The organism is Bacillus cereus group sp. BfR-BA-01382 (assembly GCF_022663475.1).
GTDB classification, from domain to species: domain Bacteria; phylum Bacillota; class Bacilli; order Bacillales; family Bacillaceae_G; genus Bacillus_A; species Bacillus_A thuringiensis_S.
The window spans coordinates 1-46,517 of sequence record NZ_JAKUFQ010000039.1 but is presented as its reverse complement, the minus strand read 5'-3'; the positions used below and the strand labels follow the sequence as shown (position 1 = coordinate 46,517).

Genomic DNA, 46,517 nt, shown 5'->3' with positions numbered 1-46,517 from the left:
GACTATCAGTTCATTGAAATGAAAGCTCCAACTGGCTATGATTTAAACGTTAAACCAATTCCTTTCACAATTACGAAAGGACAAACTCAAGTTACCTCTGTTACAGCTTTAAATAGTTTAACAACAGGTTCAATTGAGTTAACTAAAGTTGATATTGATCACCATGGAACACTTGAAGGTGCCATTTTCAATATTTTAGACCAAGATGGAAACGTCATCCGAGAAGGTTTAAAAACAGATCAACAAGGAAAAGTAATCATAAATGATTTGAAACCTGGTAATTATCAATTAGTAGAAACAAAGGCTCCTAAAGGCTATCAATTAGATGCATCACCAATAAAATTTACAATTGATAAAGCCCAAGCTACGCCACTACAAATTACAGTTTCAAATAAAAAGATTGAATCTTCTTCAGGTGGAGATGACAAGCCCGTTACTCCGCCAAATAAAGAAGAAAACAAAGGCACTGAAACATCTGAGAAACACGAAAACGGAACTTCCGAAGAAACATCGAATGAAACAGATAACAAACAGCAAGATGATCGAAATACGGATAAGCACCTTCCAAATACAGGTCATAAAGAAGATCCTACACAAACAGTAGGTATCGTTCTTCTACTAGCTGGATTATTAAGTATTTTAGCTAAAAAACGCAAAAAAAATTATTAATAATTTTTTCACACCCAATCAATCTCTCAATTGATTGGGTGTTTTTTTATACAAAAAGGACGATACATAAAGTATCGTCCTTTTAACGGGGTGAGGCTGCCCAAAAGTACGGAAAACCTTTGAACAGCCTCGTATTTTCATATGGATGCCTTACATATATCACTGATAATAATTATGAAATGCGGAAACATAATTACCATCAACTGATTCAAACATGAGGAATGAAACCCTACAGTGGTTCCATTCCTCTACATAATCTAAAGTTTGGGTACACTAGATTCATGCAATGTAGGGGCTTTCAGAGTAGAAAGCGAACCTTCGTTTAAAATGATAGCATACATATCTCCCTCAAAAATATGCAAATATGCATATATTGTTTTTATTTCTCAATGTCAGAATATTGAAAAACAAAAGACGCAAAGGTAAAATAAAGTCATTATCCGTCTTCTTTTGTCAGTCAGAGAGAATAGAAGAATAGGAGAGGAAAAAATGAGCAAATCATTGAAACAAAAAATAGTAAGCTCTTTGCTTGCTATATCACTTGCTGTTAGCTTAGCTCCAATTGGGCAAGCAAAAGCGGATTCCACTTCAGAAGTTCCACAAACTCCATCTATTACAAAACAAATTGATCCAAACCGCGCCATTGAACATGTTCGTTTCTTATCTGAAACAATTGGGCCTCGACCCGGTGGAACAAAATCCGAAGAATGGGCTTCTCGTTACATTGGTATGCAGCTTAAATCAATGGGTTATGACGTAGAATATCAGCCATTTCAGGTGCCCGATCAATACGTTGGATTCATTGAATCACCACTATCAACAAAACGTAATTGGCAAGCTGGTGCTGCTCCTAATGCACTAATATCTACAGAAGCTATTACAGCTCCCCTTATCTTTGTTCAAGGTGGGACAAAATTAGAAGATATTCCAAATGAAGTAAACGGTAAAATTGTTTTATTTGAAAGAGGAACGACAGTTACAGATTATAATAAACAAGTTGAAAATGCTGTTAGCAAAGGTGCAAAAGGTGTTCTTTTATACAGTTTAATTGGCGGACGCGGAAATTATGGACAAACCTTCAATCCCCGCCTAACGAAAAAGCAATCTATCCCTGTCTTTGGTCTTGCTTATGCGCAAGGAAATGCATTTAAAGAAGAAATCGCTAAAAAAGAGACAACAATTCTTTCCCTAAAAGCGAGACATGAATCTAAATTAACATCTCTAAATGTTATCGCAAAAAAGAAACCAAAAAAGAGTACGGTTAATGAAAAAGCAGTCGTTGTAAGCTCGCACTATGATAGTGTTGTTGGAGCACCTGGCGCAAATGATAATGCTTCTGGAACTGGATTAGTATTAGAACTAGCTCGTGCTTTTCAAAATGTAGAAACTGATAAAGAAATTCGCTTTATTACCTTTGGTTCTGAAGAAACTGGATTACTTGGTTCGGATTATTACGTTAATAGTCTATCCCAAAAAGAACGTGATCGTATTTTAGGCGTCTTTAATGCTGATATGGTTGCAACAAATTATGATAAAGCAAAGAATTTATACGCTATGACACCTGATGGCTCTACAAACTTTGTAACAGATGCTGCCTTGCAAGCAGGTAAACAATTAAATAATGACCTCGTTCTTCAAGGGAAATTTGGCTCCAGTGATCACGTACCGTTTGCTGAAGCTGGTATTCCTGCTGCTCTATTTATTTGGATGGGTGTCGATAGTTGGAATCCATTAATCTATCATATCGAGAAGGTATACCATACACCCCAAGATAACGTATTAGAAAACATTTCACCTGAACGAATGAAAATGGCATTAGACGTTATCGGAACAGGAGTTTATAACTCGCTTCAAAAACCTATTACTCAAACTGAGCAGAAAGCTGCTTAATCAATAAAAGACCACTGATTTTTATCAGTGGTCTTTTATTGAGAAAAAATATATATGCATAAAAGCATATTTTATCCTACTCATTATCGTATACAATATTAACTGTAACAACACCGATTACAACTAATAAGGAGGCTTTTTCTATTATGAAAAAAATGATTTTAGTAGGTGCGTTAACTTTAGCAGGAATTACCGGAGCTACCGCGTTTATTCCTGAAACAAAAGTCGCTGCTGCCGCTCAAGAACAAAGCTTTACAAAATTTTATTCTTTGCAAACTGGAGGTAGTTCTGAACAAGAACCTATTTTCCTTCAAAAAGGACAAGAACTAACAATTCATCCTAACAGCAAAACTCCTAGTTACAGTGTTTATGACTCAAATCATAACCTTATTGGGCGTTATTCTGATGGTTACGGCCGAATTTTCACTGCAAAAACAGATGGAAATATGTATGTTCAATTTCATGCACCTTACGTTTACTATAGTCCTGTTAGTTTTTCTGTTACTTATACAATCCAATAAAATAAGGGGCCTTTCTCAGGGGCCCTTTATTTTGCTTCCCAATTCACTTTTACAAAACCATCTTTCACCATTAAACCACTTATATTGAATACATACTTTTCATTTGCTTTTAATGTAGCTTTAAAAGTACCTTTTTTCGATTCACAAATCTCCTTTAATTCCTTTATCCCTTCTCCTTGTCTTTCATACAAGCTAAAGCATAAGTTACCACGCTTTGCATCTGTTTCATAAGAAAATGTTACTTCTGTATCTTTTGCATACTCAAGTTCAATATCTTTCCCAGCAATATCCCATGATGAGAATTTTGCCTCGTAACTTGTCTCCCCTTTCTTCTCATTTTCTAAATATATATCACCAGCTCTCCACATATCATCTAACGTTTGAACGAAAGCAAAGCCGCTAAGTAATACAAACATCGCACTTGCAAATATAACAACTAATGTTACCTTTTGCTTTTTCATACCCTTCATCGTATATTCTCCTTCTACTTTCCGGCTATTTCTGCGTGTCATATATAACAAAACTCCAATAAAAAATGGCAATATAATCGCTATAACACTCCACCACTTACTTATTCCACGCGTTTTCGCATCTGTATATACCCATGATGCTACACATACTAAAAGTGCTATAAAAGCCAAAAACATTGTAATCCCAGCTATCTCAAATACTACAAATGGATTAGCGAACCCTATCATGTAATTTATACTCCTTCTTTAAAAATGCCTGTATGACAACATATATAGGAATGTATATGTGCATCATAATAACTATCGTTATAATGACAGATATTTTATGATCCAAATGACTAACAAACTGCTCTAGGGTGACTGTTAATACAATCATCCAAATAGCATGAATGAAAACAACCCATCTCTTTTCTAATTTTCGAGCATTTCGCACGCTCTGTTTCGTATGGTTTATTAGCTCTTCGTTAGGAACCATCTCTCCCGCTAAGCTACTTTTTATCTTCTGATCAAACTTATCTTCCGTCATAAACGAACCCCTCCAAATGTTCTCGAATTTGCTTCTTCGCATAATTAAGGCGGTATTTCACTGTACCAATCGGTATATTTAATATTTCACTCATTTCTTTATAAGAATATTGTTCATAATAGTAGAGTACGAGCACAGTTTTATACTTTTCATTCAATAACTGTATAACTTCCCGTATCATTTCCGCTTCCACTTTTTGAATACATTCTTCTGATATATTTACTTCATCTGCGAAATCTATTTCTCCACCATCTTCTTTATGAAACAAATCCAATATTCGATCTTTCCACCTTTTTTTCTTACGATAAAAATCATAAAACGTACGAACACAAATTGTAGCAATCCATTTTTTATAATTATCCACATAGGAAAGTTGATGCCTTGATGAAAAAACCTTTATCCACGTCTCTTGAAAAATATCTTCCGCATCTTCTTTCGTTTTCGCTAACTTATAGCATAAGGAATATATTTGCTGCTTATATATATCAATTAATTCTTCTACCTTTTCTTCCATCATAAGCCTCCTGTCATTTATATAAGACGACGCAAATTATCCTTTTGTTTGATAAAATTTTATTTTTTTATTATCTCCATACAAAAAGGCAATCACAACATCATGTGATTGCCTTTTATTTAAAAACGAAAGTCCGCTTCCGCTTTTCTTTATTGTCTAGCTCCAGCGGCTAGAATACTCGGTGGCTTCGCGCCTTCCTCCGAGGCAAAGTACGCCTCTCTGTCAGGAGCTCCATCCCCCTCCTATTCTGAACGAGTCGGCTCCGCTTTTCTTTATGTCCAGCTCTGCCTCCTAGCCCCTTCTGTCTAAGAACCTTCCCCACGAGAAGATAAAATGCATCTTCTGTGGGAAAGAACCTTAGCCTTCGGGACTAAACAGTCGGCTCCGCTTTTCTTCATTACATTTTTTCTGGTGCAGATACTCCTACGATTGCTAATGCATTTTGAAGCGTAGTGCGTACTGCTTTCATTAACTCGTAACGAGCTTTACTTAATTCTAAGTTATCTTGGTTTAATACTTTTTCTGCATTGTAGAAGCTGTGTAATGCTGCTGCTAATTCAAATGCATAGCTTGTAATGCGGTGTGGCAGACGTTTTTGTGCTGCATCCGCAACTACAGCTGGGAATTCACCAAGCTTTTTCAGTAACTCTACTTCTTTCTCAGAAGTAACAAGTTTGTAATTCACGTCTCCATCTGCAGCTAATCCTAACTCTTCACCTTGACGAAGGATACTGCATACACGAGCATGAGCATATTGTGCATAGTATACTGGGTTTTCATTAGATTTTGATACAGCTAAGTCCATATCGAAGTCCAAATGAGAATCACCACTACGCATTGCGAAGAAGTATCGCATTGCGTCCACGCCTACTTCTTCCATAAGCTCACGAAGTGTAACTGCTTTACCTGTACGCTTACTCATTTTCATTTTTTCACCATTTTGGTATAGTTGTACCATTTGGATGATTTCTACTTCAAGTGTTTCTTTATCGTAACCTAGCGCTTGAATAGCAGCTTTCATACGAGGAATGTAACCGTGGTGGTCAGCACCCCAAATGTTGATTAGCTTATCGAAACCACGCTCTAATTTATCGCGATGGTAAGCAATATCTGGCGTTAAGTATGTGTAAGAACCGTCATTTTTAATTAATACACGGTTTTTGTCATCACCGTAAGTCATTGAACGGAACCAAGTTGCTCCGCCTTCTTCAAAGATTTCGTCACGCTCTTTTAATACAGTAAGTGCAGCATCGATTTTTCCGTTTTTGTATAATGATGTTTCTGAGAACCATACATCAAATTTAACACGGAAGCTCTCTAAGTCTTTTTGAAGTTTTGCTAACTCATATTTCAAACCGTATGAACGGTAGAATTCATAGCTTTCTTCAGCATCAGCTTTTGCGTAACGATCGCCAAACTCTTCAGCTAAACGTTTACCGATTCCAATGATATCCGCACCATGGTAACCGTCTTCTGGCATTTCTTTATCTAAACCTAAAGCTTGCATGTAACGAGCTTCAACAGAAAGAGCTAAGTTATGAATTTGGTTACCAGCATCATTAATATAGTACTCACGAGATACATCGTATCCTGCTTTTGCTAATACGTTACATAAAGTGTCACCCACTGCCGCACCACGTGCATGTCCTAAGTGAAGGTCACCTGTTGGATTCGCAGATACGAACTCAACTTGTACTTTTTCACCTTTACCAGTGTTCGTTTCACCGTAAGCTTCACCAGCGTTTACGATTGTTGGAATTAAATCTGTTAAGTAGCTATTATCCATATAGAAGTTAATAAAACCAGGACCAGCGATTTCGATTTTTTCAATAGAAGCTTTTGCTTTATCGAAGTTTGCAACTAGTTCTTCTGCAATCATACGAGGTGCTTTTTTCGCAACGCGTGCAAGTTGCATTGCCATGTTTGTAGAGAAGTCACCATTTGTTTTATCTTTTGGAGATTCTAATACAACGTTTGGAATCTGTTCTTCTGTCGCTAATTCTGCCTTTAATACAGCAGCTTGAATTTCTTCTTTAATCAATCCTTTTACCTGTTCTAAGGAATTCATTATTTTGCCTCCTTCAAATTAATTGTAATTGTATATCTGCCAGCTTCTTGTTCACTTAGAAGCAATGCGTACGTTAAGAAGAGTTGTCCTTTTTTCTTTTCATCCGACCATTTAAAAAGAACGTTATCAGTTTTCGTTTGCAGTGCAAACGTACCAAGTTCACTCGTATACGTACCCGTTGTCCATTCACCTTTCACATGCGTCTGACGCATAGAAATAGCACCTGAACGCATAATGAGAACTTGTTCATCTTGAATTTTAATAATTGTTTTCACTTCGCCTTGTTCGTTCGGCTCCTGGAATGTTACATATGTACCTTGACCTTTTACATAGTATTGACCATTTGCTTCAAAAGCAACGGTTTCCTTCCTCGCCCCTTCACGGATTTCTGTTACGAAATGAACGTGTACCGGCAAGCCTGCAAGTTGTTTCTTCACGTCTTGCACACCTTTCAAATGTTATAGATATTAAATACTACTTATAATAAATCACTTTTCCTATCATATCAAAAAAAGACGCTGTCTGTCTGCTGAAAAATCAGGAAAACTCCATTTCAAAAAATAATTCCCTCCTACTTTATTTCATATGATAAAATATTTTTTAAATCTAAATATTCTTTTAATTATAGAGGTGAATTCAATGATACCAACAAAGTTAAAAAAGGGTGATGAAATACGCGTGATTTCACCATCCTGTAGTTTAAGTATTGTTTCAAATGAAAATAGAAAACTTGCTATAAAAAGATTAACTGACATGGGCTTTCAAGTGACATTCTCAAAATATGCCGATGAGATAGATCGATTTGCTTCCTCTTCTATTTCTTCCCGCGTCCAAGACCTCCATGAAGCATTTAGAGACCCTAATGTAAAAGCTATTTTAACTACACTTGGCGGATACAACTCGAATGGTTTATTGAAATATCTCGATTTTGATTTAATTCGTGAAAAACCAAAACTTTTCTGTGGTTATTCTGATATTACTGCCTTAAATAATGCAATTTACGCAAAAACGGGTCTCGTTACATATTCAGGTCCCCACTTCTCTTCATTTGGAATGGAAAAAGGACTCCATTACACGGCTGATTACTTTTTACAATGCTTAACCGCTAATGAGCCTATTGAAATCATTCCGGCGGAAACGTGGAGCGATGATTCTTGGTATATGGATCAGAAAAATCGAGAATTTATTAAAAATGAAGGGTATGTTCCAATTCAAAAGGGGGAAGCGACAGGAGAAATTATCGGTGGCAATATGAGCACACTTAATTTACTACAAGGCACACCATATATGCCAAACTTAAAGGGCAAAATTTTATTCCTTGAAGAAGACAGTTTAACAGGAAAATCGACACTTAAAACTTTTGATCGCTATCTACATTCCCTTATGCAGCAACCTAATTTTGAACATATAACAGGTATTGTAATAGGAAGAATGCAAAAAGAAGCAGAATGTACGATAGCGGACATTCAAGAAATGATTGCTTCAAAACCTGAACTTGCACATATTCCTATTATTGCAAACGCAAGTTTCGGGCATACAACCCCGATTTTCACTTTCCCAATTGGTGGACGTGCAAAAATTATTTCTAACAAAGAAAAGACATCTATCACTATTTTAGCGTACTAAAAAAGGAGCGAATGAGTCGCTCCTTTTATGGTTTTTCTATTTTTTGCAACGCTTTTTGCGGGATTGACTCTTTCGTTATTTCAGCCCATCCTTTTCCTTGCATACCTTTTGCATAAATTTTTATAAAAGCACCTGCATGCAATTCACGATTTACCATTCTTTTAATAATTTGTTGATTTCCGTCCTCTGTATACCCTTTAAATGTATACAAATACTCACCGTCTTTTTTCTCACCTTTATCTACAACCGCATAATAATCTTGTATTTCTTTATTTGAAAAGAAGTTGTCTACAAAAGCATGTACACCTTCTGTTTTTGTATTCAAATAATACGCTGTTCCCCCTAAAATAATGGCGAATACAGCTAAAACTTTAATGACCAATTTCATACATGCGCCTCCTGTTTTACACTTCTTTCTCACTAATGTTATGTCTATACCTGTATTATACGGAAAAGGGTATACTATACTCTATCGAAAAGTCTTACACAATCCTTACATTATTGTAAGGGATTTTTTCTTACAGCAAGTTCCCAAGAAAAAATTTTTCCGTTTCATACACTTTTATATTATTATTGAATGATACGAATTTTTATTACAAAAATCAAAGGAGACAGTTTTCAAATGGCTATCTTGCAAGGTTTAGCACTATTACTTGTTGTACTTTGTCTATTTACATTTTTCAGTTACCGTGCGCCTTATGGAATGAAGGCGATGGGTGCTTTAGCTAATGCAGCAATCGCAAGTTTTCTTATTGAAGCATTTCACCGTTATATAGGTGGAGAAATGTTTCACAATGACTTTTTACAATCAGTAGGAGAAGCTTCTGGTAGTATGAGCGGTGTTGCAGCAGCGATTTTAGTCGCATTAGCAATCGGTGTTTCCCCCGTATACGCTGTTTTAATTGGTATCGCTACTAGTGGATTCGGTATTTTACCAGGATTTTTCGCTGGATACGTTTGTGCCTTCGTCGTGAAATTTCTCGAAAAGAAATTACCAGCTGGTGTGGAATTTTTAGCAATCCTATTCATCGCTGCACCAATCTCACGTGGAATGGCAATGCTTATGGATCCGCTCGTTAACGCAACACTTGGTAAAATCGGTTCTATGATTTCAGTTGCAACTACAGAGAGTCCTATCATTATGGGTATTATGCTTGGTGGATTAATAACAGTTATTTCTACCTCTCCACTGAGTTCTATGGCACTAACTGCAATGCTTGGATTAACAGGTTTACCAATGGCAATTGGTAGTCTTGCCGTAGCAGCTTCAGCCCCGATGAACTTTATTTTCTTTAAACGATTAAAAATTTGTTCAAAGAAAGATACAATTGCTGTAGCAATCGAGCCTTTAACACAAGCCGATGTTGTCTCAGCAAATCCAATTCCAATTTATATGACAAATTTCGTTGGCGGTGCACTTGCCGGTATTATTACATCGCTATTCCAGCTTGTTAATAATGCACCAGGAACAGCATCACCGATTCCAGGTCTTCTCGTCCTATTCGGATTTAATGACGTTATAAAAGTAACGATTGCTGCTGTACTATGTGGAATCGTTACCACTATTATCGGATACATCGGATCTATTGTGTTCCACAAATATCCGATCCGCTCTGCTGATGAAATTCGCGGCGTTAATTCGGAAGAGAAAGTTGCATAAGAAAAAGAGTTATTCTCACCTTTTGAGAATAACTCTTTTTTTCATGTCTTGCCATGGTAAATAAGATTATATCGACGATTTATATATATATCGACTTACCGACACATTCTGAGCGAGCCGCTTCCGCTTTTACTTCACCCAACCGAGCAGCATTTCCCGCACGAATTTGCTTGCTGCGACTGGTGTTTGATCACTATGGTCGTAGACCGGAGCTACTTCTACTAAGTCTGCTCCAACTACATTTATATTTGAATTTGCAATTGCTACGATGGAATCTAATAATTCTTTAGATGTAATACCGCCAGCTTCTAACGTTCCTGTTCCTGGAGCGTGAGATGGGTCTAATACATCAATGTCGATTGTGACATAGACTGGGCGTCCAGCAAGTTTCGGTAATACTTCTTTTAACGGTTCTAATACGTCAAATTTATATAAGTTCATACCTACTTCTTTCGCCCATTCAAATTCTTCCTTCATTCCAGAACGAATTCCGAAAGAATATACGTTTTCCGGACCAATTAAATCACACACTTTACGAATTGGTGTAGAGTGGGATAAAGGCTCCCCTTCATACGATTCACGTAAATCAGTATGAGCATCCATGTGGATGATTGCTAAATCCGGATATTTTTTTGCCATTGCCTTAAAAATTGGCCAAGACACTAGGTGCTCACCGCCGAGACCTAGTGGAAACTTATCGGCATCTAAAAGTTTTGATACATACTCTTCAATCATGTCTAAACTGCGTTGTGCGTTTCCGAATGGTAATGGGATATCACCCGCATCAAAATATTTTACCTCTTCTAATTCACGATCTAAATATGGGCTATATTCTTCAAGACCGATTGATACTTCACGAATACGTGCAGGACCAAAGCGAGAACCTGGACGGTAACTTACTGTCCAATCCATAGGCATCCCGTAAATAACTACCTTTGACTCTTCAAAACTTGGATGACTTTTAATAAATACTTTACCTGAATAAGCTTCATCAAAACGCATATTCTTTTCCTCCTTATGTGGAACTTAAGGTATCCCAACCTTTCATTATTTCTCAAATTTGGAGCGAACTGCTCCTCTTTCTCGATTTACCGGTGTCTTCTTTTTTAACAATAAGAAGACGATTTTCTTTACAGGAGTGTAAGTAGCTAGCATGTTCAAGTCTTCTGGACAAACACCTTAAATGAGCTACCTACACTTTATTTGTTCAAACTCGATTTCTTACTTAATTAAATCGCCAACAAATTTCGGTAATGCGAATGCTGCATTGTGTAATTCTTTTGTGTAGTATTTCGTTTCGATTTCGTGGAAACGCTCTTCACTTACTTCTAATGGATCATGTTTTTTAGATCCAATTGTGAACGTCCAAAGACCACTTGGGTAAGTTGGGATGTTCGCTGTGTATAAACGAGTAATTGGGAAAATCTCTTTTACGTCTTTAAACACAGTTGTAATTAGTTCTGGTGTGAACCAAGGGTTGTCCGTTTGTGCAACGAAAATACCATCTTCTTTTAACGCTTTAGAGATTCCAGCGTAGAAACCTTTCGTAAATAAGTTTACTGCTGGGCCTACTGGCTCAGTAGAATCTACCATAATTACGTCGTATTCATTTTCGCTTTCTGCGATGTGTAGGAAACCGTCTCCTACTTTTACTTCTACACGCTCATTATCTAATGCGCCTGCAATTGATGGTAAGTATTGTTTAGAGTACTCAATTACTTTTCCATCGATTTCAACAAGAGTTGCTTTCTTTACACTTGGGTGTTTTAACACTTCGCGAATAACACCGCCATCGCCGCCGCCAACAACTAATACGTTTTCAGGGTTTGGATGTGTAAATAAAGGTACGTGCGCTACCATTTCGTGATAAACGAACTCGTCCTTTTCTGTTGTCATAACCATGCCGTCTAAAATAAGCATGTTTCCGAACTCTTCCGTTTCAACCATATCAAGTTTCTGGAATTCTGTTTGCTCCGTATGTAATGTGCGGTTAATACGCGCCGTAATCCCAAAATGTTTTGTTTGTTTTTCAGTGAACCATAGTTCCATCGTACAATCACGCCTTTCAATGCAAATTTATAATAGGGACATCATTAATGTCCCCTAACAAAAATAAAACAAAACATCCAAAATGTATAGTTAAAAGTACAAAAATACCGAAAATATATTTTAGTCAGAGGGTTCTAACATATGTGTATAAAGAAAACCCTTTCTTAAGAAAGGGTTTTCTTCTCTAGTTCTACTGGTTTACGAATTGGAATTAAGATCATAATACAACCAACTAACACAACAATTCCCCCAACTAAAAATGGGCTTTGTGGTGAAACTGTGTGCCCGATAACTCCTGATAAAATTGGAGCAATCGCACCACCTAACCAACGAACAAAGTTATAAACACCTGACGTAACAGATCTTTCATAAGGTGAAATATCCATTACATAACTTGTATATAATGCATTGTTTAAGCCAGATGCCAATCCTGATAAAACGATAAGAGTAATTTGTAACCACATAATTTTCACAAAGAATAGTGCAATTAAGAAAATCGCAAATACGAGTAAACTCCCCTTCAATAATGTTTTTGGTTCATATTTCCCTTCTAGCTTATGTGCTAAAATTGCAGAACCGTAAGCTAACGCCAGTCCCCATCCGCAAAATACAAAGCCTAATTGAATAGCTGATAAATGCATAATAAGTGGTGAATATGCTAACACAACAAAAAATCCGTAGTAGTATAGCATCCCTGAAATAGCACCTTGCATAAATGGTTTATACTTCACCAAGTTAAGTAATTCCCCTACGCCAGCAGCCTTACGCTTCACCTTTCGCTCTGGTTCTTTTACAAAAAAGAATACTAAAATAAATGCTAAGAAAATTAAAATACTCGTCGCGAAAAACGGATAACGCCAAGAATGTCCACCTAGTATTCCACCCAATAACGGCCCCCCAGCCATACCTAAGCCGATAGCTGCTTCGTATAATCCTACTGCTTCATGAACTTCTTTACTTAATGCTATTAACAGTGTCATTGCTGTCGCAAAAAACATCGCATTTCCTAATCCCCATCCAGCACGGAAAAGAGATAATTGAGCAATCGTTTGCGATATACCGCATATAAACGCAAATACAGTCACAATTGCAAGACCGATTGTCATCATTCGTTTATCACCAAATCTCGATGCAAATATACCAGCTGGTAACATCATGATTGCCATCGTTAAAATATAAGCGGTAAATAACATTTCAACTTGCCAATGCGTTGCACCAATTTTCTCAGCAATAATCGGCAAGATTGGGTCAACTACCCCTATACCCGAAAAGGCAAGAAAGGTAGCTACCACTGTAATCAATCTCCCTAGTTTTTGTTTGCTCTCCATTTTGATTGCTCTCCTTTTGTGCTCTCTAAAAATGTTACTGCACGATGTAAACTATCTTCGAGTTCTGCCTTTACACGTTGCATTTGCTCCATTTTTTCGTCTAACGTTTGCACTTGTTTTTCAAGCATATCTTTAATTTCTTGAATCACTTCACGATCACGAGGGTTCTCGCTATTTCTTCTTTGCTCCATTCTTTCTTTTAGTGATAAGAAATGTTGCATTTCTTGAAGTGTGATTCCTAGCACTTCTTTCGCTTCTACAATTCTTTTAATTCTGGCAATATCCTCATCCGTATACAGACGAATATTCCCCTCACTACGTTCTGGGGGATGAATTAAACCAATTTCCTCATAATAACGAAGTGTACGTTTTGTTAAACCGACTTGCTTTGTTACTTCATCAATTTTATACATGTTTATTCCTCCCTTCACTCAATTATTACATTTTACGTTAACGTTAACTTTTCTGCAACTGTTAGACTTTTGTAAATGTTTGTCATATTCAATTGTATTTTCCCTAAAGCAGTTTCATAATGAAAGAAAAGAGATAATAAGGAGATTTTCATATGAGTAAACCACTTATTTTTGCTCACCGCGGAGTAAAAGGAACACATCCCGAAAATACGATGATTGCCTTCCAAGAAGCTGAACGCATTGGCGCTCACGGAATTGAACTCGATGTCCACCTATCAAAAGATGGTGAACTTGTCGTAATTCACGATGAAACCGTCGATCGTACAACAAATGGCGTTGGACTTGTTTCTGAAAAAACGGTAGAGGAATTACAATCATTGGACGCTGGTAGCCATAAAGCCCCTTCTTTCCAAGAAGCAAAAATTCCAACGTTGCGCGAGGTTTTCATTTGGCTTTCCACAACGAACTTACAACTAAATATTGAATTAAAAACAGATGTTATTCATTACCCAAATATTGAGGAAAAAGTTGTTGCACTTGTGCGTGAATATCATCTTTCAAATCAAATTGTATTTTCATCATTTAACCATGACTCTGTTTCATTATTAGCAGAAATTGCTCCTGAAATTCCAAGAGCAATTTTATATGATACACCGATTGCTGATCCAATTGCCGAAGCAAAACATAGAGAAGCAAGTGGATTACATCCAAACTTCCAGCTATTAACGAAAGAATTTGTGCAGTTAGCACAAGAGCAAGGATATGTTTTCCGTCCATATACAATTAACGAATACAAAGATTTACAAACTATGATTGATTATGGTGTAGATGTCATCATTACCGATTGGCCAACACGTGCCTTTGAGCTCCTTTCTTAATGGAAGGGGCTTTTTTATTTTCGAAATTTCATTGTTTAAAATAAACGAAAACCCTCAATACTAATACAATAACGCTTGTATTAATGAGGGGCTGAAAAAAGATGGATCAAACTATGAATCCAAAACTTAAAAAATATAAACGTCTTTTCTTCACCGCAATGTTTTCTTGCGTCCTTTTCTTCGTTTTTTCTTTTTTTGTTATTATTATAGTTGCAAAAATTATGGGACCTCCTCCTGTTGCGGTCCCGCAAACAAGCGTCTTTTACGCAAACGATGATACCGTTATTGGACAAAGTAACGAAATTCAAAAACGTTACAATGTCTCTCTTAATGAAATTTCACCTTATGTAAAAGAAGCGACCCTTTCTATTGAAGATCAAAGATTTTATAAACATCACGGCTTCGATTTAAAACGGATTGCAGGTGCAATTGTTGCTGATTTAAAAGCAATGGCAAAGGTACAAGGAGCTAGTACAATTACACAACAATACGCGCGTAATCTGTATTTAGATCATGATAAAACGTGGAAACGGAAATTATTAGAGGCAATGTACACTGTCCGCCTTGAAGTAAACTATAATAAAAATCATATTTTAGAAGGATATTTAAATACAATTTATTACGGACATGGAGCTTATGGCATCGAAGCTGCGTCCCGTCTATATTTCGATAAAACAGCAAAAGAGTTAACATTAGCAGAAGCTAGTATGCTCGCAGGTATCCCAAAAGGACCAAGTGTCTATTCTCCCTTTTTGAAAGAGGATCGTGCTAAAGGACGACAAGCCCTCATATTAGATGAAATGGTAGAACAAGGATATATTACGAAGCAACAAGCAGCCTTAGCGAAGAAAGAGCCACTAACTTTTGCCTCATTAGATACGAAAAAAGTAGCAGAGGTCGCACCATATTTCCAAGATGCTGTACAAGCTTCACTTCTTCGTGATGTTGGATTAGACGAACAAGCTTTACAACGAGGTGGCTTGCGAATTTATACAACGCTAGACCCTAAACTACAAGCTGTAGCAGAACAAGCTGTAAAAGATCATATACCTGACACAACAAACATACAAACTGCTCTCGTCTCTATGAATCCAACGACAGGTGAAGTGGCTGCTCTTGTTGGCGGAACTGATTATACTACGAGTCAATTTAACAGGGCTACACAAGCCATCCGTCAGCCTGGTTCTACATTTAAGCCATTTCTATATTATGCGGCATTAGAACGAGGATTCACACCTGCTACGCGCTTAAAAAGCGAATATACTGTATTCACCTTAGGTGACGGTGTTTCAAAGTATAAACCGAAGAACTATAAAGATTATTATGCCGATGATTTCGTAACGATGGCACAAGCTCTCGCAGTCTCTGATAACATATATGCTGTGAAAACGAATTTATTTTTAGGAGATGACGCGCTTGCAAAAACAGCGAAACAATTTGGAATTACAAGTGCATTAAAAGATGTGCCTTCTCTAGCTCTCGGTACATCACCAGTAAAACCAATTGAAATGGTCAACGCTTATAGCATGTTCGCAAACGGTGGAAAAGAAGTAAAACCTACTTTCATTCGCCGCATTATGGATCATGAAGGAAATATATTATACGATGCTCATTTAGAGAGTAAACAAGTTCTCGACAAGAGCAAAGCGTTTGTAATGGAAGAAATGATGACTGGTATGTTTAATAAGAAACTAAGCAGTTATGCTGCTGTAACTGGCCAATCGATGTTATCAAAATTATCAAGAACATATGCCGGAAAATCTGGTTCTACTGAAACGGATAGTTGGATGATCGGATTTACTCCGCAAATCGTAACTGGTGTATGGGTCGGATACGATCAACCTAAATCTATTTCAAACGTAGCAGAACAAGGATATGCGAAGAAAATATGGACTGATACGATGGAGAAAGGCTTAGATGGACAGCCAAAAAAAGAATTTAAACAACCAGGTGACGTCGTAGCGGTTAATATCAACCCAGAGAACGGTAAAATTGCTACAAAAAATTGTCCTATTTCTGTGAAAATGTACTTCGCTAAAGGTACCGAACCGACTGAATATTGTATGGATCACGTCGATGATAAAGAAGAATTTGAAAAAACGACTGAAGAAAAGAAAAAAACAAGTTGGTGGAAAAAATATCTTCCTTGGTAAAAAAAATAGCTGACGGGCATCCGTCAGCTATTTTTTATTCACTTAATAATGCACGGCGCAATTCTTCACCAGATTCGTTCCAAATCGCTTCATTATGTTCTTTCAAGAACGTACCAAGTACTTTTTTAGATGATTCATCCATATGGTCAACCATAATGTGACGCTTCATTGATTTATCCATTTTGTTTACGTGTTCTGGAAGTGATTTATATCCGCGGCGAATCTCACGGTCAACTGTCATTTCACAAGCTGTTACACCTGCGTAATACGCACCTGTCGCAGTTCTTTCAATCGTTACCCAAACAAGCCAAAATGGTTTTCCGTTTGGAACTTCATCTTTATTTGTTAAAAACTTAATACCTTTTTCTACTGTACTACGCGCATGCATCGCACCGATATCAACGAATGCAGTCTTCTCTAGTACATCAACAAATACAGGTGAAATGTTTTCTAAGCTTAATGCCCCAACACCAAATCCACCATGTCCATCTGTTGAATCATTTTTCACGATATTAAAACCGATTTTTTTCTTTTTCTCTGTCATATGTAAAATCCTCCTCACTTAAAAATTATAAAAGGCCAAAAATAGGCGCAATGATGCTATCTAAAAATACAAATACATGCGGAATAACTACCTGAAAAATAGGTTGAATTGTGTAATTACTAAGCGGTGTAATAACGAGAATTAATAACGCAATTGCCCCGTATTTTTCATACTGTGTCATTTTCGCGCGAATATTTGCTGGTGCTAAATCTTCCACTACGCGATACCCATCAAGTGGTGGGATCGGTAATAAGTTAAATACAAGTAAAACGATATTCAGCATAATAAAAATCTGGAAAAATTGAGCTAACGTATCTGCTACTGCAGATGGAATTGAGTATAATACACCAAATTTTAATAAGCTATACCAAATAATTAAACCAATTGCACTTAAAATTAAGTTACTAATCGGCCCTGCAATTGAAACTAATATGCCTGCAAGACGCGGTCTTTTAAAGTTATATGGGTTAACAGGAACCGGTCTTGCCCAACCGAATCCAAGAATTAATACTGCAATCAAACCGATAGGGTCTAAATGAGCCATCGGTGATAACGTTAAACGCCCTTGTCTCTTTGCTGTATCGTCCCCAAATTTATATGCAACATATGCATGTGCAAATTCATGAACGGATAATGCAATAATAATCGCCATTGCTACCAACGGAATTTCGTGCAATGGATATCTAAATAACTGATCCATACTTCATCTCCTCTTCCATATGTCAAAAAAAGAAATTATTTGTTTTTTCGATTGTTCTTCCCCATAATCCGCTATAATAAGAGTGTAACTTACATAAAAGGAGCGATTGTACATGCCATACGTAACAGTGAAAATGCTAGAAGGACGCACAGAAGAACAAAAGAAAGCTCTTGCTGAGAAAGTAACAGCAGCAGTAAGCGAAACAACTGGTGCTCCTGAAGAAAACATCGTTGTTTTCATCGAAGAAATGTCTAAAAACCATTATGCAGTTGGCGGAAAACGATTAAGCGACAAATAATTTCAAGTTTTTTCATAAGAAGTAGCCATTAGCTGCTTCTTATTTCTTTCCTTCTAACAACTCAATAATTCTCTCTTTATATTTTCCTTTTCTTCCATCTTCATAGATTAAATCATGTGGATAGAATAACTTTTGATCCGTTCTTTTCTTACCTGTAATCGCCTCAACAATATCCGATTCACGTGAAAGCTCTCTAAGCTCTCCGTTTGGCATAAGAAGCAGGATTGGCAGACGCTCTTCTTCTTCTCCTGCACGATAAAAGTCATACGGTAAGTCCGATGTTGAATCAACTACTAAATAATACTCCGGATCAAGTCCAATCTTTTTAAATAAACTACTTAACTCCATCCAATTATCTAAACCGTGTTTATCTGTAAACTCTACATATTTAAATAGATTTCGATTCATAAAACGGCGACATAAATCGCTTAAAATTGGATCTTCTTCTTCCTGCCATACTTGGAAGTAGTAATACATAACGTTCTCGTCTAACTTTAAATAATCCTCTACTGTTACTTCTTCTTCAAATAAAGAATAGAAATGAACAGGATGATTTTTAAATGTGTAATACTTCTCGTGCAGTGATTTCGCACGGTGTAAAATCTTCGTTAAAATAACTTCTGCACTTCGCGTTACCGGATGGAAATATACTTGCCAATACATTTGATAACGACTCATAATGTAATGCTCAACAGCATGCATACCACTATTTTTAATGACTACTTGATTCCCATACGGACGCATTACACGCAGTATACGTTCCATATCGAAGTTTCCGTACTTTACGCCTGTAAAATAAGCATCTCTTAATAAATAATCCATACGATCCGCATCAATTTGACTCGAAATCATACTAATCGCTAATTTATTAGTAGACGTTTTTGCAATTACATCTGCTACCTTTTGTGGAAACTCCTTATCAACACGACTTAATACATCATTAATCTCCGTATTGCCAACGATAATCTTTTGCGTAAATTTCTCATGATCTAATGAAAATACTTTTTCAAACGAGTGAGAAAATGGGCCGTGGCCGACATCATGAAGTAATGCCGCACATAAACATAACAATCTATCTTCAGCATTCCAATTTGGTCTGCCATCAAACACATCATCAATCATACGACGAATAATTTCGTATACACCTAACGAATGAGTAAAGCGACTATGCTCTGCACCGTGAAATGTAAAAAATGTCGTTCCAAGCTGCTTAATACGGCGCAAGCGTTGAAATTCTTTCGTTCCGATTAAATCCCAAATAACACGATCACGCACGTGCACATATTTATGTACTGGGTCTTTAAACACTTTTGTTTCGCTGAGTTTGTCGTTTAAATATACCACTTTCCGACATCCCCCTTTCTTTACTACATTCTTACTTTATATTATAAACGAAATGAGAAACAGAAAGAAATGAAAGACTGTATTAATTCCCTTTATAAAAAGAAAAAATCACCTTTACCGAAGTAAAAGTGATTTCCTTTATACATTATTTACCTAAAACGAATTCAGCAACTTCGTCTAAGATCATATCTTTCCCTAGTGGGAAGTAACCTTTGTTTAAGTCTTCATTTTTAATTGTAAATACGTGGTTGTTTTTAACAGCGTTCATGTTTTTCCAAATTGATTCTTCTTGGAATTCTTTTAAGCGCTGAGAACCGTCACCAGTTGTAAATACGAATAAGTAATCTGGGTTGTAATCGATTAAAGCTTCTTTTTGTACTTGTACTAACGGTTTATCAGTTGGTGTACCTTTAACTGCTGGTAGTTTTAAATCATTAAAGATTACGCTACCGTAACCGTAGTCACCGTATACGCGGAAAGCATTTGGATATGCAGCCATTTTCATAAATGTTGCTTCACCAGTTTTAGCGACGATTTTGTCATGTAATTTGCTTGCTTTTTCATCATACTTTTTGAACCATTCTTTTGTTTCTTTTTCTTTACCGAAGATTTGACCTACTTCTTGGAATTTTGGACGCCATTGATCTAATGGAGTGTTTAACATAACTGTTGGTGCAATTTTAGATAATTGATCATAAATCTTTTCTTGACGATTATTTACAAGAATTAAATCTGGTTTTGCAGCAGCTACTGCTTCGATGTTAATTTTATCGCCCCAAGCAGAACCAACTGGTTTAACGTCTTTTAGTTTCTTTTCAATATGTGCATCAATTTTTTCTTGAGATGTATTAGCAGTAATAACCGGTTTCATACCGAAAATTAATAATTCTTCTGTTGAACCACTAAGGTCAGCAATTTTCTTTGGATTTGCAGGAATTTTAATTTCCCCTTTTGCATGTTTTACAGTGCGCTCTTCAGTCTTTGCATCTGCTTTCTTTTCTTCTTCTTTGTTAGAACAAGCTGCAAATAGTACAGAAGTCACAACTAGTACCATTGCTAATAGTGCCATTTTAAAATTCTTCATGTTCCCACTCCTTCTAGCTGTACTTATCTTATAAGTTACAATGAACTATAAGAAACAAATATAACAATTAATTTATATATATTTATTAATTGTTGTTAATAACCCATTCTAACGGGCGTTCAACTTCCCATTCTTATATAAGAAGCTCAACGTCCATTAGAAGTCCCCCCTCTTCACGAGGGGGTTCTACTTATGCTTTTTTACGCAATTGATTACTAATCATCGCTAAATCATATGTTAAACAAATTGGCTTACAGTTTACTGGACAAGGAACGATTTGAGCTTCAATCTCAAATACACTGCGAAGTGTTTCACTTGTCATAACTTCATCTGGCGTTCCTTGTTTCATTAACTTACCTGCTTTTAATGCAATCATATGATCTGAGAAACGAGAAGCGTGGTTTAAGTCATGGATAACCATAACAATCGTTCTACCTTCTTCTTCATTTAATTTTTTCAATAAGTTTAATACTTCTAATTGATGAGCCATATCTAAGTACGTTGTTGGTTCATCCAATACAAGTAATTCTGTTCCTTGTGCAAGGGCCATCGCAATCCATACACGTTGACGTTGCCCGCCTGATAACGCCTCTGCTGAACGATTTGCGAATTCTGTCATTCCCGTCACTTCAAGTGCCCAATGAATGTAACGATAATCCTCTTCTTTCAACGTTCCAAATCCTTTTTGATGAGGAAAACGTCCATATGAAACAAGTTCAAACACAGTAAGGCCAGTTGGCACTTCTGCAGTCTGTGGTAAAATCGCCATTTTCTTTGCGATTTCTTTTGTTGGTTGTTTCTCGATTGCTTTTCCGTCAAGATAAACAGTACCTTTTTTCGCCTTCAAAATACGAGAAGCCGTTTTTAATAATGTGGACTTCCCACAACCATTTGGTCCAATAATTGTTGTAATTTTCCCTTCCGGAATTTCAACTGTTAATCCATCAATAATTAACCCTTCATTATAGCCAACAGATACCGCATCAACTGCTAAAGTTGCCATACAAAAAGCCTCCCTTTATTTTGTCCTCATAAGTAAGTATATGAAATATGGTGCACCAATTACAGAAATAACAAGACCGACCGGTATTTCTGAAGTTGTTAACACGCTTCTTGAAATTACGTCTGCGAATAAGAGTAAAAACGTCCCTATTAGTGCAGCAGTAGGCAGCATAATTTGATGTTTACCACCAACAAGGCGCCTCGCTAAATGCGGAGCCATTAAACCGATAAAACCAATTCCTCCGGCAACAGCGACAGATGCACCAGCTAAGCAAACTGCAATAAATAATAATTTACGTCTTTCCTTTTCTACATTTAAACCAAGACCAACTGCTGTAGAATCGCCTAGGTTCATTACATTTAATATGTGCGCCTTACTAATAGCAAGTGGCAAGAAAATAACCATCCATGGAAGTACACTTAGCACGAACTTCCAATCTGTGCCCCATAGACTTCCTGCTAACCAAATCGTAGCAAAACGAAAATCGTTAGATGTCATCTTCATAGAAAAAATTAAACTAACAGCACCAAACCCGGCTGCAACAGCGATACCAACTAGTATTAATCTCGTTGATGAAACGCCGTCTTTCCATGCTAGTAAATAAATAATAACCGCCGCTAATATTGCACCAACCAACGCGAAGAATGGAAGGATAAATACAGATAAAAATGTACCAGTCCCAACTTTTCCAAAGAAAAAGTAGACGAATATAACAACTGTTAATCCCGCTCCAGCGTTAATACCGATAATACCTGGATCAGCAAGTGGATTTCGTGATAATCCTTGCAAAATCGCACCTGACATCGCTAAAGCAGATCCGACTAGTATAGCAATCACCATACGCGGCATGCGGAATTCAAATAAAATAACAGACTGATCTTCAGCCCCTATTCCAACCAATGACTTTAATACGTCCATTGGCGGTATTTTAAAAGTTCCTGTATTTAAACTAATAAGAAATATAGAAACGATTAGTCCTACTAAAATCGTTAATATAGAAATGTTCTTTTTTGTTAAGACACTCGTCCTCACATCTTTCCTCTCCCTTCATTACGTGCTAAGTAGAGGAAGAATGGAACCCCAATTAGCGCTGTAATTGCTCCAATTGGCGTTTCAAATGGCGGGTTAATAACGCGAGATAACATATCTGCACATTCAATTAACAGCCCGCCTAAGACCGCAGAACATGGAATAACCCATCTATAGTCCGAGCCTACAAGGAAACGAGTCATATGCGGGATTACAAGACCAACAAATCCAACTGATCCTGCCATGGAAACTGCGGAACCCGTTAAAACAAGAACAAGTACTGTTCCGATAAATTTAATTAATGTCGTATTTTGACCAAGTCCAATCGCAATTTCTTCACCGAAGCTCAAAATTGTAATATATCTCGACATCATAATTGCGATAAAAAGACAAACAAGGCCAATTGGCACTAACATATTAATACTTTGCCATTTCACTCCAGCAACTCCGCCTGCATTCCACATGCTCACCTCTTGAGCAAGATTAAAATACAATGCAATTCCAGATGAAATTGCCCCTAATAGAGCACTAATAGCTGCACCTGCTAAAGCTAATTTCACAGGTGTTAATCCACCTGGTGAAGAAGACCCAATTCCATATACAATGCTTGCACCAAACGCAGCTCCAATAAAAGATGCAATAACAAACATCAAATAAGGTGAATTAGGAAAAAATGCATACATAATTGCAATTCCAAATACTGCACCATCTGTAATCCCCATTAACGATGGTGAAGCAAGTGGATTTCGCGTCATGCCTTGCATAATTGCTCCTGATACCGCTAAAAAGGCACCTGCAACTACGCCCCCTATTGCTCTAGGCATGCGAAGCTCTTGAATTACGTTATGATGTGTAATAGATCCATCAAACTGAAATACAGCTTGCCATACAGTCTTTAAACTAATATCTGCAGCCCCAAAAGAAATAGAAACTGCCATGCTTAAAGCTAACAAAACTGTACCCGCTACTAAAATAATAGAAGCAATAAGCGGTCTGCTCTTAATCTCTTTAACATTCTCTTCTTGCTGTTCTATACTGCTTGCGCTCGCTTCCATCCCTCAACCATCCTAACCAACAACATATATTTATTAAAATGAAATTTATTCTCAAATAGTAATAAAAAAATTAGGTGAATTGTTTTTTTCCTGATAATGATTCTCAGAATCAGACACTTCTATTCTACCTATCGCTTTAAAAGACTGTCAACCATTATTTTGAAATACAAATTTATATAAATTAGAACTTTAATACAAAAGTTATATCCATCCTTTAGAAAACGTTCGTCCACACAAGAGCACTTTCGCAGAATAAATCGTTCCTCTTATGGGCATAAAAAAGAAGAGTAATCTTTTCACTCTTCTTTTTCTTACTTATTTAACTTTGCTTCAATTTTTACGATTAACTCATCTTCTGTTGGAGCCGCAACTGGACGGTTATTTACAAATGCGAATGATTTTTTACGACCAGGACCACAGTAAGACTGACATCCAACTTCAATCGTTGCACATGAATCTACTTTTTTTAACTTCGGAACTAACGTTTTAACGTTCGTTGCCTGACAGTCATCGCACACGCGAAATTCGTTTCCCATTATATAACACTTCCTCTATTTTAAACTTTTCTCAAGTACATTTAAAAATAAACACTAAATGGTATTTTACCGTTCTTTGAAGCTCGTTGCAAGTTTCCCTACAGGGCCTATTCTCTACATAATGCTACATATTTATATGCTCTCCTACAGAAGCGCTCACCATTCATGGGAAAATTTTTACCTTTCATCGAAATCTACCATATTTTTAAAAGCTTTGTATAAAAGTTTATTTTTTTGCCCATTATAAAAATAGGAAGTTCATAAAAAGAAAGGGAGTTGAATCTATGAAAGTAAGACAAGATGCTTGGACAGATGAGGATGATTTATTACTTGCTGAAACGGTACTTCGTCATGTTCGAGAAGGAAGTACGCAATTAAATGCATTTGAGGAAGTAGGGGATCAGTTAAATCGTACATCCGCTGCTTGTGGTTTCCGCTGGAATGCTGTCGTTCGCTATAGCTATGAACAAGCTCTTCAACTAGCAAAAAAACATCGTAAAGATAAAATGCGCGCTGCAAGCGGTGAGCAAGCGAAAAAACGTTTACTTTATACACCACCAGCTTCAGATTCGATAACTGATTATGAAGAATTCGTACAAGAGGAATCAATTGTACAATATAAAGAAGCTATTCCATATCAAGAATCTACCGTTCCTGTTGCAAAAAGCTCTATGACAATGCAAGATGTTATTTATTTCTTACAAACAGTTGGATCCTCAAATATAAAAGTAACAGCTCTTGAAAACGAGAATACGAGATTGAAACAAGAAATTAAAGCACAAATCCTTCGAAATGAAGAACTAGAAAAGAAACTAGAAAAATTAGAAAAGCAATCTCATACTGTACAAGAAGATTACGAAACACTTATGAACATTATGAACCGAGCTCGTAAGTTGGCAGTCATGGATGACGAAGAACGTTCTCAAACATCTTTCCGAATGGATCGAAACGGTAATTTAGAAAAAATTGCAGAATAAAAAGGATGCATATAATGCATCCTTTTTATTCTTTCACATCTAAACTTCCCCTTTATATATGAGAAAACTCTATTCTTCATTTTTTTGCTATAATAGAGATTGTCATTTTAAAGATAAGGGGTTAGTTATATGAGCAATTCCCGTTCCATTTTATCTCAGCCAGAGTGGCGTATTGTAGATCAATCTAGTTTGGGACCAACATTCCATGCATTGCAGTCATTCGCAATGGATGACACACTGTGCACAAGCATCGGAAATGGTCAATCAGCTGCAACAATGCGTTCTTGGGTTCATCACAATACAATTGTTCTTGGCATTCAAGATTCACGCCTACCACACTTAGAAGAAGGCATTTCCTTGTTAAAAAAGAACAACTTCAATGTTATTGTTCGTAATTCTGGCGGGCTTGCAGTCGTGCTTGATGAAGGTGTTTTAAACGTATCACTTTTATTCCAAGAAACAGAAAAAGGTATCGATATTGATCTTGGATACGATACGATGTGGCATTTAATTAAGGAGATGTTAAAGGATTACGACGTTACTATCGAGGCAAAAGAAATTGTAGGTTCTTACTGTCCTGGTAGCTATGACTTAAGTATTCGCGATCAAAAATTCGCTGGCATTTCACAGCGCCGTATTCGCGGGGGTGTCGCTGTCCAAATTTATCTTTGTGCTACAGGAAGTGGCTCTGAGCGTGCCGCACTCGTTCGTGATTTCTATAACCTAGCCATTCAAGGAGAAGAAACACGCTTTACGTATCCTGAAATTGTACCGAGTACAATGGCTTCACTTTCAGAATTACTTGGCGAAACCATTACAGTACAAGATTTAATGATGCACCTTTTAAAAACATTGCAGCAATTCGCTCCGAAGTTAACACCATCTCAATTAACAATAGATGAAATCCCTTTATATGAGACGAATTTACAACGGATTATTGATCGTAACAATAAAGCACTTGGCTTAGAAAAATAAAGACCGTCGCTATTATAGCGACGGTCTTTATTTCAATTCATTATAGAATTAAAGTGCTTGAGCTGCTGTAATTAAAGCTAACTTGTACACTTCTTCTTCGTTACATCCACGAGATAGGTCATTTACAGGCATGTTTAAACCTTGTAAGATTGGTCCTACTGCTTCGAAGTTACCTAAACGTTGAGCGATTTTGTAACCGATATTACCAGCTTCTAAGCTTGGGAATACGAATACGTTAGCATCACCTTTAATTGTAGAACCTGGAGCTTTTTTCTCAGCTACAGATGGTACGAATGCAGCATCGAATTGGAATTCTCCATCTAAAGTTAATTCAGGAGCCATTTCTTTTGCAATGCGAGTTGCTTCTACAACTTTTTCTGTTTCTGGAGATTTCGCAGAACCTTTTGTAGAGAAGCTTAACATAGCAACGCGTGGGTCAATACCGAATAATTCAGCAGTTTTTGCACTCTCGATACCAATTTCAGCTAAATCTTGGCTGTTTGGTGCAATGTTAATTGCGCAATCAGCGAATACATATTTCTCTTCTTCACGTACCATGATGAATACGCCAGAAGTTTTTGTAACGCCTGGTTTTGTTTTAATGATTTGAAGTGCTGGACGAACTGTATCAGCTGTAGAGTGAGCTGCACCACTTACTAAACCGTGTGCTTTGCCCATGTATACAAGCATTGTACCGAAGTAGTTTTCGTCTTTAAGGATTTTGCGAGCGTCTTCTTCAGTTGCTTTACCTTTACGGCGTTCAACGAAAGATGCTACCATTGCATCCATTTCTTCATATGTAGCTGGGTCATAAATATCAACGCCTGCTAATGTTAAATTCATGCTAGCAGCTTTTGCGCTAATTTCTTCCTTATTACCAACTAAGATTGGTTTTACTAACTCTTCTTTTGCTAAACGCTCTGCAGCGCCTAAAATTCTTTCATCAGTTCCTTCAGGAAGTACGATAGAAATGCCTTTTCCTTGAACTTTTTCTTTTACTGTTGTAAATAAGTTGCTCACGAATAAACCCTCCTACATATGTTAAAAAAACTCTATCTTTAAGAATACTGCTTTTCTTCTATATTTTAAACTTATAGCTCCCAAAAAATAGATAAAATGAAAATGATTATATTTTCATAAAATTCAGCCTAAAAATAAATCCCCTTTAATCCTTATCTCCTCCTATTTTCAAGTAAATTTAAATGTGACAATTTTATGCGCCAAAGCTTTATATAGATGATTTTAAAACTATATATGCTATAGTTAACGTGTAAAACTATCATTAACTGAGGTGAATAGAATGAGTGAAGCAACAACAACGTTAGATGGCTGGTATTGTTTACATGATTTACGTTCTATTGATTGGGCTGCATGGAAAACATTATCTAGCGACGAACGCGGACAAGCTGTGTCTGAATTTTTAAATGTCGTTGAAAAATGGAACGAAGTATCTACTGCGAAAAAAGGTAGTCATGCAATGTATACAGTTGTTGGTCAAAAAGCTGATATTATGCTTATGATTTTACGTCCAACAATGGAAGAGTTAAATGAAATTGAGACAGAATTGAATAAAACAACATTAGCTGAATATATGGTTCCTGCATACTCTTACGTATCTGTTGTTGAACTAAGCAACTACCTTCCAGCTGATGAGGATCCATACCAAAACCCGCAAATTTTAGCTCGCTTATATCCTGAATTGCCGAAAGCAAATCATATTTGCTTCTATCCAATGGATAAGCGTCGCCAAGGTGATGACAACTGGTACATGCTTCCTATGGAAGAGCGTAAAAAAATGATGTACAGTCATAGTAAAATTGGTCGTCAATACGCAGGTAAAGTACGCCAAGTTATTTCAGGGTCAGTTGGATTCGACGATTTTGAGTGGGGCGTAACATTATTCGCTGACGATGTTCTTCAATTTAAAAAACTTATATATGAAATGCGCTTCGATGAAGTAAGTGCTCGTTATGGTGAATTCGGAACATTTTTCGTTGGAAACATTTTACCAGACGAAAAGGTAGAGAAATTTTTACACATATAAATCGTGAAAAAGGAACGAAATTCGTTCCTTTTTTTATTACCCTCCATATTTCTCCTCAAAAAACTGCTTTTCTCCGCAAATTTGAACAAAAATCGACAAATCTCTTTCAAATACCTTACAAAATTGTAACCTTTCTATATCCAAATTTATGCTAAAATGATACGAGCTATATGCTAAATAACGATGCGAAGGTGATAATCTATATGAAAAAAATCTTGTCTATTTTACTATTGCTTGTATTGTCAATTTCTTCCTTAGGAGTAACAACATCCCATGCGGAAGAAAAAATACATATTGAGGCTGCTGCTGCACTTTTATTTGATGCAGATACAGGAAAAATACTTCACGAGCAAAATCCAGATGAATTGCTAGCTATTGCTAGTATGTCAAAATTAATTGTTGTTTACGCTGTTTTAGAAGCAATTAAAGAAGGAAAAATCACTTGGGATACGAAAGTAAATATTTCTGATTACGCTTATGAAGTCTCTCGTAATAATGAATTCTCTAATGTACCGTTCGAAAAAGGACGTCAATATACTGTAAGAGAATTATATCATTCTATTGTTATATTCTCTGCAAATGGATCTAGTATTGCTTTAGTAGAACTTCTTGCAGGAAGTGAGAAAAACTTCTTAAATCTTGCAAATGAACATGCAAAAAAGCTAGGGTTAAAGAAATATAAATTTGTAAACTCTACCGGGTTAAATAATGCTGATTTAAAAGGAAAACATCCTGAAGGAACAGATCCGACCGGAGAAAACTCCATGTCAGCTCGCGATATGGGTATTCTTGCAAAAACGATTATTACAAAGTATCCAGAAATGCTAGAGGATACAAAACAAAGATTTAGAAACTTCCCAGACAATCATCCAAAACCAATTCGTATGGAAAACTGGAACTGGATGTTACCAGGCGCTGCCTTCTCTTATGATGGAACGGACGGTTTAAAAACTGGTAGTTCTGATACCGCTGGATATGGGTTCACTATTACAGCGAAACGTGGTGATGTTCGTCTTATCTCGGTTATTATTAAAACAAAATCAATGGATGAACGCTTCACAGAATCTCGTGAATTAATCGAACATGGATTTAATAACTTTGAAAAACAAAAATTAAAAGTTAATAAAAACAATACAATCTCTGTAGTAAAAGGGAAAGAAGACCAAGTAACTGTTGCACCCGAAAAAGAAATAACAGTAATTGCGAAAAAAGGTAGCAAAGAGCCTTATAAAATTGGGACTGAATTAGATAAATCCCTTGCTGAAGATGGACATTTAGTTGCTCCTGTTAAGAAAGATACCAAAGTAGGCTCAATTACTTTAGAATCAACTGATAAATATGGTTTCTTAGACGGTAGTAAAAGTATGAAAGCTACTGCAAAAACGACAGAAGAAGTTGAAAAAGCAAATTGGTTTGTATTATCAATGCGCTCTATTGGAGATTTCTTCTCAAACTTATGGTCTAAAGTATTTTAATAATGATGAAAAGCTAGCTCACGCTAGCTTTTTTTATTTTCTTCTCTCCATGTAAAACTTCGTTTGGTTGTCATATCTGAGTCCTTTTCCTCATACGTATGAACTAGTAATTGTTACACACTTCATCTAGAGATAAAGTGAAACTTTAATCAGTGGGGGTTTTGTTCATCCCCACTGATTATTAGTTGAACTAATCGGGCTTTTACGGGCAGTTTGATCTCCCACCCACCTTCTTTGCTCCAGCCCAATTTTAAGGTGGGAGTCTTACTGCCCGTTAATGCGGGATAAACCTCTTTCCACAAGGTATTCCAAAAAGAGAGGTGACACATAATGGGCGTTATTGCTTATAACGAAGAAGATGTAAAGTTATTAGCTAGACTGATGCGTGCTGAAGCCGAAGGAGAAGGACAACAGGGGATGTTGATGGTCGGGAACGTTGGGGTAAATCGTGTCCGTGGAAATTGTTTAGATTTTAAAAAAATACGTAATTTACGTCAAATGGTGTATCAAAATCCTGGTGGTTTTGAGGCAACACAAAAAGGGTATTTTTATCAACGTGCAAGGGAACAAGATATTGCTTTAGCAAGGCGAACGATTCAGGGACAACGCTTTTGGCCTGCAAATTTTGCCTTATGGTTTTTTAGACCTGAAGGCCCTTGTCCGTCAACTTGGTATAATCAACAAAACTCTGGTCGCTTCAAAAAGCACTGCTTCTTCCAGCCATCTGGCGAAGATTGTCCTAGCGTTTATTAAGGATTGATAATAAGGAGGGATTTTTGAATGGCACAGCAACAAAACCCGTATTACGGAACTGGATTTTATCAACCATCTGGAACTTATGTACAACCGCAGCAAATGACTCCACAACAACAGCAACAACAGCAAGCAATGCAACAACAAGCGGCGCAAGCTCAATATGCCGTTTCTCAAGGCATGTTACCATTAGAACAATCCTATATTGAAAATATCCTTCGTTTAAACAAGGGTAAGCAAGCTACGGTTGTAATGACTTATGAACGTGGTAGCTCACTCGGTACCCAATCGTATACAGGTATTATCGAAGCAGCTGGTCGCGATCATATTGTAATTAGTGAGCCACAATCAGGGAAACGTTTTTTACTATTAATGATTTACTTAGATTATGTGGAATTCCCCGAAGAAATTACGTACTTACCTAGTCAACAAGCAACTTATGCTCCAAGACCATAAAAAAAGCTGGCATATGCCAGCTTTTGTTTTTTTATAAACCTTTTACAACTGCAGTTCCGACTAAAATCCATGCTACAATAAACGCTACGCCACCAAGAGGTGTAATTGGGCCAAAGAACTTAATACCTGTCGTACTTAATGCATACAAACTGCCTGAAAACATAATAATCCCAGCTACCATAAGCCAACCAGCAGTAGTTAAAAGTGATGATTGAACCTTATCCATCAATAAAGCAACTACGAATAGTCCACCTGCATGAAACATTTGATATGTAACACCTGTTTTCCAAACTTCTAACATTTTCGCAGAAATTTTATTTTCTAAACCGTGTGCTCCAAAGGCTCCTAACGCAACAGATAGCCCCGCTGCAATACAACCTAGTAAAAAGAAAATTTTCATCTTAATTCCCCTTTTTTACTTTTATCATAAGCAATTTTTTCATATAAGCCAAACGATTTAATCCTTAAAAATCAAATAAAGAATTACCATTTGCACCTTCTTCTTTAATATACACAGGTTCTCCAGAAACTGGCATAACTGGTTGAACTGTCTTTATAGGCTGCGATCCAATTACTTGCGATTGAATTTGCGGCTCCCTATACGTAGAAGATTCAACCTGTTCATCTAATAGTAAATCGCATAAAGCACGCACAACTAATAAATGATCTTTTGATTTTTGTCCTTCACTACTTTTTGCCTTTGCAATTTCATTCGCCATTTTATTTAAAATCTTATCGCTCGATATTTGCATTCCTTATCACCTCGTACTTTGTAGTTCTTTCTCAAATTGCTTCAGCTTCTCTACTAAACCAAATACTATTATCATATCATGTTCTTGCAGTTTTTCCTGCCCCGTTGGATTATGTATAATATCCCCATTTCTCAAAATCGCTAATATCGTTACATCAAACTGATTCCTCACATCACTCTCTAGTAACGATTTACCAACTAATATTGAATCTTTTCCAACTAAAATTTCTTCAATGACAAATGACTGTTCTATCCCATACAGCACTGTATCAATATAATGAACTGTTAATGGATTCGCAATACCTTTTGCAATATGAATTCCTGCCATACTGGATGGATTAATAACTTTATTTGCACCCGCACGCCTTAATTTCTCTTCAGTTTCTGGCTTTTCAGATCTCGCCACAATTTTAATTGCATCGTTTAATCCTCTTGCTGTTAATGTAATAAATACATTTTCAGCATCATTTGCTACGATAGCAACTAAACCAGCCGCTTTTGAAATTCCAGCATGATGTAAAACTTGATCCTCCGTCGCATCTCCATGTATATACAAAAGCTTTCCCTTCTCTAATACACTTTCATCTTTATCGACAACAACAAATGGAATTTTCTTTTCTTGCAATTCATGTACAACTTGAAGCCCCACTCTACCGCAACCACATACTATAATATGATTTTTCAACTGCGCTATTTGTTTATCCATCTTCTTCCTCCGCACTGCATGAAATAATCATAGCTGCCACTACCCCAATTGCATACGTAACAATACCTACGCCAACAGGAATAATAAGGAGCGCAAATACTTTCCCCGCTTGCGTTACAGGAACAGCATCTCCGTATCCAACAGTCAATACAGTAATCATCGTCATCCAAAATGCTTGAAACAAACTAATCTCTTCAATTGTCATAAATCCTATCGTTCCTAGAATTACAACAAAAGTCATACATATAACTGCGATCCATAATTGCTTACGTGCATTCATACCGTATTTCAACTCTTTTCTCTATCTACAATCTTTGCCAGTGGAAATAAAATACGTATATACTAGATACGGAATCTATGAAAGAGGTTGATATAATGAAGACATTTCTTTCCGCCTTACAATGGGCACTATTTATTTTAGCTGGAAGCCTTATTGTACCAATTAGTGTCGCAACTAGTTATGGTCTTGATGGCGCTGAAGCTATCGCATTCGTACAAAGAACATTATTTGTTCTAGGCTTTGCTGGTCTCTTGCAAGCTATATTTGGGCATAAACTTCCTATTCAAGAAGGTCCTGCTGGACTTTGGTGGGGAATTTTCTCCCTTTACGCAAGTTTAGGCGTCGTATTATTTGGATCAAACAATGAGACACTTAAAGTTCTTCAATATGCTTTCCTATTAAGCGGTATTATTTGTATTATTCTTAGCGCTTTTGGACTTATTGATAAACTCGTTCGCTATTTTACACCGACAGTCATTGGAACATATTTATTTCTTCTTGTTGCGCAGCTTAGTGGCTCCTTCTTAAAGGGAATGTTTGGCCTTGATGGAAAACATACAGAAGTACAACCTAACGTATTTATTCTTTCACTCATTGTTATTTTACTATCCTTTTTCATCATGAAGCTACCTATTATTGGACAATATTCTGTTCTTTTCAGTATCGTATGCGGCTGGATATTATTCGCATGCTTCGGGTTATCAAATCCAGTAACGCCTGTGACAGATATAATCCGTTTTCCGTCTCTATTTGTTTTCGGAATGCCTCGTATTGAATGGAACATGGCAATTACGGTCGTTTTCGTTACACTATTACTTCTAACAAATATGTTAGCAAGTATTCGTGTTGTGCAAAGGATTGTCTCTAAGTATGAAAAGAATGCAGCACCAGATCGTTTTAAACAAGCTGGCATTATAACAGGAATCAACCAATTGCTAGGCGGCCTATTTTCAGCTATTGGGCCTGTCGCTATTTCTGGATCAGCAGGTTTTATTGCAACGACTAATATTTATAAACGTCTCCCGTTTATATTAGGGTCAAGCTTTATTATTGTCGTTAGTATATTTCCAAAGATCACTTCATTCTTTGCAGCAATCCCTGTTGCAGTTGGTTATGCCGCTATTTATCCTGTATTCGCAAGCATGATTGGCCTTGCCTTTCGAGAATACGAAACTGTCCAGGATAAAGAACGATTATTTAAAGTAGCCGGTCTTTCAATCTTCACAGGAGTCGGAGTTATGTTTGTTCCAGCAGGAGCATATTCCACACTTCCACCATTTCTAGCATCGTTTTTAAGTAACGGTCTCGTTCTTGGATCTGTAATGGCCATTTTGCTAGAAATACTATTTTCTCGTTCCACAGCAAAACAAATATCGTAAATTGGAAAACTTCCATTATTGCACTCTACCTTTAGAGTTGTTACGATAAAATCAAACTTGAATCATTGGGGTTTTATCCATCCCCAATGATTATTAACCGATATTATGAGCAACACACTCATAATGATTTATCTACTTCTTTTCAAAGAGGTTTGATGTCTTACTATTATTCCTCAACATCTTCATGAACATGTATTTTGATTTCAATTAAAGAAAGGAATTTTCTATATGACTTATAAAATGATTGTTTTAGATTTAGATGATACTTTATTACGTGATGACCATACTATTTCACCTCGTACGAAAGAAGCGTTAATGACTGCACAAGAGCAAGGGGTAAAGGTTGTACTTGCTTCTGGACGTCCAACGTTTGGTATGCGCAATGTAGCCAAAGAACTTCGCTTAGAAGAATACGGCAGTTTCATTCTATCTTTTAATGGCGCAAAAATTATTAACTGTAAAACAAACGAAGAAATCTTTAGTAGTACACTATCTCCTGAAATCGTTCACAACCTATTTGAAATTAGTAAAACTGAAGATGTATGGCTTCATACTTATATGGGCGATGATATCGTAACGGAAGAAAATAATCCTTATACTGAAATTGAGGGCGATATTACTGGTATGCCAATTGTTGTAGTAGATGACTTTAAAGCCGCAGTTAAAGAGCCTGTAGTAAAAGTATTAATGAATAAAGAAGCTGAACGCCTTGTTGAAGTTGAAAAGAAACTACAAAAACAACTAGAAGGCCAATTAAGCGTGATGCGTTCGAAACCATTCTTCTTAGAATTTACTGAAGCCGGTGTTACAAAAGGAACGAGCTTAAACAAACTGATTCAAAAGCTTGGCATTAAGCGTGAAGAAGTTATCGCAATGGGCGATAGCTATAACGACCAAGCAATGATTGAATTTGCTGGTCTTGGCGTTGCAATGGGCAATGCACCTGATGATATTAAAGAAATTGCAAATTACGTAACAGATACAAATATGAACGATGGTGTTGCAAAAGTTGTAGAGAAATTTGTTTTAAAAACGGATGTACTTGTTTAATATTTTCATTCACAAAACCTATTTGAAGTCAAATACTTCAAATAGGTTTTTATTTAAATTCTCATGCTTTTGTGACTATATTTTGAACTTTGCACTATTCTCGTAGTGTAAACTTTCTTTTTGTATATAATGAAACAAAATAGACTATTTTATTTTGAAAAAGAATACAAATTTACTATATACAAGCATACGTTAAAGGAGGCTACTTTATGTTATCTACACCAATCGGACGATTAAGAGCAATTGGACTAGTTGAGGGTATTTCTTTCCTATTACTATTATTTGTAGCAATGCCATTGAAATATTTCGCAGGATTTGCAACAGCTGTTAAAATTACAGGCATGGCTCATGGTGTTCTATTTATTCTATTCATCTTTGCAGTAATTCAAGTAACAATCGTACACCGTAAATCAATTTTATGGGCACTTGGAGCATTCGTTTCATCAGTTATCCCATTTGGTACTTTTGTACTAGATGCAAAATTAAAGAACGAGCAATAATAATAAAAAGGTAGTTAACGACTGTTAACTACCTTTTCTATTTATAAATTTGGAATTTCCCAATCAATTTCTCTTTCGCCCATATTAGCTAAAATCGTATTTACTTTAGAGTATGGCTTACTACCAAAGAAACCACGTCTTGCTGATAATGGACTTGGATGTACAGACTCGATAATATGATGATTCGGATTCGTAATTAACTTCTTCTTCGCCTGCGCATGGCGCCCCCACAATATGAAAATAACTGGCTTTTCACGTTCATTCAACAGTTGAATCACACGATCTGTGAAGTACTCCCATCCTTTTCCCTTATGAGAATTTGCTTCACTTTGACGAACTGTTAATACGGTATTTAGTAGTAATACTCCTTGCTCCGCCCATTTTACTAAATAACCGTTATTCGGAATTTCATAACCATATTCATCTCGAAGCTCTTTATACATGTTTAACAATGATGGTGGTGTTTTAACACCAGGTTGTACAGAAAAGCTTAAACCATGCGCTTGATTCGGTCCATGATACGGATCTTGTCCTAAAATAACAACCTTTGTATTTTCATAACTTGTATACTGAAGAGCGTTAAAAATATCTTCCACCTTCGGATAAACAACATGCGTGCTGTATTCTTCTGTCAAAAAACTGGATAGAGTAAGATAATACTCTTTCTCAAATTCTGGTGCCAGTAATGGTCCCCAATCATTTCTTAAAACATTTTCCATGCTTTCACTTCCTGTCCAATTAATTCAACATATCCTGTTTTGTAAATACTAAGAACGAAATAATAAGAGAAACAACTGCCCAAACAGTTAAATTCATCAAAGAAAATCCCATTGATAAGCCTTGTAATGCAGGTAATTTTCCTGATAAATAATCCGTTAATGATAAATTCACGCTAAAAATATATTTCGCGCCTTCCCAAGATGTTGCGAATGAGCTTAAGATACCGCCTGCAATTAATGCAGCTAGCATAACGCCCATACCAGCTGGTGTATTACGAATTAAAACAGAGACCATAAATGATATAGTTCCGACAACGATAGCAACAAACCAGGCTAGTCCATACGCCATTAAGATGTATTGCCACTGCGGAATAAGGTGCACAAAGTTCGTATTTAACGTTTCCTTATCAATGACGAATCCTGTTAAAACAGGTAAATTCCATCCCGAGTATCCAAATACAAGCCCTGATAATATGTAAGCAAACAAACCTACAAGGAGCAGTATGAGCGAAATGAAAAATAACATCGTCACGTATTTACTAAGGAGTATTTTCCAGCGCCGAATCGGCCGCGTAAGTAACATCTTCATCGTCCCATCACTTCGTTCTCCAGAAACGATATCAATGGCGACAATCATTACGAGAAGCGGAATAAACAATGTAATTCCTTGTTCAATAAATGCTCTGACAAAAGTCGGTGCACCTGGCGCCATCGGATTAATATCATGATCTAAATAATATTGTTGTTGTTCAACTCTTACCTTTAACCAATCACGCCATTCTTCTGGCAATCTAGAATTATTCAACCGGTTCTGAGAATCAACAATTTGCTGTTGCAATGAAACCTTCCAATCAGTTGTACCGAGTCTTTTTTGTGTCGTTTCTATTTCGCGATACTGCGCATACACAAAAAGCGGGATTAAGATTGCTAAAATAAGCATAACAACAAAAATACGTTTCTTACGGTAAATCTTTTCTGATTCATTTAAAACTAGATTCGCAAATTCACGCATGCTGCTCACCCCTTGTGAGTTCAATAAATAAATCTTCTAGCGTAAATACAAGCTCCTTAACACTATGTACATCTATTTCATTTTCTACCAAGTGTTTATTCCAACTACTTATAGATGCAATATCCATGCGGCATAATAATCGCTCGCCTTCTACACTCACTTCTCTTACTTCTTCGGCTGCTTCTAACATATCTTTCGCCTTAGAAATTGGTGTAACAATCCATTCTACACGATCACTTGCTGTTTTAATTAATTCTTCAACCTTGGCAACTGTTATCATCTTTCCTTTATGAATAATAGCAACGCGATCGCATATCATTTGCACTTCACTTAGCAAGTGACTTGAAATAAACACGCTCATATTTTCTTCTTTTACAAGCTTATGTATAAATTCCCTAAGTTCTCTAATCCCTGCTGGATCTAAACCATTCGTTGGCTCATCTAATATGAGCAATTTTGGATTCCCAAGGAGCGCCTGCGCAATTCCAAGGCGTTGTTTCATACCAAGTGAGTACGTTTTTACCTTGTCATGAATTCTTTCATCTAAATGAACCATTTCAGCAATTTCAATAATACGTTCATCTGATATATCACCTAACATACGAGCAAATTGCTTTAAATTTTCCCATCCTGTTAAATATGTATACAACTCTGGGTTTTCAACGATACTCCCAATTTGACGCATCGCCTCTCTGAAATTGTCCTTAATCGAATAACCACCGATAGAAATCGTACCTTCTGTCGCCGTAATCAATCCGACTAACATTCGAATGGTAGTCGTCTTTCCAGCACCATTTGGTCCTAAGAACCCGAACACTTCTCCTTGCTTTACATCAAAGGAAATGTCCTCTACAAGAGTCTTCTTTCCAATTACCTTCTTCAAGTCTCGTACGGAAAGTATCGTCGTCATTTTACCCCTCCTTGTTCTAGTTTTAATTTACTTACAACATTTTGAACTAAACGTTCTGCCATATACGTATAACCTACTTCGTTCGGATGAAAATGATCAGAGTATAATAAATCTTTTCCGCGGTTTTGGAATAAATCAAATGTCGGTGTAATATACACATTTTTATCGTTTAGCGCTAACTTCTCTAAAGATGCATTCCAGTCCACAACAATGTTTGAAGACCCTTTTAAATCTTCTACATCTTCAAAAGGATTGTATAAACCAAGCCAAAAAATTGGACTATCTGTATTTAATTTACGAATTTCTTCTATAATTTTCTTTGCTTCATTTTGAAACGTTTCTGTGTCAGGACGATACGTATCTAAATCTATCTTCCCAAGCGATTCCCAGCCTGGGAACAAATCATTCCCACCAATCGTTAACACGATTACATCTGCTTGCTTAATTGAATATTGAGCGCCATTACTTTCAATTTGTTTTAATAAATCGGGCATTTTTGCACCACTAACTGCTAAATTTGTTAATGCAATTTTTTGCTTATAATCTTTTTGTAAATCCTCTTTCATTCGCCCAACATAGCCAATTCCTTCTTTATCACCAACGCCACGCGTTAATGAATCACCTAAACTAACGATTTGTAACGTTCCCGTTTTCTTTTTCTCTTTTGCCACTACATCGGTCTTTTTAATTAAATTTGAAGCTTTCGGATTTAATACATCATTTACACCTGAAACAAAGCCATATGCAAATAAACAGAAAGATGCAATTGTAATGAGTAGAATTACTTTTACTACTTTTGATCTCATATCAAAACCCCTTTTAGCCCTCATAGATTGTCCATAATTATACCAAACGAAATTTTGAAAAGCGATTTTCACACCTTCTCAATTATGTCGTTTCTCTATCTACTAACTCTGGTAATAACTCTATATGCTTCACATCTAATTTCTCTTCATTAATCTTTTCATATAATAATTCAAACGCTTTCAATCCAACGTTTTTACTAGAATGCGAAATCGTCGTTATACCCAATATATCTGCCACCTCTTGATCATCACACCCAATAATCGTAATATCCTCTGGAATACGAATTCCTTGTTTTTTTGCTTCTGTAACCATCCCCGCTGCAATATGGTTACAAGATACAAGGAACGCCGTCGGTTTTACTGACATATGAGCCCATTCTCTAATTACATTGCGTCCATCTTCCACTGTAAAACACCCCTCAAATTTCCAGGTCTCTAACGGTGTTACGATACTCTGTTGAAGCGAATCTTCATACGCCCTCTTTCGTCTTTGGCTATTAACGCTATTACTTCTTCCAATACAATATCCAATACTTGTATGACCGGCATCTATTAAGCTTTTCATCCCACGTGAAAATACTTTGTAGTAATCAATATGGACACTTGAAATGCATTTTGAATCTATTTCTTCACACATAACAATCGGGCCGAATTTCGTATATTCTTCAAGCTTCTCCTTACTATTTGCCCGAGAACAAATAATAACTCCATCAAGCTTTTTCATTTTTAACATATTTAAAATTTCTAGTTCTCTTTCTTCGCTATAATTTGTCTGGCAAAGCATCATATTATAATTATTCTTTGCCGTTTCTTTTGATATCCCCTCAATAATAGCGCTATAATATTGATCATTTACGTGTGGCAATAAAACGCCAATTACATTCGTTTTTCCTTTCACTAAATGAATTGCATTCACGTTTTGCGTGTAATTTAATTCTTCTATAATCGCTAAAATTTCTTTTCGTTTCTGTTCATTTACGTACGGATGATTATTTAGTACACGTGAAACAGTTGAAACAGATACTCCAGCAAGTTCAGCAATCTTTCTTATATTTGTCATCTCACTTTCCCCTTCTCACAAAAATTCTCTCTTGACCTGGTAAGCTTTCCACAATATATCCTTTCCTAGCAAATACATTTAGAAAGGATATACAACTATGCTTCGATTCAAATTAGAATATATATTTTTCATTGGCGGTTTACTCATTCTTGCCATCGGTATTAATATGATGACGACAATTACTTCCTTTGGACTTAGCCCTTATGATTCCTTCTTTATTGCACTATATCAAAATTTTGGGATAAGTATTGGTTTTTGGATTTTCATGATTAACTTTGCCTTTACACTTATCGTACTCTTTTGGAATAAAAAACAAATTACAATCGGTACAATTGTAACGATGGTTCTTATTTCTCTTTTTGTTGATTGGATTGGTTCCATTATAACTATTATGGACGCTATCCGCTCTCTTCCAAAATATATAACACTTATTTGCGGAAATCTATTCGTTGGAGCTGGAATTGGTCTTTACGTCTCTACAAACCTTTGCGCAGCGCCTCAAGAAGCTTTCGTTTTAACCGTTGCTGAGAAGAAAAAATGGACGTTTAGAAGAACAGAGATTTCATTAGCCTTTTTATTTTTAACTTTAAGCTTTTTATTAGATGGACCTATCTATTTTGGAACCATCATCTTATCCTTTACAACAGGCTGGATTATCCAAGCATTTATTCAAGTTGGTACACAGATTTTAAATAGAAAAGAACCTATTAAGCAAGCTGCTTAATAGGCTCTTTCTGTTTTATGGTAAGAGATACTACTTAGCATTCCCTTCAATTCGATAGTTCGCTTTCAAACAATCTATTTCTTCATACCCTTGCAACGTATGTAGAATATAATCATAATCAGCAAGAGACGCACGATGCGTTACAATTACAATTTCAGCCTTTCCTTTCTCTTCAAGCGGCATTTGAATAATTTTCTCAAAGCTAACTCCGCGCTCAGAGAACAATGAAGTAATTTTTGCAAATACACCAATTTCGTCTTTTACATGCAGTCTTAAAAACTTTTTCACGACTATTTCGTCTGGCTCTTTTAATACTTTTTGATACTGTGGGACTACAGCACTATTTCCTGTTACCCCTAATCTAATATTTTGCATTACAGCAACTAAATCCGAAACAACAGCTGTCGCTGTCGGTAAACTTCCTGCCCCTGGTCCATAAAACATCGTTTCCCCAACTGCTTCACCGTACACATACACAGCGTTATATTCATTTTGTACTGCCGCAAGAGGGTGTGTATTTGGAAGTAAAGTTGGTTCAACCGTAACCTCCAATTTTTCACCATCTCGTTTTGCAAGACCGATTAATTTAATTGTATAACCTAAGCTCTTACTGTATTCAATATCTTCCTCTGTAATAGAGGTAATTCCTTTTACGTTCACATCTCCAAGCTCTACATTTGTAGAGAAACCGAGAGTAGCTAAAATCGTCATTTTTCTTGCTGCATCTAAACCTTCTACATCTGATGTTGGATCTGCTTCTGCAAATCCAAGTTGTTGGGCTTCTTTTAACACGTCGTTATATGCTCTCCCTTCGTCTGACATTTTCGTCAAAATAAAATTTGTCGTTCCATTTACAATTCCCATGACTTTCGTAATAAGATCTGAAGAGAGTCCTTCTACAATACTGCGTAGAATTGGAATTCCCCCTGCCACACTCGCTTCATAGAAGAGATCAGTTTTATTATCTTTTGCTGTCGCTAATAATTCAGCTCCATGTAATGCCATTAAGTCTTTATTTGCAGTTACAACATGCTTTCCGCTTTTTAAAGCTTGTAAAATATATAATTTTGCATCATCAATGCCACCCATTACTTCGATGACAACATCAATATTTGGATTATCTAAAATTTCATTTGCATCTTGTGTTAATAGAGTAGAAGGTACCTCTACTTCTCTCTCTTTCTCAATGTTTTGCACTAATACTTTCGTTACCTTCACTGGACAACCTACTTGGTGTATGAGTCTTTCTTGATGATCCGTAATAATACGAACTACACCACTCCCAACTGTCCCAAGACCTAATAAACCAACTTGAATTTCTTTCATAGTACTGTCCACCCCTCAAAAATTGTGTTTAGATGAAATTATATGAATAAAAAATCTGAAAAACAATGCATTTCGAACATTCGGAAAAATAAAGGTTAATCTTTACAAGGAAAACGTTGCCACGTGTTACACAATCTTTCTTTACAATATATAAGGGGTTTCTTGATACACGTAATAATTCAACCAATTAGAAAACAATAAATTCCCATGACTCCTCCACCTAACAAGGGGCTTTTCATCTGGATTATTATGTTTAAAATAGTTTTTTGGCACATCAATATTTAATCCCTTGTCAAGATCTCGTTCGTATTCTTGCTTTAACGTATCACAACTATATTCACTATGCCCAAGGGCAAACACTTGCCTTCCTTCTTGCCCAATGACAAGGTGAACACCCGCTTCCTCAGAATTTGCTAATAATGTTAAGTCTGTCACCTCTCTAATATCACTCTCTCGTACTTCTGTATGACGAGAATGGGGAGCAAAAAACAATTCATCAAACCCTTGTAACAATTTCACATGTTGCTCGCAAACTTCATGTTCAAATACACCGAACATTTTTTCCTTAAGAGGATACTTTGGAACACCATAATGATAATACAAGCCAGCCTGTGCCCCCCAGCAAATATGGAGCGTAGATGTTACATTCGTTTTTGAATACTCCATAATACGTTTAAGCTCTTCCCAATAATCTACCTCTTCAAAAGAAAGAGTTTCAACTGGTGCTCCTGTTATAATGAGCCCGTCAAATTTTTCATTTTCAATATCACGAAATGTTTTATAAAAGCTCATTAAATGGTCCTGCGCTACATTGCGAGACAAATGTGATTCCATATGAAGCAAATGAACATCTAATTGCAACGGTGTGTTGCCAATTAAACGAAGTAATTGCGCTTCTGTTTCTTGCTTTGTAGGCATTAAATTTAAGATAGCAATTTTCAATGCCCGAATATCTTGTGTTTCTGCTCGCTCCTTCGTCATTACAAATATATTTTCCTTCTGCAACACTTTGCGAGCTGGTAAATCTTTATCAATTATGATCGGCATGTTCTTTGCCTCCGACTAGCGCCGCTTCTAAATCTGCAATAATATCAGAAACATCTTCTATGCCAACAGATAAACGAATTAAATCTGATGTAACGCCAGCTAGACGCTGATCTTCAGCACTTAATTGTCTATGCGTTGTGCTAGCAGGATGTATAACGCAAGTTCGTGCATCCGCTACATGCGTTACAAGAGTTGCTAGTTTTACATTTGCGATAAATTCTTTCGCCGCTTCTAATCCGCCCTTAATGCCGAATGTTAAAACACCACTAGCACCTTTTTTCAAATACGTTTGTGCTAACGAGTAATTTTCATTGCTATCTAATCCAGGATAATTCACCCATTCAATACGTTCATGGTTAGCAAGCCACTTAGCAACTACGAGAGCATTTTCACTATGACGCTCCATTCTTAAATGCAGCGTTTCTAAGCCGATATTGCTAATATACGCATTGAATGGGCTCATACAGTTTCCGTAGTCCCTTAATAATTGAACACGCGCCTTCACAATATAAGCTGCTGCACCAAAATTTTGAACGTAACTTACGCCGTGATAACTTGGATCCGGTTCAACAAGTTCAGGATATTTCCCATTTGTCCAATCGAAGTTCCCTCCGTCAATGACAATGCCGCCTAAAGAGCTTGCATGACCATCAATATATTTCGTCGTAGAATGAACGATAATATTTGCTCCGTGCTCAAATGCTTGGCATAAATAAGGAGTTGCTAATGTATTATCCACGATAAAAGGCACTTCTAACTCTTTCGCTGCATCTGAAAATTCTTTAAAATTCAAAACGTTCATCGCTGGATTTCCTAATGATTCTGCATAAATGAGCTTCGTCTTATCGTTAGCAAGTGCCGCAATTTCATCTGCCGTTAAATTGGGATTAAAGAACGTAACATCAATGCCAAGCTTACGTAAACTCACCCCAAATAAATTAAACGTTCCCCCGTAAACAGTTGAAGAGCAAAGTAAATGGTCTCCACTACTACAAATATTTAAAACTGCGAGCATAATAGCCGCTTGCCCAGAAGCCGTTGCAACAGCTCCTACCCCGCCTTCTAAATCTGATAACTTCTGCTCAAATGCAGCTAGAGTAGGGTTTCCAATACGCGTATAAATATATCCTTCTGCCTCTAAGTTAAATAGGGCTGCTAAATCATCCGAAGTATCGTATTTATACGTTGTACTTTGATAAAGTGGTAAAACACGTGGTTCACCATTCTTTGGCGTATAGCCACCTTGCACACAAATCGTTCCTTTTCCCCATGATTCTCCCATCTCTCATTCTCCTTTCTTTTATACAAAATAAAAAACTGCCCCTTTCCTGAAAACAAGAAAGGAGCAGTTTGAAAACACGCTCTAAAGGCTCTTTCTTATCTCTCAGGATTACTACCTGCAGGATTTGGCACAATTCCGTTATACGGCTGTTGCCAAGGTTTCATCGGGCCTGTCCCTCCACCTTTTCTTGATAAGACTATGCAATTACCGTTGATTTTATAGCAATAATTTCCTAATGTCAAACAGTTTTTTCTGAATGTTCTAAAATAAACATTAACAATTTCATATAAAGCAACAAAAGAAATATATTCCATACTAACTCGAAAAAGACCTTTAGAAAAAATGATTCATGTAAAATAAACCCCAATCATCTATTTTCATTAAACAAACTGTTTTAATAGAGCGTATAATTCTTCAAAATTATGCACTTCATATGTCGGTATAATCCCACTATCATTTAATTTCCTTTCTGGATTAAACCAACAAGTATCAATTCCCGCTACATATCCACCTTTAATATCGGCACTTAATGAATCCCCAATAATCAGCCTTTCTTCAGGTGCAAAGTTAGGAATCCGTTCAAAAACATAATCAAAATACTCTTTCATCGGCTTTTGAAAACCTGTATCTTCCGAAACAAAAACACCTTTAAATAATGAATGTAACCCTGCATTACGCAAACGTTTATCTTGCGTCTTAGAAACACCATTTGTCACTATATACAACTCATACTCCCCTTGAATTTGATTTATAAATTCAAACGCACCTTGCATGAGTTGATTTCCTTCTTCTAAGTAGCTACGATAATTATTTTCGAATAATATACCGTCTACTTCTTCTCCATACTCTTTAAACAACATAGAGAATCGTTTATTTACAACTTCATTACGTGATAGTTCACCTTTTTCAAAAGCATTCCAAAGACCTTTATTTATTTTTTTATAACGAGCCTCTATCTCCTCTGTTAAAGGGATTCCCTTCTCTTCAAAAAGCACCTGTAAAGCTACTTTTTCAGCCTTTTGGAAATCTAATAATGTATCATCTACATCAAATAGCAATGTTTTATATTTTTTCATAAATTCATCACACTCTCTTTTCTACAAAAACAAATTTACATAAATCGTATCATTCCTTCTTGTAAAGATAATAGGAGATATCTCATACTATAAATAGGGGTGAAAATATGAAAATCAGCAAAAATGAAGAAGAAATTTATCAATACATGCGAATCCATCAATTCCATACCCTATTTTCATTTCATGTCTTGCCATATGTAGAGCTGCATTCTTTTCAAACGAAAGAGATGATATGTAGCGAAGGAAACGCCCTCCCTTATCTCTATTACTTAATTTCTGGGAAAGCAAAAATATATATGAATCATAAAAACGGGAAAGTTTCATTAATTAATTTTATTCAAGCACCATCTTTTATCGGGGAATTAGGATTAATAGGAGTAGAAAATATCACCAAGTCCGTTGAAGTACTAGAAGATTGTGTTTGTTTAGCACTTCCTCTTAAAGATTGTCAGCAACTTTTATTACAAGATGCAACGTTTTTACAGCACTTATGCAAATTTATTGGAGAAAAGACAATTACTCGCACTGAAAATTACGCAAAAAACTATAGTTATCCTTTCGAAAATCGATTAGCTGCTTTTATTTTATTAACAGAACAAAATAATTGTTATATAGAAAAACATACCGAGGCTTCAGAATACTTAAATGTTAGCTACCGTCATCTTTTATACGTATTAAACCAGTTTTGCCAGCAAAATTACTTAAAAAAAGACGGAAGAACCTATTACATACAAGATCGAATTCAATTAGAAAAACTGGCTGATGAACTTAAAATATAAAAAAAGTAGCATTAACGTTTACCTGTTAATGCTACTTTTTTTCGAGTGACGATTCTATTTTCAATTAAAATT

Annotated in this window: 49 protein-coding genes, 1 pseudogene and 1 riboswitch; of the genes and pseudogenes, 19 read left to right on the top strand and 31 right to left on the bottom strand. The window is 36.4% G+C overall.

Features of this window, described 5'->3' with window-relative positions; genetic code table 11:
* The 3 genes from MR160_RS16950 to MR160_RS16940 form a co-directional block, all read left to right on the top strand.
* Window positions 1–669: MSCRAMM family protein (locus MR160_RS16950; protein WP_242297790.1), on the top strand; the 669-nt coding region annotated here is incomplete at its 5' end.
* A 489-nt stretch (window positions 670–1,158) separates the two neighbouring features.
* Window positions 1,159–2,559, top strand: coding sequence for a M28 family metallopeptidase (locus tag MR160_RS16945; protein ID WP_242297789.1), 1,401 nt, complete (start codon window positions 1,159–1,161; stop codon window positions 2,557–2,559).
* 146 nt (window positions 2,560–2,705) lie between these two features.
* The gene (locus MR160_RS16940) at window positions 2,706–3,080 is read left to right on the top strand and encodes a hypothetical protein (protein WP_000738257.1); all 375 of its coding nucleotides are present in this window, start codon (window positions 2,706–2,708) and stop codon (window positions 3,078–3,080) included.
* A 26-nt stretch (window positions 3,081–3,106) separates the two neighbouring features.
* On the opposite strand, the gene MR160_RS16935 is transcribed toward MR160_RS16940, so the two are convergent.
* The 5 genes from MR160_RS16935 to MR160_RS16915 all read right to left on the bottom strand — a co-directional run bounded on the left by MR160_RS16935 (window position 3,107) and on the right by MR160_RS16915 (window position 7,095).
* Window positions 3,107–3,778, bottom strand: coding sequence for an ABA4-like family protein (locus tag MR160_RS16935; protein ID WP_000578914.1), 672 nt, complete (start codon window positions 3,776–3,778; stop codon window positions 3,107–3,109).
* The gene (locus tag MR160_RS16930; RefSeq protein WP_000133816.1) at window positions 3,762–4,076 is read right to left on the bottom strand and encodes a hypothetical protein; all 315 of its coding nucleotides are present in this window, start codon (window positions 4,074–4,076) and stop codon (window positions 3,762–3,764) included. The genes MR160_RS16935 and MR160_RS16930 overlap by 17 nt, the downstream gene beginning before the upstream one ends.
* On the bottom strand, window positions 4,063–4,590 hold the full coding sequence (locus MR160_RS16925) for an RNA polymerase sigma factor (protein WP_000391648.1): 528 nt from the start codon (window positions 4,588–4,590) through the stop codon (window positions 4,063–4,065). The genes MR160_RS16930 and MR160_RS16925 overlap by 14 nt, the downstream gene beginning before the upstream one ends.
* Window positions 4,591–4,987: 397 nt before the next feature.
* Complete coding sequence (argS, locus tag MR160_RS16920) at window positions 4,988–6,658, bottom strand: arginine--tRNA ligase (RefSeq protein ID WP_001086463.1); 1,671 nt, start codon at window positions 6,656–6,658, stop codon at window positions 4,988–4,990.
* On the bottom strand, window positions 6,658–7,095 hold the full coding sequence (locus tag MR160_RS16915) for a YwiB family protein (protein WP_000744343.1): 438 nt from the start codon (window positions 7,093–7,095) through the stop codon (window positions 6,658–6,660). The genes argS and MR160_RS16915 overlap by 1 nt, the downstream gene beginning before the upstream one ends.
* Before the next feature lie 202 nt (window positions 7,096–7,297).
* Between MR160_RS16915 and MR160_RS16910 the strand changes: the two genes are divergently transcribed.
* Window positions 7,298–8,284, top strand: coding sequence for a S66 family peptidase (locus MR160_RS16910; RefSeq protein WP_242297787.1), 987 nt, complete (start codon window positions 7,298–7,300; stop codon window positions 8,282–8,284).
* A gap of 25 nt (window positions 8,285–8,309) precedes the next feature.
* On the opposite strand, the gene MR160_RS16905 is transcribed toward MR160_RS16910, so the two are convergent.
* Window positions 8,310–8,672, bottom strand: coding sequence for a YxeA family protein (locus MR160_RS16905; protein ID WP_000779933.1), 363 nt, complete (start codon window positions 8,670–8,672; stop codon window positions 8,310–8,312).
* Between the two features lie 234 nt (window positions 8,673–8,906).
* Here MR160_RS16905 and MR160_RS16900 point away from each other — a divergent pair, with 234 nt between their 5' ends.
* Window positions 8,907–9,944 carry a PTS sugar transporter subunit IIC gene (locus tag MR160_RS16900; protein ID WP_081143281.1) on the top strand — a complete coding sequence of 346 codons (1,038 nt, stop codon included), beginning with the start codon at window positions 8,907–8,909 and terminating at the stop codon, window positions 9,942–9,944.
* 129 nt (window positions 9,945–10,073) lie between these two features.
* On the opposite strand, the gene speB is transcribed toward MR160_RS16900, so the two are convergent.
* The 4 genes from speB to MR160_RS16880 form a co-directional block, all read right to left on the bottom strand.
* Window positions 10,074–10,946, bottom strand: a complete 873-nt coding sequence (gene speB / locus MR160_RS16895) for an agmatinase (protein WP_242297785.1) — start codon at window positions 10,944–10,946, stop codon at window positions 10,074–10,076.
* Between the two features lie 219 nt (window positions 10,947–11,165).
* Entirely contained in the window at window positions 11,166–11,993 is an 828-nt protein-coding gene (gene speE, locus MR160_RS16890) for a polyamine aminopropyltransferase (RefSeq protein WP_000424696.1), read from the bottom strand.
* A 164-nt stretch (window positions 11,994–12,157) separates the two neighbouring features.
* Entirely contained in the window at window positions 12,158–13,321 is a 1,164-nt protein-coding gene (locus tag MR160_RS16885) for an MFS transporter (protein ID WP_000444235.1), read from the bottom strand.
* Window positions 13,300–13,734, bottom strand: a complete 435-nt coding sequence (locus MR160_RS16880; RefSeq protein WP_242297783.1) for a MerR family transcriptional regulator — start codon at window positions 13,732–13,734, stop codon at window positions 13,300–13,302. Before MR160_RS16880 ends, MR160_RS16885 begins: the two co-directional genes overlap by 22 nt.
* Window positions 13,735–13,886: 152 nt before the next feature.
* Between MR160_RS16880 and MR160_RS16875 the strand changes: the two genes are divergently transcribed.
* A complete protein-coding gene (locus tag MR160_RS16875; protein WP_081143283.1) occupies window positions 13,887–14,612 on the top strand; it encodes a glycerophosphodiester phosphodiesterase in 726 nt (241 codons plus the stop codon).
* A 101-nt stretch (window positions 14,613–14,713) separates the two neighbouring features.
* Window positions 14,714–16,765 carry a transglycosylase domain-containing protein gene (locus MR160_RS16870; RefSeq protein ID WP_000372951.1) on the top strand — a complete coding sequence of 684 codons (2,052 nt, stop codon included), beginning with the start codon at window positions 14,714–14,716 and terminating at the stop codon, window positions 16,763–16,765.
* 34 nt (window positions 16,766–16,799) lie between these two features.
* Here MR160_RS16870 and MR160_RS16865 read toward each other — a convergent pair whose 3' ends face one another.
* Entirely contained in the window at window positions 16,800–17,309 is a 510-nt protein-coding gene (locus tag MR160_RS16865; RefSeq protein ID WP_000136681.1) for a YwhD family protein, read from the bottom strand.
* A gap of 25 nt (window positions 17,310–17,334) precedes the next feature.
* Window positions 17,335–18,009 (bottom strand): site-2 protease family protein, encoded by a 675-nt coding sequence (locus MR160_RS16860; protein WP_000372445.1) that lies wholly within the window; start codon window positions 18,007–18,009, stop codon window positions 17,335–17,337.
* Between the two features lie 112 nt (window positions 18,010–18,121).
* On the opposite strand from MR160_RS16860, the gene MR160_RS16855 reads away from it, so the two are divergent.
* Entirely contained in the window at window positions 18,122–18,307 is a 186-nt protein-coding gene (locus MR160_RS16855) for a 2-hydroxymuconate tautomerase (protein ID WP_001147171.1), read from the top strand.
* 39 nt (window positions 18,308–18,346) lie between these two features.
* Here the strand turns inward: MR160_RS16855 and MR160_RS16850 are convergent, their stop codons facing one another.
* The 6 genes from MR160_RS16850 to MR160_RS16825 form a co-directional block, all read right to left on the bottom strand.
* A complete protein-coding gene (locus tag MR160_RS16850) occupies window positions 18,347–19,651 on the bottom strand; it encodes an HD domain-containing protein (protein WP_000262742.1) in 1,305 nt (434 codons plus the stop codon).
* Between the two features lie 145 nt (window positions 19,652–19,796).
* Entirely contained in the window at window positions 19,797–20,735 is a 939-nt protein-coding gene (locus MR160_RS16845; protein ID WP_000787726.1) for an ABC transporter substrate-binding protein, read from the bottom strand.
* A gap of 190 nt (window positions 20,736–20,925) precedes the next feature.
* Window positions 20,926–21,738, bottom strand: coding sequence for an ABC transporter ATP-binding protein (locus tag MR160_RS16840; protein ID WP_000212066.1), 813 nt, complete (start codon window positions 21,736–21,738; stop codon window positions 20,926–20,928).
* 15 nt (window positions 21,739–21,753) lie between these two features.
* Window positions 21,754–22,770 carry a FecCD family ABC transporter permease gene (locus tag MR160_RS16835; RefSeq protein ID WP_001260753.1) on the bottom strand — a complete coding sequence of 339 codons (1,017 nt, stop codon included), beginning with the start codon at window positions 22,768–22,770 and terminating at the stop codon, window positions 21,754–21,756.
* A complete protein-coding gene (locus tag MR160_RS16830) occupies window positions 22,767–23,822 on the bottom strand; it encodes a FecCD family ABC transporter permease (RefSeq protein WP_000388296.1) in 1,056 nt (351 codons plus the stop codon). The genes MR160_RS16835 and MR160_RS16830 overlap by 4 nt, the downstream gene beginning before the upstream one ends.
* A 311-nt stretch (window positions 23,823–24,133) precedes the next feature.
* The gene (locus MR160_RS16825) at window positions 24,134–24,358 is read right to left on the bottom strand and encodes a YuzB family protein (RefSeq protein WP_000526079.1); all 225 of its coding nucleotides are present in this window, start codon (window positions 24,356–24,358) and stop codon (window positions 24,134–24,136) included.
* Between the two features lie 284 nt (window positions 24,359–24,642).
* On the opposite strand from MR160_RS16825, the gene MR160_RS16820 reads away from it, so the two are divergent.
* On the top strand, window positions 24,643–25,335 hold the full coding sequence (locus tag MR160_RS16820) for an RsfA family transcriptional regulator (protein WP_000868355.1): 693 nt from the start codon (window positions 24,643–24,645) through the stop codon (window positions 25,333–25,335).
* A 129-nt stretch (window positions 25,336–25,464) separates the two neighbouring features.
* On the top strand, window positions 25,465–26,310 hold the full coding sequence (lipL, locus tag MR160_RS16815; protein WP_081143284.1) for an octanoyl-[GcvH]:protein N-octanoyltransferase: 846 nt from the start codon (window positions 25,465–25,467) through the stop codon (window positions 26,308–26,310).
* A gap of 48 nt (window positions 26,311–26,358) precedes the next feature.
* Here lipL and pta read toward each other — a convergent pair whose 3' ends face one another.
* Complete coding sequence (gene pta, locus MR160_RS16810; RefSeq protein WP_000067215.1) at window positions 26,359–27,330, bottom strand: phosphate acetyltransferase; 972 nt, start codon at window positions 27,328–27,330, stop codon at window positions 26,359–26,361.
* Window positions 27,331–27,610: 280 nt separating this feature from the next.
* On the opposite strand from pta, the gene hemQ reads away from it, so the two are divergent.
* From hemQ to gerQ, 4 genes are all read left to right on the top strand, one after another.
* Complete coding sequence (gene hemQ / locus MR160_RS16805) at window positions 27,611–28,354, top strand: hydrogen peroxide-dependent heme synthase (protein WP_001287602.1); 744 nt, start codon at window positions 27,611–27,613, stop codon at window positions 28,352–28,354.
* A gap of 203 nt (window positions 28,355–28,557) precedes the next feature.
* A complete protein-coding gene (locus tag MR160_RS16800; protein WP_242297781.1) occupies window positions 28,558–29,829 on the top strand; it encodes a serine hydrolase in 1,272 nt (423 codons plus the stop codon).
* Between the two features lie 330 nt (window positions 29,830–30,159).
* Complete coding sequence (gene cwlJ / locus MR160_RS16795; protein WP_000538161.1) at window positions 30,160–30,582, top strand: cell wall hydrolase CwlJ; 423 nt, start codon at window positions 30,160–30,162, stop codon at window positions 30,580–30,582.
* 27 nt (window positions 30,583–30,609) lie between these two features.
* Window positions 30,610–31,038 carry a spore coat protein GerQ gene (gene gerQ / locus MR160_RS16790; RefSeq protein WP_000068647.1) on the top strand — a complete coding sequence of 143 codons (429 nt, stop codon included), beginning with the start codon at window positions 30,610–30,612 and terminating at the stop codon, window positions 31,036–31,038.
* 31 nt (window positions 31,039–31,069) lie between these two features.
* Here gerQ and MR160_RS16785 read toward each other — a convergent pair whose 3' ends face one another.
* The 3 genes and pseudogenes from MR160_RS16785 to MR160_RS16775 all read right to left on the bottom strand — a co-directional run bounded on the left by MR160_RS16785 (window position 31,070) and on the right by MR160_RS16775 (window position 32,775).
* Entirely contained in the window at window positions 31,070–31,438 is a 369-nt protein-coding gene (locus tag MR160_RS16785) for a DUF423 domain-containing protein (RefSeq protein ID WP_000688315.1), read from the bottom strand.
* Window positions 31,439–31,502: 64 nt separating this feature from the next.
* Window positions 31,503–31,790 (bottom strand): YwdI family protein, encoded by a 288-nt coding sequence (locus tag MR160_RS16780; RefSeq protein WP_001167339.1) that lies wholly within the window; start codon window positions 31,788–31,790, stop codon window positions 31,503–31,505.
* A 6-nt stretch (window positions 31,791–31,796) separates the two neighbouring features.
* A pseudogene (locus MR160_RS16775) lies at window positions 31,797–32,775 on the bottom strand (potassium channel family protein).
* A gap of 95 nt (window positions 32,776–32,870) precedes the next feature.
* On the opposite strand from MR160_RS16775, the gene MR160_RS16770 reads away from it, so the two are divergent.
* From MR160_RS16770 to MR160_RS16760, 3 genes are all read left to right on the top strand, one after another.
* Complete coding sequence (locus MR160_RS16770) at window positions 32,871–34,154, top strand: purine/pyrimidine permease (RefSeq protein WP_000847020.1); 1,284 nt, start codon at window positions 32,871–32,873, stop codon at window positions 34,152–34,154.
* A 228-nt stretch (window positions 34,155–34,382) separates the two neighbouring features.
* Window positions 34,383–35,204, top strand: coding sequence for a Cof-type HAD-IIB family hydrolase (locus MR160_RS16765; protein ID WP_000221388.1), 822 nt, complete (start codon window positions 34,383–34,385; stop codon window positions 35,202–35,204).
* Window positions 35,205–35,413: 209 nt separating this feature from the next.
* Window positions 35,414–35,704, top strand: a complete 291-nt coding sequence (locus MR160_RS16760) for a DUF3817 domain-containing protein (RefSeq protein ID WP_000953395.1) — start codon at window positions 35,414–35,416, stop codon at window positions 35,702–35,704.
* A 41-nt stretch (window positions 35,705–35,745) separates the two neighbouring features.
* Here MR160_RS16760 and MR160_RS16755 read toward each other — a convergent pair whose 3' ends face one another.
* From MR160_RS16755 to MR160_RS16735, 5 genes are read right to left on the bottom strand one after another with little or no spacing between them, the layout of a single operon-like run.
* Entirely contained in the window at window positions 35,746–36,423 is a 678-nt protein-coding gene (locus MR160_RS16755; RefSeq protein ID WP_000432546.1) for a uracil-DNA glycosylase, read from the bottom strand.
* A gap of 19 nt (window positions 36,424–36,442) precedes the next feature.
* Window positions 36,443–37,435, bottom strand: coding sequence for an ABC transporter permease subunit (locus MR160_RS16750; RefSeq protein WP_001206482.1), 993 nt, complete (start codon window positions 37,433–37,435; stop codon window positions 36,443–36,445).
* Window positions 37,428–38,345 carry an ABC transporter ATP-binding protein gene (locus tag MR160_RS16745; protein WP_000207706.1) on the bottom strand — a complete coding sequence of 306 codons (918 nt, stop codon included), beginning with the start codon at window positions 38,343–38,345 and terminating at the stop codon, window positions 37,428–37,430. The genes MR160_RS16750 and MR160_RS16745 overlap by 8 nt, the downstream gene beginning before the upstream one ends.
* Window positions 38,342–39,223 (bottom strand): SGNH/GDSL hydrolase family protein, encoded by an 882-nt coding sequence (locus MR160_RS16740; RefSeq protein ID WP_002083539.1) that lies wholly within the window; start codon window positions 39,221–39,223, stop codon window positions 38,342–38,344. The genes MR160_RS16745 and MR160_RS16740 overlap by 4 nt, the downstream gene beginning before the upstream one ends.
* A gap of 10 nt (window positions 39,224–39,233) precedes the next feature.
* Window positions 39,234–40,211 (bottom strand): LacI family DNA-binding transcriptional regulator, encoded by a 978-nt coding sequence (locus MR160_RS16735; RefSeq protein WP_000181963.1) that lies wholly within the window; start codon window positions 40,209–40,211, stop codon window positions 39,234–39,236.
* Between the two features lie 97 nt (window positions 40,212–40,308).
* Between MR160_RS16735 and MR160_RS16730 the strand changes: the two genes are divergently transcribed.
* Window positions 40,309–40,935 (top strand): YczE/YyaS/YitT family protein, encoded by a 627-nt coding sequence (locus MR160_RS16730; protein ID WP_000943409.1) that lies wholly within the window; start codon window positions 40,309–40,311, stop codon window positions 40,933–40,935.
* Between the two features lie 30 nt (window positions 40,936–40,965).
* Here the strand turns inward: MR160_RS16730 and MR160_RS16725 are convergent, their stop codons facing one another.
* From MR160_RS16725 to MR160_RS16710, 4 genes are all read right to left on the bottom strand, one after another.
* Entirely contained in the window at window positions 40,966–42,261 is a 1,296-nt protein-coding gene (locus MR160_RS16725; protein ID WP_242297779.1) for a homoserine dehydrogenase, read from the bottom strand.
* A gap of 141 nt (window positions 42,262–42,402) precedes the next feature.
* Window positions 42,403–43,308 (bottom strand): homoserine O-acetyltransferase MetA, encoded by a 906-nt coding sequence (metA, locus tag MR160_RS16720; protein ID WP_063676228.1) that lies wholly within the window; start codon window positions 43,306–43,308, stop codon window positions 42,403–42,405.
* Window positions 43,292–44,590, bottom strand: coding sequence for a bifunctional O-acetylhomoserine aminocarboxypropyltransferase/cysteine synthase (locus MR160_RS16715; RefSeq protein ID WP_000504772.1), 1,299 nt, complete (start codon window positions 44,588–44,590; stop codon window positions 43,292–43,294). The genes metA and MR160_RS16715 overlap by 17 nt, the downstream gene beginning before the upstream one ends.
* A gap of 92 nt (window positions 44,591–44,682) precedes the next feature.
* Window positions 44,683–44,787, bottom strand: a riboswitch (SAM riboswitch).
* Window positions 44,788–44,970: 183 nt separating this feature from the next.
* The gene (locus tag MR160_RS16710; protein ID WP_242297777.1) at window positions 44,971–45,666 is read right to left on the bottom strand and encodes a YjjG family noncanonical pyrimidine nucleotidase; all 696 of its coding nucleotides are present in this window, start codon (window positions 45,664–45,666) and stop codon (window positions 44,971–44,973) included.
* 107 nt (window positions 45,667–45,773) lie between these two features.
* Here MR160_RS16710 and MR160_RS16705 point away from each other — a divergent pair, with 107 nt between their 5' ends.
* Window positions 45,774–46,445, top strand: coding sequence for a transcriptional regulator YeiL (locus MR160_RS16705; protein WP_063676230.1), 672 nt, complete (start codon window positions 45,774–45,776; stop codon window positions 46,443–46,445).
* Window positions 46,446–46,517: the final 72 nt, after the last annotated feature.

Bases quoted from the DNA above. Each gene is read 5' to 3' on its own strand.
- MR160_RS16910 (WP_242297787.1), top strand. From the start codon at position 7,298: ATGATACCAACAAAGTTAAAAAAGGGTGATGAAATACGCGTGATTTCA.
- MR160_RS16785 (WP_000688315.1), bottom strand. From the start codon at position 31,438: ATGAAAATTTTCTTTTTACTAGGTTGTATTGCAGCGGGGCTATCTGTT.
- speB (WP_242297785.1), bottom strand. From the start codon at position 10,946: ATGCGTTTTGATGAAGCTTATTCAGGTAAAGTATTTATTAAAAGTCAT.
- cwlJ (WP_000538161.1), top strand. From the start codon at position 30,160: ATGGGCGTTATTGCTTATAACGAAGAAGATGTAAAGTTATTAGCTAGA.
- MR160_RS16715 (WP_000504772.1), bottom strand. From the start codon at position 44,590: ATGGGAGAATCATGGGGAAAAGGAACGATTTGTGTGCAAGGTGGCTAT.
- MR160_RS16845 (WP_000787726.1), bottom strand. From the start codon at position 20,735: ATGAAGAATTTTAAAATGGCACTATTAGCAATGGTACTAGTTGTGACT.
- MR160_RS16800 (WP_242297781.1), top strand. From the start codon at position 28,558: ATGAAAAAAATCTTGTCTATTTTACTATTGCTTGTATTGTCAATTTCT.
- lipL (WP_081143284.1), top strand. From the start codon at position 25,465: ATGAGCAATTCCCGTTCCATTTTATCTCAGCCAGAGTGGCGTATTGTA.
- MR160_RS16945 (WP_242297789.1), top strand. From the start codon at position 1,159: ATGAGCAAATCATTGAAACAAAAAATAGTAAGCTCTTTGCTTGCTATA.
- MR160_RS16860 (WP_000372445.1), bottom strand. From the start codon at position 18,009: ATGGATCAGTTATTTAGATATCCATTGCACGAAATTCCGTTGGTAGCA.
- speE (WP_000424696.1), bottom strand. From the start codon at position 11,993: ATGGAACTATGGTTCACTGAAAAACAAACAAAACATTTTGGGATTACG.
- MR160_RS16820 (WP_000868355.1), top strand. From the start codon at position 24,643: ATGAAAGTAAGACAAGATGCTTGGACAGATGAGGATGATTTATTACTT.
- MR160_RS16905 (WP_000779933.1), bottom strand. From the start codon at position 8,672: ATGAAATTGGTCATTAAAGTTTTAGCTGTATTCGCCATTATTTTAGGG.
- gerQ (WP_000068647.1), top strand. From the start codon at position 30,610: ATGGCACAGCAACAAAACCCGTATTACGGAACTGGATTTTATCAACCA.
- MR160_RS16705 (WP_063676230.1), top strand. From the start codon at position 45,774: ATGAAAATCAGCAAAAATGAAGAAGAAATTTATCAATACATGCGAATC.
- hemQ (WP_001287602.1), top strand. From the start codon at position 27,611: ATGAGTGAAGCAACAACAACGTTAGATGGCTGGTATTGTTTACATGAT.
- MR160_RS16840 (WP_000212066.1), bottom strand. From the start codon at position 21,738: ATGGCAACTTTAGCAGTTGATGCGGTATCTGTTGGCTATAATGAAGGG.
- MR160_RS16870 (WP_000372951.1), top strand. From the start codon at position 14,714: ATGGATCAAACTATGAATCCAAAACTTAAAAAATATAAACGTCTTTTC.
- MR160_RS16825 (WP_000526079.1), bottom strand. From the start codon at position 24,358: ATGGGAAACGAATTTCGCGTGTGCGATGACTGTCAGGCAACGAACGTT.
- MR160_RS16745 (WP_000207706.1), bottom strand. From the start codon at position 38,345: ATGACGACGATACTTTCCGTACGAGACTTGAAGAAGGTAATTGGAAAG.
- MR160_RS16925 (WP_000391648.1), bottom strand. From the start codon at position 4,590: ATGGAAGAAAAGGTAGAAGAATTAATTGATATATATAAGCAGCAAATA.
- MR160_RS16935 (WP_000578914.1), bottom strand. From the start codon at position 3,778: ATGATAGGGTTCGCTAATCCATTTGTAGTATTTGAGATAGCTGGGATT.
- MR160_RS16760 (WP_000953395.1), top strand. From the start codon at position 35,414: ATGTTATCTACACCAATCGGACGATTAAGAGCAATTGGACTAGTTGAG.
- MR160_RS16855 (WP_001147171.1), top strand. From the start codon at position 18,122: ATGCCATACGTAACAGTGAAAATGCTAGAAGGACGCACAGAAGAACAA.
- MR160_RS16770 (WP_000847020.1), top strand. From the start codon at position 32,871: ATGAAGACATTTCTTTCCGCCTTACAATGGGCACTATTTATTTTAGCT.
- metA (WP_063676228.1), bottom strand. From the start codon at position 43,308: ATGCCGATCATAATTGATAAAGATTTACCAGCTCGCAAAGTGTTGCAG.
- MR160_RS16880 (WP_242297783.1), bottom strand. From the start codon at position 13,734: ATGTATAAAATTGATGAAGTAACAAAGCAAGTCGGTTTAACAAAACGT.
- argS (WP_001086463.1), bottom strand. From the start codon at position 6,658: ATGAATTCCTTAGAACAGGTAAAAGGATTGATTAAAGAAGAAATTCAA.
- MR160_RS16900 (WP_081143281.1), top strand. From the start codon at position 8,907: ATGGCTATCTTGCAAGGTTTAGCACTATTACTTGTTGTACTTTGTCTA.
- MR160_RS16735 (WP_000181963.1), bottom strand. From the start codon at position 40,211: ATGACAAATATAAGAAAGATTGCTGAACTTGCTGGAGTATCTGTTTCA.
- MR160_RS16830 (WP_000388296.1), bottom strand. From the start codon at position 23,822: ATGGAAGCGAGCGCAAGCAGTATAGAACAGCAAGAAGAGAATGTTAAA.
- MR160_RS16755 (WP_000432546.1), bottom strand. From the start codon at position 36,423: ATGGAAAATGTTTTAAGAAATGATTGGGGACCATTACTGGCACCAGAA.
- MR160_RS16930 (WP_000133816.1), bottom strand. From the start codon at position 4,076: ATGACGGAAGATAAGTTTGATCAGAAGATAAAAAGTAGCTTAGCGGGA.
- MR160_RS16765 (WP_000221388.1), top strand. From the start codon at position 34,383: ATGACTTATAAAATGATTGTTTTAGATTTAGATGATACTTTATTACGT.
- MR160_RS16725 (WP_242297779.1), bottom strand. From the start codon at position 42,261: ATGAAAGAAATTCAAGTTGGTTTATTAGGTCTTGGGACAGTTGGGAGT.
- MR160_RS16875 (WP_081143283.1), top strand. From the start codon at position 13,887: ATGAGTAAACCACTTATTTTTGCTCACCGCGGAGTAAAAGGAACACAT.
- MR160_RS16885 (WP_000444235.1), bottom strand. From the start codon at position 13,321: ATGGAGAGCAAACAAAAACTAGGGAGATTGATTACAGTGGTAGCTACC.
- MR160_RS16710 (WP_242297777.1), bottom strand. From the start codon at position 45,666: ATGAAAAAATATAAAACATTGCTATTTGATGTAGATGATACATTATTA.
- MR160_RS16750 (WP_001206482.1), bottom strand. From the start codon at position 37,435: ATGCGTGAATTTGCGAATCTAGTTTTAAATGAATCAGAAAAGATTTAC.
- MR160_RS16780 (WP_001167339.1), bottom strand. From the start codon at position 31,790: ATGCAAATATCGAGCGATAAGATTTTAAATAAAATGGCGAATGAAATT.
- MR160_RS16730 (WP_000943409.1), top strand. From the start codon at position 40,309: ATGCTTCGATTCAAATTAGAATATATATTTTTCATTGGCGGTTTACTC.
- MR160_RS16940 (WP_000738257.1), top strand. From the start codon at position 2,706: ATGAAAAAAATGATTTTAGTAGGTGCGTTAACTTTAGCAGGAATTACC.
- MR160_RS16865 (WP_000136681.1), bottom strand. From the start codon at position 17,309: ATGACAGAGAAAAAGAAAAAAATCGGTTTTAATATCGTGAAAAATGAT.